Raw genomic sequence first — 57,396 nt, forward strand, 5'->3', positions numbered from 1 at the left:
GCGATCAAGGGTGTCTACCACCCGGCCGCGCTCGACGACCCGTTCATGGTGTCCTACCTGCGCGAGCTGGTCAGCCTCGGCGCCGAGGTGCGCGTCACCGATCAGCCGATGGACCGCATGCTCATCTACGACCGCAGCGCCGCCGTCGTGCCCATCGACCCCAAGGAGAGCGCGAAGGGCGCGTTGCTGGTCAGGGAGCCAGGGCTGGTCTCCCAGCTCGTCATCTACTTCGACGGGGTGTGGAAGTCCGCCACCGACTTCCGCGACATCATCGAGCCCACGACCGTGGAGCCCGCGCTGTCGGAGATGGAGCAGCGGGTGCTCGCGGTGATGGCCACGGCGGACAAGGACGAGATCGCGGCCAGGGAGCTGGACGTCTCGGTGCGGACCTACCGGCGCTATGTGGCCGATCTCATGGCCAGGCTCGGCGCCGTCAACCGGTTCCAGGCGGCCCTGCGGGCCAAGGAGGAGAACTGGATCTGAGCTCGGCGCGGCCCACGTGGGGGCGCGGCGCTCACCCCCACGTGTTGCCGTACTGCACCGGGCTGCCCCAGGTGTTCCCGTCGTTGTCGTCGGCGAGCACGGTGATCCGCGGCCGGTCGTCCGCGACGCCGGCGCCTCCCGTGCCCGCCATGCCGGCCACGCCCGCCGTGAGCCCGCACGCGAGGGCGCCGGACGCCAGGGCGATGGCCCACTTGAGGGTGCTCCACGAAGCGGTGGGGGAGGAGACCAGGGTCTTCATCTCAGTGCCTCTTTTCGCTGCCGGAGGGGTTGTTCTCGCACTACCCACTGTGCGTCGGCACAGGACCCGGAACCATGCGTACGGCGTGCAGCAAGCTGCACCGGCGTTACCGCTTCCTGCCATCCCGGCGTCGCATGGCAAATGAGGAGGTGACAGCGCGGGCCCGCGAGATTTTGACTGAGGCCACGTGACCCGGAACGCCGGCGCGCACACAACGCGCACCGCGGGGGAAGGAGCGCTATGAGCATCTCGGAACTCGACGTCGCACCGGCGGATCTGCCGCCGCGGACACCCCCGGAGCGGCCGGCCCGTTCGATGGGCGTGCTGCGCGAGGAACTGGCCCGGCTGCGCGCCCGGACCGTCGCCGGCCGTCCCGACGGCGTGGCCCGGCAGCACGCGCTCGGCAAGCGGACCGCCCGCGAGCGGCTGGACCTGCTGCTCGACGAGGGCTCGTTCGTGGAGATCGACATCTACCGGCGGCACCGGGCGCAGGGGCTGGGCATGGACGGGCGGCGCCCGCACACCGACGGCGTCGTCGCCGGCTCCGGCACCGTCCACGGCCGGCGGGTGTTCGTCTACGCCCAGGACTTCACGGTGTTCGGCGGCTCCCTGGGGGAGGCGCACGCCGAGAAGATCCACAAGGTGATGGACCTCGCCATGTCCACCGGCTCGCCGTTCATCGGCCTGAACGACAGCGGCGGCGCGCGGATCCAGGAGGGGGTGATGTCCCTCAACGGCTACGGCGGCATCTTCCGGCGCAACGTGCAGGCGTCCGGCGTGATCCCGCAGATCAGCGTCGTGCTCGGGCCCTGCGCCGGAGGCGCGGCCTACTCCGCCGCGCTGGCCGACTTCACCTTCATGGTGCAGGGCACCTCGCAGCTCTACCTGACCGGCCCGGACGTCGTCGAGGCGGTGACCGGCCAGCGGGTCACCCACGCCGAGCTGGGCGGCGCCCAGGTCCACGGGACCCGCTCGGGCGTGGCGGCGTTCGTGCACGACGACGAGGAGGCCTGCCTGGCGGAGGTGCGCTACCTCCTCTCGATGCTGCCGGGCAACAACCTCGAACCGCCGCCCGCGGCGCCGCCGTGCGGCGCGTCCGGCGACGTGCGCCCGCGCCTGGCGGAGATCGTCCCGGTCGAGCCCAGCAAGCCGTACGACATGCGCGAGGTGATCGCGGAGCTGGTCGACGACGGCGACTTCCTCGAACTGCACGAGGGCTGGGCGCGCAACGTGATCTGCGCGCTCGCCCGCGTCGACGGCGCGGTGGTCGGAGTGGTCGGCAACCAGCCGCTGGTGCTCGCCGGCGTGCTGGACGCCGACGCGGCGCAGAAGGCGGCCAGGTTCGTGCGGTTCTGCGACGCCTTCAACATCCCGCTGGTGACCCTCGTCGACGTGCCGGGCTTCCTGCCCGGCACCGACCAGGAGTACGCCGGCATCATCCGGCACGGCGCCAAGCTGCTCTACGCGTACTGCGAGGCGACCGTGCCCCGCATCCAGGTCATCCTCCGCAAGGCGTACGGCGGGGCCTACATCGTGATGGACTCCCGGTCGATCGGCGCGGACCTGTCGCTGGCGTGGCCGACCAACGAGATCGCGGTGATGGGCGCCGAGGGTGCGGTCAACGTCGTCTTCCGCCGTGAGCTCGCCGCCGCGGCCGACCCGGCGGGCCTGCGCGCCGAGCTGCTCGCCCGGTACGCCGGTGAGCTGGTCCACCCGCAGTACGCCGCCGAGCGCGGCCTGGTCGACGACGTGATCGACCCGGTGCAGACCCGCTCCGCGGTCGCCCGCGGCCTCGCCATGCTGCGCGACAAACGCAAGCCGGGGGCGCAGCGCAAGCACGGGAACGTGCCCCTGTAAGCGTCCGCGCCGACCCATCCCCCGCGCCCGCCCCAGCCGACCGCCCGCCCCCATCCCCGGCCGGCCCCATCCCCGAGACTGCCCCATCCCCGAGTCCGACTCACCCCCGCGCCCGCCTCAACCCACGCCCGCCCCTGTCCCGCGCCCGCCCCGCCCGTCCGGGCGGCGGCGGGCGTTCGCGTGCCCGGACGCATCCGCTGGCAGGATGCGGTAACCCCCCTGCAGCTTGCTGCCTGGGCAAGCCCTGGTTCCGCGCCCCCCACAGCCGCACATTGAAGGTGTGACGACAACAGGCAGCGGACGGAGGCGGCGCCCCGCGTGCGCCCGCCTCCCCGGAGGAGCCGCGGGCGGGGCCCGGCAGCCGCGGCGCGCGAGGCCGCCAGGCCGGCGGCCGGAGAGGGAGCCGAGGCCATGCTGGTTCAGCTGACGATGCGCCGGACGGACGGGCAGGCGGCGCCGGGCTCACCGGTGGACGGGATCCGGGTGCTGGCGCTTCTTCCCGGGAGCTGGCACAAGCACCTCGAACAGGTCGCCGGCGACATCGTCATCAGAATCCGCGCGGAGGGGACGACGGCGGGAGGAGTCCGCGCCGAGGTGGCGAGAATCCTCACCAGCCCCGAGGTCAGCCACCTCGAACTGGTCGCCTGCCGTCCCCTGGAGGGTCCCCGGCAGTAGGACGCTAACGAAGGAGACGAACCGATGATCGCCTCGGTTGTGGCGGCGGGTGAGTGCCATGTGTGGTGGGCGGACCCGCGGCTGGAGAGCATCGACACCTTGGTGCGGGATCTCAGCGCGAACGAGTTGCGCCGTGCGGCCCGCTTCCGCCGCGAGCCCGACCGCCGCCGCTTCCTGACCGGGGCGCACCTGCTGCGGGAGGCCGCGGCCGAGCGGCTGGGCGTCCGTCCGGCGGACGTGGTGGTGGACCGTTCGTGCCCCGACTGCGACAGGTACCACGGCAAGCCCCGCGTCCTGACGGAGGGGGAGACCCTGCACGTCTCCATCTCCCATTCGGGCGACCGGGTCGCGGTGGCGCTGACGGCCGTGGGGCCGCTGGGCGTCGACGTGGAGGCGGTGCCCGCGACGCCGGTGGACGACCTCGCGCGCTGCGCGCTGACCGAGACCGAGCGCCGGGCCCTCGTGGCGCTCCCCGAGCACGCGCGGTACGAAGGCTTCGCCCGGATCTGGGTGCGCAAGGAGGCCGCGCTCAAGGCCACCGGGCACGGACTGCGGATCTCCCCGGACCGGGTCGAGGTGACCGGCCCGGGGGAGAGCCCCGCGCTGCTGAGCTGGCCGCTGGACGTGCCGCCCGCCGCGGTGCGGATCCACCCGCTCGACCCCGGCCCCGGGTACGTCGCCGTCGTCGCGGTGCTCGGCGGCGACCACGGCATCACGGTCCGCGAGGCGGACGCCGCGCTCCTGCGCCGGGGCGACGGCTTCGCGACGGCACCCCAGGCCGCGTGAGCGGCGTTGACGACGCCCGGTGCGAGGCCGCTCAATGGCGGGTGAAGACGACCTCGCCGCGTGAATCCGCACCGGGCCGACCAGAAGAAGGCTGATTCTCGTGAACAAGGGCTTCATCTTGATCCCCGGCCCCTGGATGGGGGCCTGGGCATGGGGGCCGGTGGCACGGCGCCTGCGCGGCTACGGCCATGCCGCCCGTGCGATCACGCTCCCCGGCCTGGCCGACCCCGACGGGGACGTCGCGGGCGTCGGACTGGAGACGCACGTCGGCACCGTGCTGTCGCTGCTGGAGGAGGAGGACCTGCGCGACGTCGTCCTCGTGGCGCACAGCTACTCCGGCATCGTGGCCGGCCAGGTCGCCGACCGCGCGGCCGACCGGGTGGCGCACACCGTGTTCGTCGAGGCGTTCCTGCCGCACGACGGCAAGTCGATGCTGCACGCGTTCCCCGAGCGCCAGCACGCCGCGGAGCTGCGGCTCATCGAGGACAACGGCGGCCGCTGGCCCGCGCCCGACGCCGCCGTCGTCGGCGAGGGGCAGGGCCTGTCCCGCAGGCAGGCGCGGTGGCTGGCCGAGCGCCTCGTCGGCCATCCCGGCCGCACCATCGCGGAGCCCGCCGTCCTGACCCGCCCCCTGACGCAGCAGCGCGCCACGTACGTCGTCTGCTCGATGGAACACTTCGACGGCCGCGTCGCCGCCGACGTCGACGCCCTGCGCGCCGCCCCGAACTGGCGCTTCCACACGCTCCCGACCGGACACTGGCCGATGATCTCGGCGCCCGGGCGGCTCGCCCTGCTCCTGCACCGGATCGCCGGGCGCGCCGAGTAGGGGGCGGCCCGGCGCGCCGCCCCGGTAATCGCGCGCATCCGGGGTAACTTCGGCATCATGGCCACCCGTACGTCCGGACAGGGGTCCGGCAAGCGCCCCGCGTCGCGCTCCGGATCCCGTACGGCTTCCCCGAAGCGATCCCCGGCGGGTTCCCGAGGCAGGGCCGCGCCCCGGCCCGCGCCCAAGCGGCCGGTAGCCACCGGCCAGGACCCGGTCAGCTGGTTCTTCCTCGTCATCGGCAAGATCTTCATCAGCATGTGGATGCTGGTGGCGAACGGCGTGGGCAAGGCGGCGCGGGGGCTCGGTCAGGGCGCCCGCGACCTCGATCCCGTGCACCGCCGCGACGGGCAGGGCCTGTCGGTGCTCGCGGGCGCCATCGTGCTCGCCGCTCTGACCTGGCGGGACACCAAGACGGGTTTCGCCGCGTTCGTCGACGCCGTGGCGCGCGGGACGGTGGGGGCGCTCGCCTGGGGGGTGCCCGTGCTGCTCGCGCTGCTCGCCTGGCGGCTGCTGCGCCACCCCGACCAGAACGCCGAGACCGGCAGGATGGGCATCGGCTGGACCGCGCTGCTGGCCGGGATCCTCGGAATCGTGCACGTCGCCCACGGCACGCCGTACCCCTCGGGCGGGCCCGAGGACGGCATGGACAACGTGTCGGCGGCGGGCGGCATGATCGGTTTCATCGTGTCGGCTCCGCCGTCGAGCATCCTGCCGGCGTTCATCACGATCCCGCTGCTGCTGATGCTGTCCGGCTTCGGCCTGCTGGTGATCACCGCGACACCGGTCCACCGGATCCCCGAGCGCCTCGCCGAGATCCAGCACATGCTCTTCCAGCGGCCGGAGGAGACCGGGGAGCCCCGCAAGAGCCCGGCGCCGGCCAGGAAGCGCACGCGCAAGCAGCAGGGCGGCGGGCGCGACGCCGCCGAGGGCGGCGACGGCGTCAAGCCGTACGACACGCCCGTGCTGTCGGAGAAGGACCACGCGCCGGAGATCGTCCCGGGCCTGGTGGACGAGGTCACGGAGTCGGCCGAGCCGACCGAGCCGGAGCTGCGGCTCCCCAAGCCGGCGCCGCAGCCTCCGCTGCCGACGCCCGCGCCGCGCAAGGTGGAGCAGCTCGTCCTGTCCAGCCAGGAGGGGCCCTACACGCTGCCGGACCTCGCGATGCTGCGGCCGGGCAGCGCCCCCAAGCAGGAGACCAAGGCCAACCGGACGGTCGTGAACGCGCTGACCAGCGTGCTGGAGCAGTTCTCCATCGACGCGCAGGTCGTCGGTTTCACCCGGGGCCCGACGGTGACCCGGTACGAGATCGAGCTGGGCCCGGCCGTCAAGGTCGAGAAGGTCACCGCGCTCACCAAGAACATCGCCTACGCCGTCAAGTCCGCGGACGTGCGGATCCTGTCCCCGATTCCCGGCAAGTCGGCGATCGGCGTGGAGATCCCCAACGTCGACAAGGACCTCGTGTCGCTCGGCGACGTGCTGCGCTCGCAGGTGGCCCAGGCCGACCACCACCCGATGATCGTCGGGCTGGGCAAGGACGTCGAGGGCCGCACCATCGTGGCCAACCTGGCCAAGATGCCGCACATCCTCATCGCGGGCGCCACCGGCGCGGGCAAGTCGACGTGCATCAACGGGCTGATCTCCTCGATCCTGCTGCGGGCCACGCCCGACGAGGTCCGCATGGTGCTGGTCGACCCCAAGCGGGTGGAGCTCAGCGCGTACGAGGGCATCCCGCACCTCATCACGCCCATCATCACCAACCCGAAGAAGGCCGCCGAGGCCCTCGAATGGGTGGTGGGCGAGATGGACCGGCGGTACGACGACCTCGCGGCCAGCGGCTTCCGGCACGTCGACGACTTCAACAAGGCCGTGCGCGCGGGCAAGCTGGTGCCGCCGCCGGGCAGCGAGCGCGTCTACCAGCCGTACCCCTACCTGCTGGTGATCGTGGACGAGCTGGCCGACCTGATGATGGTCGCGCCGCGCGACGTGGAGGACTCGATCGTCCGCATCACCCAGCTCGCCCGGGCCGCCGGCATCCACCTGGTCATCGCCACCCAGCGGCCGTCCGTGGACGTCGTCACCGGCCTGATCAAGGCGAACGTGCCCTCGCGGCTGGCGTTCGCGACCTCCTCGCTCGCCGACTCGCGGGTCATCCTCGACCAGCCCGGAGCCGAGAAGCTCGTCGGGCAGGGCGACGCGCTGTTCCTGCCGATGGGCGCGAGCAAGCCGATGCGGCTGCAGAACGCCTTCATCTCCGAGAAGGAGATCGCGGAGGTCGTCACCCACTGCAAGGCCCAGATGCAGGCCGAGTACCGGGAGGACGTCGCCGCACCCGCCGCCGCGAAGCGGGAGATCGACGAGGAGATCGGCGACGACCTCGACCTGCTGGTCCAGGCGGCCGAGCTGATCGTGTCGACCCAGTTCGGCTCAACCTCCATGCTCCAGCGCAAGCTGAGGGTCGGCTTCGCCAAGGCCGGCCGCCTGATGGACCTGCTGGAGAGCCGCAACGTGGTCGGCCCGAGCGAGGGATCCAAGGCCAGGGAGGTGCTGGTCAAGCCCGACGAGCTGCCCGGCCTGCTCGCCGAGCTGCGCGGGGAGTCGTAAAGCCGCCGCCCGCCGTCAGGCCGATCCGCCCGCCGGCCGTACGGTCGTGATGTGCAGGCTCGAGGGCACGTTCCCGGGCAGTCCCGTGGACCTCGACTATCGCTTCGACCTCGACGCCGCGCGGCGGATCTCCCGGCTGGAGATCGTCGTGTCCCGTCCTGCCCCTGAAACCGCTATGGAGGTGACAGGGTAGTTGCTCGGAGTCCCCCCATGGGTACCCTCCGTAGTCAGTTACTGATTGAATGTGACTAACTACGCATCGTGGGGCGAGCTGGACGACGGTGCGCTTGGAGACAGGGGGGCGGAACGATGAGCGTAGGTGCTGTTTTGGCCGAAGCCCGTGAGCGCGCCGGGCTGACCGTGCGTCAGCTCGGCGAGCGCACGCGGATCCGCGAGACCGTCATCGAACGCTTCGAGCGGGACGACTTCTCGGTGGGTGACTTCTACGCGCGCGGGCACATCCGGACCATCGCCTCCGATCTCGGCCTGGACCCGGACGAGGTCCTGCGGCAGTACGAGCAGGAGAACGCCGACGGCGCGTCGCCGGTCAGGGCGTCGGCCGTGTTCCGGGGCGACGTGGGCGAGCGGGCCCGCAGGGCCCCCGGCTGGACGAAGGCCGCCGCGGTCGCCCTGGCCATCGTCGTGGTCGTCGTCGTCGCGCGGATGCTCGGAGGCTCCGGCGAGAAGGCGGGCCCGACGGCCGCCCAGCTTCCGGTGACCGCACCGCACGCGCACGAGCGGCAGGAGAAGGGCCACGGCAGGAAGACCCTCGAGGAGGCCTTCGGGCCCGGCCGCGTAGTCGTGAAGGTCACCGCGCGCAAGCCGGCCTACCTCGACGTGAAGGACGCCAAGGGCAAGGAGATCTTCCGGGGGACGCTGCCCGAGGGGAAGACCACGACCTACTCGGCCAAGGACAAGGTGCGGATGGTCATCGGCGACGCGGGGGCGGTACGTCTGGAGGTCGACGGAAGGGACCTGGGAACGCCGGGCAGGGACGGCCAGACGATCCGCCGCACCTTCGAGGCGGGCGGCCCGAGTCCCCGTTAATCGCCGACTGCCGATACCGTAGTTCGCATCATGTCTTCTCGCCGAACCGTATCGCTGATCACGCTGGGCTGCGCCCGCAACGAGGTCGACTCCGAGGAGCTGGCCGCGCGCCTGGAGGCCGCCGGCTGGCACACCGGCGACGACGATCCCGACGTCGTCGTCGTCAACACGTGCGGCTTCATCGATTCGGCGAAGAAGGACTCGATCGACACCCTGCTCGCCGCGGCCGACTCGGGCGCGAAGGTGGTGGCGGCGGGCTGCATGGCCGAGCGATACGGCGCGCAGCTCGCCGACGCCCTGCCCGAGGCGACCGTGATCTCCTTCGACGACTACGCGGAGATCGGGGAGCGTCTCGACGACGTGCTCGCGGGCAGGCCGCTGGTCCCGCACTCGCCCCGGGACCGCCGCACGCTCCTGCCGATCACGCCGGTGGAGCGCTCGGCCGCCCGGGCGCACATCCCCGGCCACGGCCAGGACGACGCGCTCCCCGCGGGCGTGGCCCCCGCCAGCGGCCCGCGCACGCTGCGCAAGCGGCTCACCGGCGGCCCGGTCGCCTCCCTCAAGCTCGCGTCGGGCTGCGACCGGCGCTGCACGTTCTGCGCGATCCCGGCCTTCCGCGGCTCGTACGTCTCCCGCAGACCGGAGGACCTGCTGGCCGAGGCCGCCTGGCTGGCCGGACAGGGCGTCAAGGAGCTCGTGCTGGTCAGCGAGAACTCCACGTCGTACGGCAAGGACCTGGGCGATCTGCGCGCCCTGGAGAAGCTGCTGCCCCCGCTGGCCGCGACCGAGGGCATCGAGCGGGTCCGCGTCAGCTACCTGCAGCCCGCCGAGCTGCGGCCCGGGCTGCTCGACGTGATCGCCTCCACCGAGGGGATCGCGCCCTACTTCGACCTGTCCTTCCAGCACGCGAGCGGCACCGTGCTGCGGCGGATGCGGCGCTTCGGCGACCCCAAGAGGTTCCTCGACCTGCTCGCGCAGATCCGCGACCGCGCGCCCGAGGCGGGCATCAGGTCCAACTTCATCGTGGGGTTCCCCGGCGAGACGCAGGAGGAGTTCGACGAGCTGGTGAGCTTCCTCGAGGAGGCCAGGCTGGACGTCATCGGCGTCTTCGGCTACTCCGACGAGGAGGGCACCGAGGCGTACGGCTTCGAGGGCAAGCTCGACCAGGACGTGGTCGACGAGCGGGTCGCGACGCTGACCGAGCTCGCAGAGGAGCTGACCGCCCAGAGGGCCGAGGAGCGCATCGGCACCGAGCTGCGGGTCCTGATCGAGGAGGACCTCGGCGACGGCGGCTACGAGGGCCGTGCGGCGCACCAGGGGCCCGAGGTGGACGGGGCGGTCACGGTCCAGGGCATCGGCCTGGTCCCCGGTCAGATCGTCCAGGCGGTCGCCGTCGACTCCGAGGGGGTCGACCTCATCGCCCGGATCAAGGCAGGCACATGACCGAGCGCGGTGAGCCGCCGGTGGACGTGGCGGGCCCGGGAGAGGTGACACCTGAGCCCGTGGCGCCGCCGGTCGCCGCCGTGCCCGCCGCCGCGCCGGTGGCGACCCCGGCGCCCGCTCCGCAGGCGGGGTCCGGCCTTCCGAAGGAGCCTGACGCCGGCTCCGCCGGCCGGTCGGCGGTCGCGGGGGAGCAGGCGGGCGGCACGGGGGCCGACGGCCGCACCGCGCCGGAGCCGCCGTCCGCGGGCGTCGCCGGAGAGGCCCCGGCGCGCCGCGTCAGCACCTGGAACATCGCGAACGCCCTGACCATCGCCCGGCTGGCGATCGTCCCCGTCTTCACCGTCTTCCTGTTCGTCGAGGGGGAGGCCTGGCGCCTGGCGGCCCTCGGCGTCTTCCTGCTCGCGTCGCTCACCGACCAGCTCGACGGCTGGCTCGCCAGGAAGTACGCGCTGATCACGGACTTCGGGAAGATCGCCGACCCGATCGCGGACAAGGCGCTCATCGGCGCCGCGCTGCTCAGCCTCTCGTACCTCGGCGAGATCCCGTGGTGGGTCACCCTGGTGATCATCGCCCGCGAGGCGGGGGTGACGCTGCTGCGCTTCCTCGTGATCAGGCACGGGGTTATCCCGGCCAGTTACGGGGGCAAGGTGAAGACCGTGTTGCAGATCGTGGCCATCGCCCTCTACATCGTGCCGGTCGTGCCCGACCTGGTCAGGTGGGCGGTGATGGGCCTCGCCCTGCTGGTCACGGTGGGGACCGGAGCCGACTACGTCGTGCGGGCGGTGCGGCTGCGGCAGGTGGCGAGGAGCGCGCGAACCTCATGATGGGCCTGGCGAGCGAAGTGCTGTCCCTGCTGGTCCGGCAGGGCGTGACCGCCGCCGTGGCCGAGTCGCTCACGGGCGGCCTGATCGGGGCCACGATGACCGGCCCGATGGGAGCCTCGGCCGCGTTCCGGGGCGGGGTGATCGCCTACGCCACGGAGTTGAAGGCGAGCCTTCTCGACGTCCCCTCCGACCTCCTCGGCAGGGAGGGGGCGGTGCATCCCGCCGTGGCCGCGGCCATGGCCGCCGGAGTGCGGAAACTCACAGACGCCGACTACGGCCTGGCGGTGACCGGGGTCGCGGGCCCCGACCCGCAGGACGGCAAACCGGTCGGCACGGTCCACATCGCGCTGTCGGGACCGGGCGAGCGCGTCTGGCACCGCGACCTGCGCCTGACCGGGGACAGGGAATCGATCAGAAACACCACGTGTCAGGAGGCGTTGAAGCTGCTGGAAGGTGTGCTGAAGGCAAATTCGGGGGAACATTCAGGGTGATTACCGCGTTACGTCCCCAGCGAACATGCTCGCCTCGGTCTGCCGCGGTGTCGCCCTCTACAGGTACGGTGGAGCTGTGAGTGAGGTCCGTGAGCCATCGGCGAGGAGCAAGACAGGCGCACGCCCGGCGAAGGGGCCGAGCGAACCGATGATGACGGCGAGGCGTATGTACGAAGGGCAGATGAAGAAGGGGCGGCATGAGCCCACCGCGCGAGGCGTCGTGAAGGCGCCCCCCCTGGGGAGGGAGCGACAGATGATCCTGCTGCGTCAGCTGCTCGGTGACGTGCTGCGGCGGCTGAGGGTGCGGCAGAATCGCACCCTTCGCGAGGTCTCCACGTTGGCGCGTGTCTCACTCGGCTATCTGTCCGAGGTCGAGCGCGGTCAGAAGGAGGCCTCCTCCGAGTTGCTCGCCTCGATCTGCGGCGCGCTCGGGGTCCCGCTGTCCCAGGTGTTGCGTGAGGTGTCCGACCAGTTCGCGCTGGCCGAACTGCAGGCCGCCCCCGTGCTTGCGGAAGTGCCCGAGCACGAGCGCCTGCCCATCCCCGAGACCGTGCCCGCGGGGCCGGAGTTCGAGGGCTTCCCCGAGGTCAAGGACATGGTCGCCGCCTAGGCGGCGTGTTACCGCCCCGCCGCCCGGCGAGGCGTCCCCGCGACTTCGCCTGGCCGATCCGCCCAGGTCGGCTGCTCGCCAGGCGTGGCCCGCGCTCGCAGTCCGGATCGTGCCGGACCCGGGTGCCTGTCCCGATCCCACGGGCGGGTGCCTGGCCCCCGCAGGCCCTTTTCCCGTTCTCCATCGCGGTGTTTCCACTGGCCGCGTCCGCCCGATCCGATGTCTCCCTGCTGGGGGTCCCGGCTCGCGGTTCATACGTTCGCGTTTCCCGGTGCTCACGGTCCCGATGTTCGCGTTTCCCGGTGTCCACGGTTCGCGGTGTTCAGGTTCGCGCCCGTGGGCCGGTCAGTCCCGCTGGCAGGCGGGGCACCAGTAGATCAGCCGCTCGGACGGCTGAGGTCCCATCTCCCCGCGGCCGATCGGTGCGCCGCAGCGGCGGCAGGGGCGGCGCGCCCTGCCGTACACGAGCAGCGACCGCCCCGGGCGCGGATCGCCCGTCGTGACCGGGAGCGGCGCGTCCTTGCTCGCGTCCATCAGCCGGTGGGCGATCGAGACCAGCGCCTCCAGTTCGTCCGGCGGGATCGACCCGACCGGACGCCACGGCGACACCCGCGCGGCGTACAGCGTCTCGGCCCGCCAGATCGTCCCGATGCCCGCCAGGTCGCGCTGGTCGAGCAGTGCCTCCCCGATCGTCCGCTCCGGGGCACGCAGCAGGTTCCGTACGGCCAGGGTCGCGTCCCAGTCCGGACCGAGCAGGTCCGGGCCGAGGTGCCCCACGACCCGCTCCTCGCGGTCGGTGGGCACGAGATCGACCATTCCCAGCCGCGTGCCGACCGCCTGCCACTCGGTGTTGGCGAGGATCAGCCGGACCACGTCGCCCCTGGGGGCCGGGCGGCCCGCCGGGCCCACCCGCCAGCTTCCCTCCATGCGCAGGTGGGTGTGGACGGTGAGCCCGCCTTCCACCCGGGTCAGGAGGTGCTTGCCGCGCGAGATCGTCGTCATCACGGTCCGGCCGCGCAGGTCGGCGGTGGCGTACCGGGGCACCCGGAAGTCGCTGCGGGTCAGCCTCCGGCCGTCGAGGGCCTGCCTGAGCCGCTTGGCGGTCCGGTAGACGGCGTCACCCTCCGGCACGGCTCTCCTCCCGTGAGGATCGGGGACGGGCGGCTCACACGGGCATGTGCGAGTCCCACGCCGCCGGGTCGGCGGCCAGTTCGGTCACCCGCGGCGGCAGCTCGCCCTTGGCGATCTGCTCCAGGGTGACCTCCTCGAGGATGGCCCGCTCGCTCGCGCGCAGCGCGATCCACACCTGCTGCAGCGCCTGCGCGGCGCCCTGGTAGCCGACGTGCTCGGGCCGCTCGCCCCGCACGTTGGCCAGTGGTCCGTCCACCGCGCGGATGACGTCGGCGAGCGAGATCTGACTGGCCGGCCGTGCCAGGACATAGCCCCCCTCTGGGCCCCGCTGACCGCGCACCAGCCCGGCGCGCCGCATCTGCAGCAGGATGTTCTCCAGGTATTTGGGGGGCATCTCCTGCTCCTTGGCCAGCTCGCCCACCGTGGTGGGTCCCTCACCCGCGGCGGCGAGTTCGGCGGCGGCGCGGAGGGCGTAGTCGACACGGGCAGAAAGTCGCATGTAGTCGATTATCCCGCCTGGTTGACCTCGGTAGGACGTCCGCCCTCCATCAGGGCCCCGGCCGGGCCCGATCCAGGCGTAGCCGTACGACGACGGGGAGGTGGTCGGAGAACGGCACGCGCGGCGCGTCCGCGGCCACCGCCGTGATCCCCGCGGAGATCAGGACGTGGTCGATGCGCCGCACGGGAGCCTCGGCGGGCGAGGTCGGCGGGTCGCCGAAGGCCCGCAGCGGGTCGGACAGGCCCGCCTCCTCCAGCACGCGCATCTGGGGGTCGGACGGCGTCGTGTTGAGGTCTCCCGCCACGATCACCGGCCGCGGAGGGGCCACACCGGTGCCGATCGCGATGATGCTCGCGGCGAGTTGCCTGGCGATCCCGGCCACCTCGGGCGCCTGCCCGCGCGGCTCCTGCAGGTGAGTGTTCACGATGCCCACCTCGTGGCCGCCGACCTTCAGCACGATCGACTGAGCCTGGGCGCCGGTCGGGTACCCGTGCCGGCCCAGCCGGGTCGAGCCGATCCAGGCGACCGGGAGGTTCGTGAGCAGCGCGTCGCCCCAGAGGCGGTCCGCGGCGGGGGCGAAGTAGTAGCGCATGCCGAGGCCGCGGGCGATCCGCGCCAGGTCGTCGTGCCCGCCGTTCAGCAGCCAGCCCCGGTCCACCTCGCTGAGCAGCACCACGTCGGGGTGCCGCGTCGCGGCCCAGGCGGCGATGTGGTCGAGGTCGAGCCGCCCGCTAAGCCCGAAGCCCATCCGGATGTTGTACGCCACGAGCGTGAACTCGTTCCCGCCGATCGGCCGTTCGGCGGGGAGCGGCTGCCAGGCGAGCAGGCCGGTGAGCAGGCTGGTCAGCAGGGCCGCGGACACGGCGACCCAGCGGCGCGGCGCCCGCCGTACGGGGACGGACCGGTGCCCCCGGCCGCCCCGGAAGGCGACGGCGGTGACGAGGACGGCCACCGTCACCGGGACCAGCGCGTTGGGGAACCCGAGATCGGTGTCGAAGGCCGCGTAGTAGAGGAACGCCGCGACCAGGAACACGAGCATCCCGCCCAGCACCGCGACACCCTCGCGTCCGCCCGCGCTCTCCGCGCCGGTGGCCGTGTGCCGCCCGGCGGCGCCGGCGCAGGTGCCCAGGGCGACCGCCACCACGAGGGCCGGAATGCTCTGCACGCCGATCTCCGCGGCCGCCACTCCGGACACCAGGAAGAGCCCCGCCGTCCAGTCCCACGCCGTCCAGCCCCACGGCGCCGTCCAGGCGTGCAGGACCGCCACGCACAGGGCCACCACCTGTAGGGCGACCGCCAGGGCGGCCAGGGGCGCGCTGTGCTGCGAGGGGTTCTGCGCCAGCATGGCCGGGCCGCCGCAGTACATGCCCGCGAGCAGGAGCATCGGGCCGAAGGCGAACCACACGGCCGCCGGTGCGGGGGTGGGCGATGTGGGCGAGAGCCGTACGGACCACAGGAAGGCGACGCAGAGCGCGGCGACGGCGAGCCAGGGCAGCGGCCCGTGCCGCCAGACGAGGTCCATCCGGTCGAGGGCCAGATGGACGATCGAGGCGCCGGCCAGGCCGCCGGTCAGGCCCGCGGGCACCCACGTGCCCGCCGTCGTCCGCGCGCAGCCGTAGAGGAAGATCAGGCCCGCCGTGACCCCGGCGGAGGCGAGCAGCAGCTGGGGCATCCCCCCGTCGGCGGCCTGCAGGCCGAGCCGGGCCGCGGCGAGCGCCACCGCGCCCGCCGTCCTGACCAGCCGGGGCGAGGCGAGCCGCGCCGCGGGGACGGCGGCGAACGGCAGGACGAACCACAGCGCGGCGTACGCCCCCATGCTCGCGGGGGCGGTCTCGCCCGCCCTGCCGTACAGGGTGATGAGGGACGGCAGGAACACCCGCACCACGTCGAACAGCAGCACGACGCCGGTCACGAGCATGACCGGCGCCCACCGGGGATCGGGCAGTCCGCGGCGCGGTGCGGCGTGTGTCTGCGGGGCCGTCTCGGTCATGGCGCTCCCTCCGAGCCTCATATGAGGCATCCTCATGAACAATGGGAGCGTTACCAATACGTTCGACCTGGGGCGTTCCCCGCGCTCTTCGGCTCGCTAAGCTTGCTGGAAACCTTGTTGTTCATTCACGGGCGCACATGGTCGAAGCGCCACCGGGGGCCGAGCGAACCGGCGGGGCGTGGGCAGGCGCACGACGGCGAGCCGGAGACTCAGACGATGGGAAGCAGGAGCATGGAGCGACGTCCTGGCGTGCCCCGGCTGCTCCGGGAGATCAACGACCGGGCCGCCCTCGAACTGCTGCTCGCCTCGGGTCCCCTGACGCGCGGCCAGATCGGCGAGCTCACCGGCCTGTCCAAGGTCACCGCGTCCCAGACGCTGGCGCGTCTGGAGGAGCGCGGCCTGGTGGAGGTCGTGGGGGAGCAGGCGGGCAACCGGGGTCCCAACGCCGCGTTGTACGGCGTGATCGCCTCCTGCGCGTACGTCGCCGGGCTCGACGTGGGCCCCGACCGGGTGTCGGCGGCGATCGCCGACATCCACGGCGACGTGGTGGCCGAGGTGACGGCCTCCCCCGAGGGGCAGGACGACCCGGTGTCGCTCGTGCACACGGCTGTGGTGAAAGCCTGCAGGAGCGCGAAGGTGGCGCTGTCGCGGCTGCGTGGCGTCGTGATCGGCACGCCCGGCGTCGTGGACCCCCGCACCGGGGACGTGCGGTTCTCCTTCGACCTGCCGCAGTGGCACGAGGGCATCCACGAGGCGCTCGCGCGCGACCTGCGCCGGGACGTCACGATCGAGAACGACGTCAACCTCGCCGCGATCGCCGAACGCGCGAAGGGCGCCGCCCGGGAGGCGGACGACTTCGTGCTCGTGTGGGTGGGCCGGGGCATCGGCCTCGCCGTCGTGCTGGGCGGGCGGCTGCACCGCGGCCGCTCGGGCAGCGCCGGGGAGATCGGCTACCTCCCGGTGCCCGGGGTGCCGCTCGCCGACGACGTCAGGGCGGTTCCCGGGCGCCTGCCGTCGCTCGGGGGCGGCCTGCAGTCGCTGGTCAGCTCCGAGGCCGTCACCGAGCTGGCCCGTCAGCACGGCTTCGCCGGGGACACCGCCGCCGACTGCGTGACCGCGGCCGTCGCGGCCGGGGCCCCGGGCGAGGCGCTGCTCGACGAGGTCGCCTCCAGGCTCGCCCTCGGCGTGGCGTCGGTGTGCGTGGTGCTCGACCCCGGCCTCGTGGTGCTCGCCGGGGAGGTCTGCCGGGCCGGCGGGGTGGCGCTGACCGCCCGGGTGGAGGACGCGGTCGCGCGCATCTGCCCCGTCCCGCCGCAGGTCGTCACGAGCGGGGTGGAGGGCAATCCGGTGCTGCGCGGCGCCGTGCTCGCCGCGCTCGACCAGGCCCGCGAGGAGATCTTCACGGCATAGGGAGTGTCCTCCCGTCGGAGCCTTGCGATCGCAAAGCTCGTGACCCGCGTGTCCCGTCGCCCGCGAAGGCGATGTCGATGACTCCGCCTACCGGCGGAGTCCCTCCGTGGCGGCGACCTGGTGCCCGACGGCTACCCGGTCGCCTCCGCCGCCCGGCTCACGGGCGGGAGGAGCGCGGTGACCAAGGCAGCCTCGGGCATCGCACCGGCCCAGGACCGGCGCGCAGCGCGGCGCTCGGACGTACGACGGCGTCGCCGTCACATGCCGTGCGTGGAGTGGCCCGGCATGTCGCCCGTGGAGTCGCCCGAGGTGCCGCTCGTCGAGTGGCCCGGCATGTCGTCCATGTGGTGGCCGGGCACGTTTCCGTCCGCGTCGGTCACGTAGAACATCCCGGCCATCCCCATGTCGGAGTGGCTCTGCACGTGGCAGTGGTACATCCACATGCCGGGGCCGACGCGCTCGCCGGCGATCACCTGGAAGCCGAACGACTCGGCGGGTCCGGTGGTCTTGGTGTCGATGATCCGGCTGTGGTCCTTCGGGCCCTGCAGCAGGCCGGTGCGGTTGTCGGCCCAGCGGTGTCCGTGGATGTGGAACGTGTGGAAGAAGTTCCCGTGGGTGATCACGACGAACTCCACGCGCTCGCCGAGCTTGGCGGTGAAGTCGGGCGCCTGCGTGAGGTTGTTGGTCTTCACGTCGTTGAAGACGACGGTGAAGGTCTTGTCGGGCAGCACGTCGCCCGTCCGGCGTACCACCAGCGGCCCGTAGAGTCCGCGCAGGATGCCGCCGGTGCCGTGGTCGGTGCCCACGACGTGGTCGTGGTAGTGCCAGTAGCCCGCGCTGCCGGGCTCGATCGTGCCGTCCGGGCGGTCGATCTGGGCATGGGTGCGCCAGACGTAGGTGCGCCGCCCTCCCGGCTGCACGACGCTGTCGTTCATCCGCGTGCCGTCGCTGCTCGTCTCGTAGTCGACGCCGTGCACGTGCAGGCTGGCGGTCACGTCCGTGTTGTTGACCAGCTCGATCTCGAGGGTCTCACCCTCGATCATCTCGATGAGCGGCCCGGGGATGGTCGCCTTCCCGGGCTCCAGGCCGTAAGCCAGCTGACCGTCCGGCAGCTTCTCGGCGTAGAGGGTGATGCGGCGGACGTCGCCCGGCTCGCCCGCCGTCTTGCCCGCGGTCTTGTCCGTGGTCTTGTCCGTGGTCTTGCCCGCCGACGCCGCGTCGACCTGAGTCGCCAAGACGAACGGCGCGATCGTGGCGGCGGCCGCCGCGGCGGTGGCGGTGGTGGTGAAGGCGCGCCGGGAGAACAGGCGTCGCGTCACGTCAGTGCTTTTCTCGGTCATGGTTCCCAATCGGTGACGGTGCTCGCCTGGGTGCGGCGAGCTGAGGGGGGTCCGTGATGCCGGCGGCGAATCGGCGGCACGGCGTGGTGTCGGGATCTCGAGACCGGCCTGCGAAGCTTCGGTATGCCGGTCCGGAGGAATTCGCTCAGGTGGAAGGGGACTGTCGAACGCCGGATCAGCTGCAGCTGATCGCGGTGTAGGCGGTCTCGTAGGTCGAGGTGACCTGCTTGCCGTCGATCGTGGCGGTCCCCTTCACGGTCACCGTGCCGGCGTCGATACGGCCGGTCCGGGTGTTGAAGGACTGGTAGGCCTGCTTGCCCGGGGCCACGTCGGCCACCGTCTTGGAACCGTACGGAGTGGTCAGCGTGATCGTGGCCGGCACGCCGGAGTCGTTGACCGCCGTCACCGCCACGTACGCCGACGTGCCCACGCAGCGGGACGAGGCGGTGACGGTCAACGGGACCTGCTTACGCGCGTCGGTCACCGTGAACACGCCGGACATCCCCATGTCGGAGTAGCTCTGCACGTGGCAGTGGTACATCCACTTCCCGGGGCCGACGCGCTCGCCGGCGATCACCTGGAAGCCGAACGACTCGGCGGGTCCGGTGGTCTTGGTGTCGATGATCCGGCTCTCGTCCTCCGGGTCCTCCAGGAATCCGGTGCGGTTGTCGGCCCAGCGGTGTCCGTGGATGTGGAACGTGTGGAAGAAGTTCCCGTGGGTGATCACGATGAACTCCACGCGCTCGCCGAGGTCGGCGGTGAAGTCGGGCGCCTGCGTGAGGTTGTTGGTCTTCATGTCGTTGAAGACGACGGTGAAGGTCTTGTCGGGCAGCACGTCGCCCGTCCGGCGTACCACCAGCGGCCCGTAGAGTCCGCGCAGGATGCCGCCGGTGCCGTGGTCGGTGCCCACGACGTGGTCGTGGTAGTGCCAGTAGCCCGCGCTGCCGGGCAGGAAGGTGCCGTCCGGGCGGTCGATCTGGGCATGGGTGCGCCAGACGTAGGTGCGCCGCCCTCCCGGCTCCACCACGCTGTCGTTCATCCGCGTGCCGTCGCTGCTCGTCTCGTAGTCGACGCCGTGCACGTGCAGGCTGGCGGTCACGTCCGTGTTGTTGACCAGCTCGATCTCGAGGGTCTCACCCTCGATCATCTCGATGAGCGGCCCGGGGATGGTCGCCTTCCCGGGCTCCAGGCCGTAGCCCAACTCGTTGCCCGGAAGCTTCTCCACATAAAGGGTCATGCGGCGGACGTCGCCTTTCTCAGGCTCGCCCGTGACCTTGTCGCCCAATGCCGCGTTGGCCTGGCTCGTCCCGACCAGCGGTGCGATCGCGACGGTCGTCGCGGCCGTGGTGAAGGCGCGCCGGGAGAACAGGCCTCGCGTCGTACCCCTACCTACCTCGGTCATGGTTCCCCAATCCGGTCGTGACGCCTCGCAGCCGTGAGGCGGTGAGTGCTCATGATCCAGGCCCTGGCGGGCCGGTCGCAACGGCGTTACGTCTCGATGCCGGCCCGCCTAGGGGGAGCGACCCGGCTGGGATCGACCGTTGGAGCCAGCCAGCGAAGGCTTTCGACGCCGAAGCCTAAAGCTTTTGATTGAAGTAGGCGATAGTTCTATCAAGAAGTCAAGAACTAACGTTGTTGACAAGAGAACTTTGCCACGGGACTGGAAGAAGTGCGGTGAGGCTGCTACGTTGAGCACAAACCACCAATTTGACGCAACCGAATCAGCGCATTCCACAGCGTCCTGAGCATCACCAGTCCCGCCCACGCAACCCCTCCGAGACTCTCCCGAAAGGCTCAGCGGTGCTTCGGCGACACCCCCCACGGCCGACATCCGCCCTGCACGGCTCGCCCCCATTCGCTCTGGCGGGCCTGCGGCTCACACATGCCGGAACACGCCCCGGCGGCACCGCCGCCGGGTGTCGTCGGCATGACGTCTCCCCACCCTGAACCCGGCAAGACGAACCCTCGTCTCGGTCGCCGTCCGACGGGGCGGCCGACGACCGCTGCGCGCGATCAGCCGGGCGTCCGCGACGGCTCCGCGGCGCTCACCCACAGGCAGCGTGACGACACCCGCGGTGACACCCGCGGCAGTGCGACGAACGGCGATGCCGCACGGCCTGCGGGCGTCGCGGTGATCGCGCGGCTTCCCCCGAACTCCCGGTCGGGGCCGATTGGCAAGCGAGAGGAGAAGGGGATCGGTGAAACCCCGTGACCTCCGGCATCCGCGTGCCCGGTCGCCGCCGCGGTCGACCGAGCGACCTCCGCAAGGTGCTGATCCAACCCCCCAACCCGAAGGAGCGAACGATGGGTCGCAGAGACCTGCTCGTACACCCTCGACCACCAGCCTGGCGCCGTGCACTGATCACGGCGTCCACCGCCGTCCTGACGCTGGGACTGGCGACGGTCCCCGCCGCGCAGGCGCAGACCGCATCCGCCCTGGCGTTCCCCGCCCTGCAGGCGCAGGCCGACCCCACCCCTTCTCAGCAGGACGCCGACAAGTCGGTCGCCGTTCTGGTGTTTCACGGTCCGGCCAAGCAACAGGACGATCCGGTCGACAAGGCCGCGGAGGCCGTCAAGGAGCTGGGCAAGGACAACGGCTTCTCCGTCGAGGTGTCCGAGGACCCGGCCGTCTTCACCTCCGGCAACCTCGCGCGTTACCGCGGCGTGGTGTTCCTGTCGGCCAAGGGTGTGACGCTGAACGCCGCGCAGGAGGCCGCGTTCCAGACCTTCATCAGGGACGGCGGCGGGTTCGTCGGCGTCCACGACGCCGTTCGCGCGCAGGCGGACTCGGCCTGGTTCACGGAGCTGGTCGGCAGCCGCCCCGCCGGCAGTCTGCCGCCCGCCGAGAAGGTCGTGGAGATCGCGGCGAACGGTGACAACCCGCCGAACGAGAGCAAAGAGAAGCTGTTCGACGGGAACAACAACAGCAAGTGGCTGACGTTCAACCCGACCGGCTGGGTATCGGCGAAGCTGGAGCAGCCGAAGGCGATCGCGCACTACGCGCTGACCTCGGCCAACGACTTCCCCGGCCGTGACCCGAAGGATTGGACCCTGCAGGGCTCCCAGGACGGGAAGAGCTGGACGGACCTGGACAAGCGGAGCGGTCAGACGTTCCCGCAGCGGTTCCAGACCAAGGAATACAAGTTCGAGAACACCACCGCGTACGCGTACTACCGCCTGAACGTCACCGCGAACAGCGGTGAGCCACTCGTCCAGCTGGCCGAGCTGCGGTTGTTCGGACCCGACGCCGGGCCCCCGCCGGACAGCCAGGTGCAGAAGGCCACGGTGGACTTCACCGACCGCCAGCACCCGGCGAACAAGGGCCTGCCGTTCAACGCGACGCGGTCCGACAGGTGGATGAACTGGAGCCCGAACCCGCTGGGCAAGGTCCACACGGTCGCGCAGGTCGAGGAGTGGACCTACAAGGCGGGCCTGAACGGCAACGGCGCGTTCCACCCGATCTCGTGGTGCCGCGACTACGACGGCGGCCGGTCGTTCTACACCGGCATGGGCGGCACCGAGGAGAGCTACACCGAGGACGAGCAGTTCCAGAGCCACCTCGGTGGCGCGATCAAGTGGGCGGCCGGTCTGGTCCGCGGCGACTGTCAGGCGACCATCGCGGCGAACTACAAGACCGAGCGGCTGACCGCGCAGAACCAGTCGGGCCAGCTCGACCAGATCGGCGAGCCGCACGGCCTCACCGTCGCCCCTGACGGCAAGGTCTTCTATGTCGGCAAGGCGGCCTGCCCCAGCGGCCCGATCGCCGACTGGAACAACCCGAAGGTCGGCCTCGGCTGTGGCACGATCCACCAGTGGGACCCCAAGACCAAGCAGGTCAAGCTCCTCACCACCCTCGACGTGATGGGCAACCGCGGCAGCGGCGACGAGCTGGTGAAGAACGAGGAGGGTCTCCTCGGCATCACGCCCGACCCCAAGTTCCAGGACAACGGCTGGCTGTACGTCTACTGGATGCCGCACGAGTCGATCGACAGGGACAAGCGGATCGGCAAGCGGACCATCTCCCGGTTCACCTACGACTTCGCCGCCCAGACGATCGACCAGAAGACCCGCAAGGACCTGCTGCAGTGGGACACGCAGATCCACAGCTGCTGTCACGCGGGCGGCGGCATGACCTTCGACGAGGACGGCAACCTGTACGTCGCCTCCGGTGACAGCAACTCCTCGGGTGGATCGAGCGGATACTCCGGGAACAACTGGACCCAGGACTACAAGGGCACCTCGTTCCAGGACGCCCGGCGCACCGCCGGCAACACCAACGACCTGAACGGCAAGATCATCCGTATCCACCCGGAGGCCGACGGGACGTACACCATCCCGGAGGGCAACCTGTTCACCGGGAAGGAAGAGGGCGGCGGCAAGGCCCGCCCGGAGATCTACGTGATGGGTGTCCGCAACGTCACGCGACTCGCCTGGGACAAGAAGAACGACTGGCTCACCACCGGCTGGGTCGGTCCGGACGCGGGCGCCCCGAGTGAGACCTGGGGCCCGGCGAAGTACGAGACCGCGACGATCATCACGTCCGCGGGCAACCAGGGCTGGCCGTACTGCATGGGCAACAAGCAGCCCTACCGCGACCGCAGCAACACCGATGCCAGCCAGCCGGCGGGCTGGTACGACTGCGACGGCCTGAAGAACACCTCGCCGCGCAACACCGGCCTGGTCGACATCCCGGCGGCGCGCGACAACATGATCTGGTACTCGCCGCAGGGCGGCGGCCCGGTCTACCCGAAGCGGACCGACGGCAGCGGCCTGCCTACCTACAAGCTGGGCGACGAGACCCTCACCCAGCCCTACCTCACCGGCGGCGGCCAGGCGGTCATGCCCGGCCCGACCTACCACCGCGACGAGGTCGACACCGACAGCGGTGTCGCGTGGCCGGCGTACTGGGACAACAAGTGGTTCATCGGTGACGAGTCCAACGGGAACAACCGGATCGCGGTCACCGTCGACCCGAAGGGCGTCAAGGACGCCAAGCCGCCGGTCTTCGCCGAGGACCTGCGCGCCATCATCCAGCCCGGCGGCGGCAACACGCAGCTCCAGTCGTGGATGGACGCCAAGTTCGGCCCGGACGGCGCGCTGTACATGCTGGACTACGCCGGTGGCTTCTTCAGCCTCGACCGGAACCAGAAGCTGATCCGCATCTCCTACCAGGGTGGTCCGGCGACGCCGAACCCGAGCCTGGCGACGGCGCGGCCGGAGCGGCAGAGCGCGCCGAAGACCGTGGTGTTCTCCAGCACCCGGGCCGGCGGCGTGAAGTGGGAGTGGGACTTCGGCGACGGCAGCGAGCCGTCGACCGAGGCCGACCCGACGCACACGTACGCGAACTTCGGCACCTACAAGGCCAAGCTGAAGGTCACCTACGCCAACGGCGAGGTGGCGACCGGCGAGGTCGCCGTCGACATCGCCTGCCCGGCGCCCGACGCCCGGCCGACGGTCCGGCTGCTGGACACCGACACCGGCGTGGCCAACCGCGTCGTCGACGGCGGCTGCACGATCAACGACCTGATCGACGACGAGCGCACGTGGCCGAACCACGCCGAGTTCGTCAGCCACCTCACCGACATGGTGAACGAGCTCAGCAAGGCCGGCGTCATCGACGGCAAGGAGGCCACCGCGCTCAGCGATGCGGGGGCGAAGTCCGACATCGGCAAGGTGAACGGCTACGAGACCATCTTCGACGGGACGCCCGCGTCCCTGCAGGGTTGGAGCCAGGCACCGACCGGCCGGTTCAACCTGCAGCCGGACGGCACCCTCCGCACCTCCGGGGGGATGGGCATGCTGTGGTACTCGAAGAAGGCGTACGCCGACTTCTCGGTGAGGCTCCAGTTCCGTGACGTCGCACCCGGCACGGCTCGGGCCAACACCGGCGTGTTCGTCCGGTTCCCCGACCTGCGGACCCCGCTTGACCGGCGTCCGACCGGGAGCTGCGGCACGGTCGGGTCGGCCCGCACGTCGGAGGCCTGGGTCGCGGTCTACTGCGGCCACGAGATCCAGATCTACGACGGCGAGGCGGGCGAGTCGCAGAAGACGGGCTCGATCTACAACTTCCAGTCGAACACCCTCGACAAGGCGGGGGCGACCCCGAAGGGCCAGTGGAACGACTACGAGGTCCGGGTGGTCGGGCAGCACTACACGATCATCCGCAACGGCGTCGTGATCAACGAGTTCGACAACACCCCGGGCAAGAAGTCGTCGCGCGCCGGCGACCCGGACACGAGCTTGCGCCAGTTCATCAGCGGGTTCATCGGGCTGCAGAACCACAGCGACACCGACCTCGCGGAGTTCCGCAACATCCGGGTGCGGGAGCTCTAGGGAGAGTCTGACACGATCTAGTCCGGTAACGCCGGAAGCCGGGCGGGGGACTCCTCCGCCCGGCACCCCGCCCCATCCCCTCAGGTGGACCGAAGCCTCTCGGCCGCCGACACACGTTTTGCGAGGTGCGACCTCAGATGCGGATTGCATCGTTACTGGTAGGAAAATCACGGAGGGCGCTGGGCGTCACCGTGGCACTGCTGCTGTTGTGCGTGGCGCTTCCGGCGCTGTGGCTGTCGCCGGCGAAGGCCGCCGCGCCGCAGCCCGACCCCGGGCCGCAGGTCAACCAGGCCGCGGCACAGGTGCTCACGTGGACCGCCGACAACAGCATGACGGCGTACAAGACCGCGCCGACCACGGCGGTCGCGGGACCCACGACGATCGTCTTCGAGAACAGCATGGCGACCGGCAGCACGTTCGGGATGACGCACACGCTGACCTTCGACTCGACGTCGCCCGAATACAACAACGACGTCAAAGTCAACATCATCGCCAGCCCGTTCGACGTGAACGGCGGCCGGCACGAGGTTCAGGTGAACCTCACCCCTGGCACGTACCGCTTCTTCTGCGCGATCCCCGGTCACTCGGCGATGGTGGGTGAGCTCGTGGTCACCCCCGGCGGCCCCACCGACACGACCGCACCGCAGGTGTCCGCCAACGTGTCGGGCGAGAAGGACGCCGACGGCAACTACGTCGGTTCCGCGACGGTCACGGTATCGGCGACCGACAGCGAGTCGGGTGTGGACAAGGTGGAGTACGCCCTGGACGGCGGGGCGTTCACGACGTACTCGGCTCCGGTGTCGGTGAACCAGGTGGGCTCCCACACGGTGCAGTACCGGGCGACCGACAAGGCGGGCAACGCCTCGGCCGTGGCGTCGGTGTCGTTCAAGGTGGTCGCGCCGCCGGCCAAGGACACGACCGCGCCGACGGTGTCGGCGCAGGTGACGGGTGACAAGGACGGCGACGGCAACTACGTCGGCTCCGCCACTGTCACGATCACGGCGACCGACGGCGAGTCCGGGGTGGACACGACCGAGTACTCGATCGACGGGCAGCCGTTCGCGCTGTACACCAAGGCGCTCGAGGTGAACCAGCCGGGCAAGCACACCGTGAGCTACCGGGCCACCGACAAGGCCGGCAACACCTCCAACGTCGAATCGGTGGCCTTCACGGTCGCGGACTCGGGGCCGAAGGACACCACCCCGCCGACAGTGTCGGCGTCGGTGTCGGGCACCAAGGACGCCGACGGCAACTACGTGAGCTCCGCCACGGTGACGATCACCGCGACCGACACCGAGTCCGGCGTGGACAAGGTGGAGTACTCGCTGGACGACGGGGCGTTCCAGGCCTACACGGCTCCGGTGTCGGTTAACCAGGTCGGCAAGCACACGGTGCGGTACCGGGCCGCCGACAAGGCCGGCAACGCCTCGGAGGCGGGGTCGGTGACCTTCACCGTGGCGGCGCCGAGGCAGGACGACACCACCCCGCCGACGGTGTCGGGGCAGCTCACCGGCACCATGGACTGGGCCTGGAACTACGTGGGCTCGGCCACGCTGACGATCACCGCGACCGACTCCGGCTCCGGCGTGGACACGATCGAATACTCGGCCGACGGGCAGCCGTTCGCGCTGTACACCAAGCCGCTCGTGATCGACCAGCCGGGAGAGCACACCGTCAGCTACCGGGCCACCGACAAGGCGGGCAACACCTCCGACGTCGCCACCGCCACGTTCACGGTCGTCGTGGCGCCGCCGACCGCCAAGACGCCGCTGACCGTCACCGCCGCGTCCCGCTGCGTGGGCACGTCGGCGTACGTCGCGGTCACGGCGGTCAACGACGGCGATGTGCCGGCGACGATCGAGCTGAACACCCCGTTCGGCAAGAAGACCGTGGCGGACGTGGCTCCGGGCAAGCAGGCCTACCAGTCCTTCAACACCCGGGCCAAGCAGATCGACGCGGGCAAGGTCACCGTCACGGGGACCTCGTTCATCGACGGCAAGAAGGTCACCTCGTCCTACGAGGCCGACTACACCGCGGTCAGCTGCGGCTGACCGCATCGGCGGTGACCACGGTGGACGCCACTGTGTACGACACGGTGTACACGACACGGTGTACGCGCTGGGCGCCGCCACAGGAACGCAGTGAACAGGGGCCGGCCGACCAGCCGGCCGGCCCCGCCCCCCATTCACGGAGCGATCACATGAGAATCACCAGGACCACGCAGGTGCTCGCCGCGTCGGTGCTCGGCGTCGCGCTCGCCGGTGCCGGTCTGGCCGGTCCCGCGCTGGCCGACGACGAGCCCGGCAGCGGCATCGATGTGTCGGTGAACATCCAGCCCACCACCACGCCGGGTCAGCTGTCGATGACCGTGGCCGACAACAACGGGGTGTCCCTGCAGGAGAACGGCTCCGACGCCGCCGCCCGTCAGTTCACCGGCACCCTGCCGACGGTCACGGTGACCGACACCCGCACCCCCGAGGAGATCCCCGACGGGGAGTACTGGGCGGTCGTGGGCCAGGCCAGCCAGTTCGTCGCGGCCGACGACCCGGCCAAGACCATCGGCCCGGAGTACCTGGGCTGGAAGCCGCGTCTGCTGAGCGACTCCTCCACCGGTGCGGTCTCGGCCGGTGAGCCGGTCTCCAGTGTCATCTCCGACGGCACCGGGGCTCCCGAGGTGGGTCTGGAGGGCCAGGAGCTGCTGGTCTCGACCGCCAACTCCGCCGACGAGATCGGCACCTCGAAGGTCAACGCCGACCTCGCCCTGCGCACCGCCGTCGACGTCGCCGCCGGCGAGTACCACTCCACCCTGACCCTTTCGCTGTTCAACCAGTCCTGAACCGAGGACGCCGTCGCCCGCTGTGGACGTCCGGGACGTGTGCGAGTCCGGCACACGACCCGGACAGCCACCCGCGATCGACGCCGACGACGGCTACCTGACCGCCAAGGGACCACCGCTCAGCAGTTCCACCGCGGCCTGCGTGTTGGCGCGGGCCGCGCCGTACGTCGCGATGTAGGCCCCGGCGCCGGGCCGCCAGATCGGCAGGCCCATCTCCATCACGACGGCGTCAGGGCGGGCGGCGAGCAGCGCGGAGACCAGATCCCGGCTGGCCGGGTGCCGGTGGGCGTCCTTGACGATCACGATCAGCGAGCGGTCCCGCGCCCGGCCGAGAAGCGCCGCGGCGTCGGCCTCCTCCGGCGTGACCCGGACGATCTCGGCCTGCGGCAGCCACGGCGCGACGCCCCAGGGCACCTCGCCCACCGCGATCGTCGGCGGCGTGTCGACCTCGACCACGAACGGGTCGACCAGCGGCCCCGCCGAGCCCGTCAGCGACACGGCGCGGCGGGCGGCGTCGAGACCGGCGACATCGTCCTCCGCCACCTGCGTCCGTGCGGTCTCGAACCAGTCGCGCAGCCGTTCCACCCGCGCCGCCGCCTCCTCCAGCCGCTCGGCCGCGAGCCTGCCCTCGGCGACGGCGTCCACGATGTGGGCCACCATGTGCCGCACGTCCTCGGGCGTGGGCAGCGGCCCGAGGCACAGCATGTCGGCGCCCGCGGCCAGGGCCAGCACCGCGCCCTCCGCGAGCCCCACGCTCCGGCTGATCGCGTGCATGTCGAGGGCGTCGGTCAGCACGACGCCGTCGTAGCCCAGCTCGCGGCGCAGCAGCCGGGTGAGCGCCTCCCCGCTCAGCGTGGCGGGCCGGTCTCCGGTCAGCGCGGGGACCGCCACGTGCGCCGTCATGATCGATTTCGTGCCGGCCTCGATCGCCGCGCGGAAGGGGACGAGCTCACGCTCCCTGAGCAGGTCGAGCGAGGCGTCCACGATCGGGATCTCCAGGTGGGAGTCCTGGTGGGTGGCGCCGTGGCCGGGGAAGTGCTTGACGCAGGCGGCGATCCCCGCCGACTGCAGGCCGCGTACGGCGGCGACCGTGTGCCGTGCCACGAGGCCGGGTGACGAGCCGAACGACCGGGTGCCGATGATCGGGTTGTCGTCGGCGGTGTTGACGTCGGCCACCGGGCCCATGTCGAGGTTCACCCCGCAGCGCACCAGGTCGGCGGCCATCGCGCGGTAGACCCGCTCGGTCAGGTGGACGTCGTCGACCGCGCCGAGCGCCGCGTTGCCCGGGTAGGCGCTCCCGGTGTGGTAGGCCAGCCGGGTGACGTCGCCGCCCTCCTCGTCCAGGGAGACGATCGGGCGTCCCGCCTGGTTCAGGCGGGCGACGAGCGCGGCGACCTGCTCGCCGCCGGCGACGTTGGATCCGAAGAGGCAGACGCCGCCCAGGCCGTCCTCCAGGCCGCGCATGACCCACTCCGGCGCGGTCGTGCCCCGGAACGAGATCAGCAGTGCGCCCGCCGCGAGCCGGTGCAGGCCCGGGTCGCCGGTACGCGTGGACAGGTCGGCGGCCCCCGCCAGGGGGTCGCGGGTGGCGGACATGGTGTCGCGGCTCCTTAGGTGACAGTGCGGGGGAGGGCGCGCGGGCACGGCCTGTACGGCCACCGTGCGCGGTGGTCGTACAGGCGGCCGTACGAGGGGGGATGCCGGTGGCGGCGGGGTTATCCCTTGACCGCGCCCGCGACGAGGCCGGAGACCATCCGTCGCTGGACCAGCAGGAAGAAGACGAGGACCGGGATGGTCATCAGGGTCGAGGCGGCCATGATGCCGCCCCAGTCGGTCGACCGCTGGCCGACGAAGAACTGCAGCGCGACCGGCATCGTGTACTTGCCCTGGTCGCTGATGAGGGTGAGGGCGTAGACGAACTCGTTCCAGGTGGTGATGAACGCGAAGATGCTGGTGGCGACGAGGCCGGGCGCGACCAGCGGGAACAGCACCCGCCAGAACGTGGTGAACCGGCCCGCGCCGTCGATCCAGGAGGCCTCCTCCAGCTCCTTGGGAACGGCCGCGACGAACGTGCGCAGCATCCAGACCGAGAACGGCAGCGTCAGGCCGACGTTGATGACGATCAGGCCGAGCATCTGGTCGTACAGACCGAGCCGCTTGACCATCGTGAACAGCGGGATCAGCAGCGCCTCGGCGGGCACCATCTGCACGATCAGCAGCAGGATCAGGAACGAGGTGCGGAACCGGAAGCGGAACCTGGCCACAGCGGTCGCCGCGAGCAGCGCGAAGACCGCGCCGAGCACGACGGCGCTGAGCGCCACGAGCGTGCTGTTGAGCAGGTACTGCCAGATGGAGTGGCCGGCGACGCCCTTGGTGAAGACCCGCGAGACGTGGTCCATCGAGGGCGGGCTGGGGAACGGGATGAAGCTCGTGGTGAAGATCTGGTCGTTCGGCTTGAAGGCCGTGGCGACCATCCAGTAGACGGGGAAGACCGCGAAGAGGAACACCGCGATCCCGGCCGTGTTCAGCGCGGCCTGTCCGAGCCTCCTGCGCGCGAGCGGGCTCATCGGATGTCGTCCTCCGTCTTCACGATCTGACGCACGTACACGAAGGTGATCAGCAGCAGGATCACGGTCAGCACGACCGCGATGGCGGCGCCCAGGCCCATCTTCGGCGGGCTGCTGAACGCCTCGGCGTAGCTCCACAGCGACAGGTTGAACGCGTCGCGGTTCACCGTGCCGCCGGCCAGCAGGTAGAGCTGGGTGAAGACCTTGAAGTCCCAGATGATCGACAGCACGACCAGCACCGAGAACACCGGCTTCAGCAGCGGGAAGGTGATCTTCCGGAACGTGGTGACCGCGCCCGAGCCGTCCATCTTCGCCGCCTCGTACAGCTCCGAGGGGATGCTCTTGAGCCCCGCGAGCACCGACACCGCGATGAACGGGAACGACGCCCAGAGCACGGTCACGATGAACACGAAGTAGAGCGTGAGCGTGTCGTTGAACCACGGGAACCCGCTCCAGTCGGCGCGGCCGAACAACAGGTTCGACAGCCAGTCGGGCAGGAGGTTCAGCGCCCAGTTGACGACGCCCGAGTCGGAGTCGAACAGCCACTTCCACACGATGGCCTGAGCGGTCGGCGGAGTGGCCCAGGCGGCCATGATGCCGACGACCACGAAGGTCGACATCTTCGGGCCGAGCTTGTTGAGCAGCATGCCGACGAGGGTCCCGAGGACGAGCGTCAGCGTGACGGTCACGACGGCGAAGACCACGGTGTTGCGCAGCGACGACCAGAACAGGTCCGAGCCGAAGATCTGCGAGTAGTTGTCCATGCCGACGAACTCGGCCGGCGCGGGGTTGACGGCCTTGATCTGCCTGAGCCCCACCTTGTGGAAGGACATCTCGACCATCTGGTACAGCGGGTAGAGCACCAGGGCCCCGATGACCAGGAGGCCGGGCAGGATCAGGACGTAGGGGACCGCCCCGGTGGGCAGTCCCGTCCTGCGCGCCCGCTTGCGACTGCGCCGCGGGGCGGAGGTGTCGGCTCCGCCCCGGGCGAGGGTTGGCGTCTGAGTCATGATCTACTGGTTGAGGATCGTCTCAAGCTCGGTGTTCGCGTCCGTGAGAGCCTGGTCGACGCTCTTCTTGCCCTCGATCACCTCACGCGCCGCGTTCTGCAGCACGGCCTTGGTGTCGTTGGCCTCCGCCCAGTTGGGGCTGGCCGGGAAGCCCTTGGCGACCTTGAAGGTGTCCGTGAACGGCTTCTGGGCGGGGTCGCTGCCCAGCTCCGCGAGCGCGTCGGGGTAGAGCGGGAGCAGGCCGCCCTCCTTGGCGTACCGGACGCCGAACTCCTTGCCCGCGGCGAGCTTGACGTACTCGAGGGCGAGCTCGGGGTTCTTGGCGTCCTTCCAGACGGCGATGTCGTTGCCGCCCTGGAAGGCCGGAGCCGGGCCGGAGCCGTCCTTGGCGGGCAGCGAGAAGAAGCCCATCTTCGACTCGTCGACCTTGCCCTTGCTCTGCTCCTTGATGGCGGCGATGTCCCACCCGCCGGTGACGTACATGCCGACCTTGCCGGCGGCGAAGCGCTGGGCGATGTCGACCGAGTTCTGGGTCAGGCGGCCCTTGCCGGACACGCCGTCCTTGGCGACCAGGTCCGTGTAGAACTGGAAGCCCTCCTTGAAGCCCGGCTGGGTGAGCTGGCCCACCCACTTGCCGCCCTCGAACTTGGCGAAGTCGCCACCGGCGGACCAGACGAACGGCGACAGGGACATGTTCGCGTCGGAGCCGCCGTTGAAGGCGAAGCCGTCCACGTCCTTGCCCTGCTCGTCCACGAGCTTCTTGGCCGCGGCCCGCAGGTCGTCCCAGGTCTTCGGGATCTCGATGCCGAGCTTGTCGAACCAGTCCTTGCGGTACAGCACCGCGCGGGTGCCGCCGCCCCACGGCACGGCGTAGACCTTGCCGTCGATCGTCTCGTAGCTCCACAGGTTCTGCGGGATCTGCTGGAGCTCGGTGTCGTTCTTGACGGCGTCGGTGATGTCGGCGAGCGCGTCCTGCGCCACCCACGCGGCGACCTGGTCGTTGCCGAACTCGGTGACGTCCGGGCCCTCGCCGCCGGCGAGCGCGGTGGTCCACTTCTTCTGGGCGTCGGGCCAGGGAATCCACTGGACCTTCGCCTCGGCGCCCGTCTTCTCCTTGAACTCGGCGTTCAGGTCGTCCATGTACTTGGTGAAGACGTCGGTGGGGGCACCGAGTCGCCACACGGTAAGAGTCTGGCCGGCGAACTTGGGACCGCTGGCGGCCGCGGAGGCCGCCGGAGCGGTCGTGCTTCCGGAGTCGTCGCTTCCGCAAGCGGCGAGTCCCAGGGCCAGGGCGGCGGTCGCGGTGGTCGCGGCCGCGATCTTAGCGATCTTCACGGTGGGTCTCTCCCTTCCCGGCTTCGCGTCGGGGGTGCGCCTCATGGGGGGTGTCGGCGGGCCGCTCACCTGCTGGAAGGCGCTCTCCTTTCGGTCGGCGCTCATGGCGTCCCGAGGCTGATCGGTTGCCTCCGGGCTGGCACGCGATAAACTAACAAGAAACTTTCTTATAAAAAAGACCGCGTTAGCGGATCGTGACGAGAGGGGAACCTGCCGGTGCCTCAACGACCGGGTACGCCTCGGCTGCTACGGCAGATCAACGACCGCGCGGCACTCGAACTCCTCATCTCCAGGGGCCCGCTCACCAGGGCCGAGTTGGGAGAGCTTACCGGGCTGTCCAAGGTCACATCCGGCCAGCTTCTGGCCCGGCTGGAGACGCGCGGGCTGGTCGCGGCCGCGGGGGAGCGCCCCGGCGGGCGCGGTCCCAACGCCGCGTTGTACGGGGTCAACCCCTCCAGCGCGTACGTCGCCGGCCTGGAGGTGCTGCCGGACAGCGTCACGGCCGCGGTCGCCGACATCACGGGCACGGTCGTCGCCCAGGTGACCGTGGACCCGACCGAGGCCCGTGACCCCGTGCGCATCGTCCACGAGGCCGTCCAGCGGGCCTGCGGGACCGCCGGGATAGAACTGGCCCGGCTGCGCTGCTTCGTCATCGGCACGCGCGGAGTGGTGGACCCGGTCACCGGCGACGTGCGGTACTCGGTCGACCTGCCGACCTGGCACGTCGGCATCCTGGCCGGGCTGCGCACCCTGCTCGGCGAGTGCGTGATCATCGAGAACGACGTCAACCTGGCGGCCCTCGCCGAGCAGACGTACGGCGCCGCGCGGGGCGCCGACGACTTCGTGATCCTGTGGACGGGCGTGGGCCAGGGCCTCGGCGTCATGCTCGGCAACCGGCTGCACCGCGGCATCACCGGCGGCGCGGGCGAGATCGGCTGGCTGCCCGTCCCCGGGGAGCCGCTGCCGAGCGAGGTCACCGCGCCGCAGACCGGTTCCTTCCAGCGCCTCGTCGGAGGAGAGGCGCTGCGGAACCTCGCCCGCACGCACGGCGTCGCCGGCGCCGATGTCCGGGACCCCGGGGTGGCCGGCCTGGTCCGCACGGCCATCGACGCCGGCAACGAGGCCTTCGTCGAGGACCTGGCCGGACGGCTCGCGGTCGGGGTGGCGGCGGTCGCCGTGGTCCTCGACCCGGGACTCGTCGTGCTCGGCGGTGACGTGGGCAGGGCCGGTGGGACCCACCTCGCGGAGCGCGTCGAGGAGGCGGTGGCCCGGGTGTGCCCGAGCCGCCCCACAGTGGTGGCGACCGGAGTGGAGGGCAATCCCGTTCTCATGGGTGCGATCGTCGCGGCACTCGACCGAGCGCGTGAAGAGGTCTTTTCGGACACGGTCTGACGGCCGGCCGAATCGTCATGCCCGGCCCTCCGCCGTGATCGCTCCGCCGCACCAGGCGGCCCCGTGCGCGGCGGCCCGCCACACCCCGCCGCACCCGCCGCCGTCCACGCCGCGTGAGCCGTGCCGGTTCACGCCTCCACCGGCGCGACCGCGTGGTGCGACGGGGCGAGCGTGCTCGTGGACACGCCGCGCCCGGGCCGGCTGTGGAACGTCCGGCGGTATTCCATCGGGGTCACGCCGACCGACCTGTTGAAATGGTGCCGTAGGTTTCCCGCCGTGCCCATGCCGCACAAGCGGCTGACGCGCTCTATCGGCAGGTCGGTCGTCTCCAGGAGGCGCCGGGCCCGCGCGAGGCGCTGGGCGTGCAGCCACCGCAGGGGCGTCGTGCCGGTGGCCGCGTGGAACCACCTGACCAGGGTGCGCGTGCTCACCGATGCCCACGCGGCCATCTGCGCGACGGTGAGCTGCTGGTGCAGGTGTTCGAGCGCCCACTGGAGGACGGGGGCCAGCCCGTCCTCGCCGGAAGGGGGAACCGGAGCCTCGACGTACTGCGCCTGCCCGCCGGGCCGATGAGCGGGCACGACCATGCGCCGGGCGACCTGATTGGCGATCTCGGCGCCGAGGTCGGTGCGGACGAGATGCAGGCACAGGTCGATTCCCGCGCTGCGTCCGGCGCTGGTGAGCACGTCGCCCTCGTCCACGTAGAGGACGGCGGGGTCGACCCGCACCTGGGGATGACGCGCGCTGAGGATGGCGGTGTACATCCAGTGAGTGGTGGCCCGCCGTCCGTCCAGCAGTCCCGCCGCGGCCAGGACGAAGGCGCCCGTGCACAGCGAGACGATCCGGGCGCCGTTCGCGTGCGCCGTCCGCAGTGCTTCCGGCAGCCCCGAGTCGTCCATGCGGGCCGTGTCGCCCGCGAGCACGTCGTCCGCCGGGATCGCCGGAACCACCACCGTGCCGGCGGTGCCGAGGGCGCGGAAATCGTAGGGCGTGTGCAGCGCGAACCCGTTCTGCATACGTGTCGTCCCGGGCCGGGCCGCGCACAGCCGCAACTCGTACCAGGGATCGGCGAGCTCGCGGCGCTCGGTTCCGAAGATCTCACAGGCGATGGACAGCTCGAATATCGGCATGCCCGCGGTGACGGCGAGGGCCACGATGCCGGGATCGGCGCTCATGCGCTCACCATAGCGGCAGGATTTTGACGGACAGCGGCAGTTCTGCCACTCGTTCGCGCGCTGCGCCCCGGTCACGCTGATGAGCGTGAACAACGCGACTTCCACTGCTCCGTCCACAAGACGGCCGGCGTTCGCCCTGACGGCGGGGGTCATCGGGCTCTGCCTCGCCGCGTCGGCCGTGCCGTCTCCGCTGTACAGGCTGTACGCGGCCCGATGGCACTTGCAGACCTCCACGGTGACCCTGATCTATGCGACGTACTGCCTCGGGGTGCTGGCCTCGCTGCTGGCCTTCGGCCGGGTCTCCGACACCTGGGGTCGCCGGCCGGTCATCGTGACCGGCCTGGCCGGCCTGCTCGCCTCGATGGGCCTGTTCGCGTACGCGTCCGGCGCGGCCTGGCTGTTCGCCGCCCGCGCTGTGCAGGGGCTGGCCACCGGCATCGCGATCAGCGCGTCCGGCGCGGCCCTGCTCGAGTTGCGCCAGGGTCGCGATCCGGGCGCGGCCAGTCTCTACAACGTCGTCGCCAGCGCCCTGGGCGTCGGGGCCGGCGGCCTGCTCGGCGCGGTGCTCCTGCAGTTCGCGCCGGGGCCGTTGGTCACTCCGTTCGTGGTGCTCGCCGCGCTGGTCATCGTTCTGCTCCTGGGCATGACGGCGGTCCCCGAGACCGTGGCACAGGAGTCGCGTTCCGGGTTCCGGATCGCGGCACCGGGTGTGCCACGGCAGATTCTCGCGCCGTTCGTCCTCGCGGGCCTCGCGATCATCTGCGCCTGGTCGATCATCGGCATCTACCTGGGGCTCGCCGGGACGCTGGCCCCCGCTCTCCTCCACACCACGAGCCCGCTCGCGGCCGGCCTGGCCATCCTGGCTCTGGGGGGCGCATCGGCGGTGCCGCCCCTGGTCGCGCGGGCGCTGCCCCCGGCCGTCCAGATCGTCTGGGGGACGCTCGCGCTCATCGGCGGCATCGCGTCGATGTCCTGGTCGTTGTCCGCCGACAGCGCTGTGTCGTTCGTCGCGGCCAGCGTGGTGATCGGTATCGGCGTCGGCTTCGCGATGTTCGGCGCACTGCGCACCGTCGGCGCTGCCGCGCCCCCAGGAGGCCGGGCTCAGGTCATGGCCGCCTTCTACGTCGTCGCCTACGCCGCGATCTCACTGCCCGCCGTCGCCGCGGGCTTCGTCGTGCACCGGCTGGGAGCGGCGGCGACGTTCCAGATCTTCGGCGCGGGCATCGTCGTCGTCTCCGCCGGCACCCTGCTGCCGGCCGTGGCGCGGCACCGTGCCCAGAAGCGGGCCGCGGGCGTCACCACGTCGGCCGGCTCCCGGTCAACCGCGGATACGCAGGCCACGGGGAGTGGGGTGGAATCCGGCGGCTTCCAGGGCCTCCGCCAGGGGTGAGTCGGTGATGGCGGTGCCGTCGGCCCGCTCCACCGTGAGCTTCCCCAGGGCTCCCCCCTTCACGGCGACGGCCAGGGCCTGCACGGCGGGCCGCAGGTCCTCCTCCGACCCGAACGAGAGCAGGGTCTTCCCGCCGCGCTCGACGTAGAGGATCAGCTCGCCCTCCACCAGCACCACCAGCGCGCCGGCCTTCCGGCCCGGCTTGTGGCTCACGTCGTCCGTACGGTCCGGCCAGGGCAGGGCCGCGCCGTACGGGTTGGCGGGGTCGGTCGCCGCGAGCACGACCGCATGGCGGGGCGGCGGCGGGGCGGGGGCCGACCACAGGTCCTCGGCCGGAGCGGGACGGGTGGACGACATGGCGCGCATGCGGTCGACCGCGCCCGGCAGGGCGAACTGGGCGGCGCCCAGACCCTCGACGAAGTAGCCCCGGCGGCACCGGCCGCTCTCCTCGAAGGCGCGCAGCACCTGGTAGACGGCGGAGAACCCGCCCGGCAGGCGCTCGGCCGTGACGCCGCCCCTGGTCAGCACGCCGTGCCGTTCCAGCAGGACCTCGGCCTGCGCGTGGGCCCGCTGGGTGGCGTCGGCCGAGGGCGCGGGCAGCAGCCACCATCGGCCGCTCACGGTCGGCGGGCCGCTTCTTGTCGGCAGCACCGCGCGGCGGCGCCGGGTCGCGGCCGGGCGATGTGCGGGCCGTCCGGTGCCCAGCGTCGCGCGCAGCGGGGCGAGCGTGTCGCCGGTGATCCGGCCCGACCAGACGAGGTCCCACAGCGCCGCCGCGAGCGTCATGTCGTCCGGCATCGCGACGGCGGCGCTCGCCGCCGTGCCGGCGGCGCCGGGCTGTCCGGAGGGCGTCCCCGCGGTGCCGGGTCGCGTCGTGGCGCCGGGCTGTGCTGCGGGGACCCCCGTGGCGCCGGGCTGTGCGGAGAGCGTTCCCGCCGTGCCGGTGGTGCGGCCGAGGATCCTTGCTCGGCGGGCCGAGGCGGCGTCCGGGCCCGGCGGCGCCGTGCCCTCGCCGAGCGCCGCCGCCGCGATGCGGCTGGACAGCTCACGGAAGAACAGCGCACCGCCTCCGCCGAGGATCTCCAGGATCTGCTCGTGCAGCGGAGTCATGGTGATCTCGGCTGGCGTGGGAAGCAGCAGGGGCGCGGTGTCGGCGAAGTAGAGGCCGACCCATCCGTCGCCGCCGGGCAGCGAGCCCTGGCCTACCCAGACGACCTCGCCGGACGAGGTCAGCTCGTCGAGCAGGGCGGGGCTGTATCCGGGCACCCGCGCAGGCAGCACCAGCGACTCCAGCGCGGAGGCGGGGACGGTCGCTCCCTGCAACCGTTCGATCGCCGTGATCAGAGCGTCCATGGCCCGCGCGGAGCCGTGGCCCGCCTGCCGCCCAGGACCCGCGTGCCCCCCCTCGGACCCCGCGAGCCCGGTCCTGCCGCCGTTCCCGCCGGGCCCGCCACCGGTCGGCGTGACGCTCTGCGAGGCGATGCCGTGCCACGCGGGCAGGAACGCCGCGAGCGTCTCCGGGGGGACCGGTTCGACCTCCTTGCGGAGCCGCGCCAGCGACCGGCGCCGCAGCAGCCGCAGCACTCCGGCGTCGCACCACTCCTCGCCCCGGCCTCCGGGGCGGAACTCGCCCGAGACCACCCTGCCCGCCGCCGCGAGGCGGCGCAGCGCGTCGTCCACCACCGCGACGCCCATCCCGAAGCGCGCGGCGGCCGTGCCGGAGGAGAACGGCCCACGGGTGCGCGCGTGCCGTGCGACCAGGTCGCCGAGCGGATCGGGGGCGGCGTGCGTGCCGCCCGGTCCGCCGGGCCCGCCTGCGAGCGGTGCTTCGAGGAACTCGTGTGGAACGCCCACCGGCAACGGCACTCCGAGCGCGTCACGCAGGCGCCAGGCGTCCTCGACGGCGGCCCATTGCTCCAGGCCCGCCACGCGCACCCGGATGGCCCGGCGTGCCCGCTCGAGGCCGGCGAGCCAGGAGGGGTCGCCCTCGCGGATCGAGACGTCCTGGGCGAGCAGCGGGCCGTGCGAGCGCAGCAGGTCGGCGAGGTCCTCGGCGTCACGCAGCGGCCTGTCCAGCCGTGCCAGCTCCCGCTCGGTCTCCGCCACGACATCCGGGTCGAGCAGCTCCCGCAGGTCGGCCTGTCCCATGAGCTCGGCGAGGAGCGCGGTGTCGAGGGCGAGCGCCTGCGCCCGCCGCTCGGCCAGCGGCGCGTCACCCTCGTACATGAACGCGCCGATGTAGTTGAACAGCAGCGACGCCGCGAACGGGGACGCCTGGGCGGTCTCCACCTCGACCACCCGCACCCGCCGGGCGGCCACGTCCCGCATGAGCTCCAGGAGGCCCGGCACGTCGAAGACGTCCTGCAGGCACTCGCGCATCGTCTCCAGCACCACCGGGAACCCGGCGTACTTGCTCGCGACGCCGAGCAGATGGGCCGCCCGCTGGCGCTGCTGCCACAGCGGGCTGCGCCTGCCGGGCGTACGGCGGGGGAGCAGCAGTGCCCGCCCGGCGCACTCACGGAACCGGGAGGCGAACAGGGCCGAGCCGCCCAGCTCCTCGACCACGACCTGCTCGATCTCCTCGGCGTCGAAGACCGCGACGTCGGTCGGCGCCTCCTCGAAGGTGTCGGGCACGCGCAGCACGATGCCGTCGTCGGAGTGGACGGCCTGGACGTCGACGCCGTACCGCTCGCGCAGCCGACGTCCGATGGCGAGCGCCCAAGGGGCGTGGACCCGCGCGCCGAAGGGGGAGTGGATCACCACGCGCCAGTCGCCCAGCTCGTCGCGGAACCGCTCGACCACGAGCGTGCGGTCGTCGGGCACATAGCCCGTCGCCTCCCGCTGCTCGGTCAGGTAGGCGAGCAGGTTGCCGGCGGCGTAGTCGTCGAGGCCCGCCGCGCGGATCCGCCCGAGCGCCTTCGCCGCGTCGCCCCGGCCACCCGCTCCGGCCGCCGACAGCTCGCGGAGGAACGCGCCGATCGCCCGGCCCAGCTCGGCGGGGCGGCCCGGCGCGTCGCCGTGCCAGAAGGGCAGCTTGCCCGGCTGCCCGGGCGCGGGGGAGACCAGGACCCGGTCGGCGGTGATGTCCTCGATGCGCCACGAGGTCGCGCCCAGCACGAACACGTCGCCGACGCGGGACTCGTAGACCATCTCCTCGTCCAGCTCGCCGACGCGCGACGCCTTGTCGCCCACCAGGAACACGCCGAACAACCCGCGGTCGGGGATGGTGCCCCCGTTCGTCACCGCCAGGCGCTGGGCCCCGGGGCGGCCCTGAAGGGTGCCGGTCACCCGGTCCCACACGATGCGCGGCCGCAGCTCGGCGAACTCCTCGCTCGGGTAGCGCCCGGCGAGCATGTCGAGCGTCGCCTCCAGCGCGCCGCGCGGCAGCGTGGCGTACGGCGCGGCCCGGCGCACCACCGCCTCCAGCGAGTCGACCGTCCACTCGTCGAGCGAGGTCATCGCGACGATCTGCTGGGCCAGCACGTCGAGGGGATTGCGCGGATAGCGGATCTCCTCGATCCGTCCCGTCCGCATGCGCTCGGCCACGACGGCCGTCTGCACCAGGTCTCCCCGGTACTTGGGGAAGATCACTCCTCGGGACACGGCCCCGACCTGATGCCCGGCGCGGCCGATGCGCTGCAGCCCGCTCGCCACGCTGGGCGGCGCCTCGACGCAGGCGACCAGATCGACCGAGCCCATGTCGATGCCGAGCTCCAGGCTGGATGTGGCGACCACCGCGGGCAGGCGGCCCGACTTCAGCGCCTCCTCGATCTGGGACCGCTCCTCCTTCGAGACGGAGCCGTGGTGCGCCCGCACCACCTCGGGCAGCGCGCCGCCCGAGACCCCCGCCTGGGCCATGTACTCCGACGGCATGACGGCCGGGCCGCCGTGCCGGGCGTCCACGCGTCCGTCCCCGCGCTCAACCTGCGGGAGCAGGGCATCCGGCTGTGGCCCGTCCGTCCGCCCGGCCTCGCCGTGCCCGGTGGCCACGCGTCCGTCGTCCGGCGGTGCGGCGATCACGTGCTGGGTGTCCGTGAGCCGCGGATCCGGTGGCGAGGCGTCGGTCTGCCCGGTGTCCGTGCGCGGGGGGCCGGGCAGGTCGCGCCGGTCCGACCACTGCGCGTGCAACTCCTCGAAGGCCTCCGACCAGTGGGCCGGACCCCCCGCGCCCGGATCCTCGCTCCGCGCGGGTGCGGCCCGCCGTTCCCAGGCGAGCTCGTTGAGCCGGGTGCACAGGCGCTCCGACAGCCGCCGCGAGTTGGCGAAGACGATCGTGGACCGATGAGCCTCGATCAGGTCGAGAAGGTGCTCCTCGACATGCGGCCAGATGCTCCTGCGGTGCTCCGGCGACTCGCCGTCCGCGCCCGGCGGCGGCGGCGCGAGCTCGGTCATGTCCTCGACCGGGACCACGACGTCGACCTCGATGACCTTCTCGGAGGGCGGCTGCACGACCGTGGCCGGGCGGGTCCCGCCGAGGAACGTCGCCACCTCCTCCACCGGCCGTACGGTCGCCGACAGCCCGATGCGCTGGGCCGGAGCGGGCAGCAGGGCGTCGAGCCGCTCGAGCGTCAGGGCGAGGTGCGCCCCGCGCTTGGTCCCCGCGACGGCGTGGACCTCGTCCACGATCACGGTCTGCACGCCGCGCAGCGCCTCGCGCGCCTGCGAGGTGAGGATCAGGAACAGGGACTCGGGAGTGGTGATCAGGATGTCGGAGGGACGCGCGGCGAACCGGCGCCGGTCCTCTGCCGCGGTGTCCCCGGAGCGGATGGCCACCGAGATGTCGGGGGCGGGCAGGCCCATCCGCAGCGCCGTCTGCCGGATGCCGGTGAGCGGGGCCCGCAGGTTGCGCTCGACGTCGACCGCGAGCGCCTTCAACGGCGAGACGTACACGACCCGGCACGGCCGGGGCGGCTCCCCGTCGGCCTTACGGCCGCGTCGCGCGCCACGTCGGCCACCGGGCCGCTCGCCGTGCCGCCCGGCCTCGGACCCGCCGTGGCGCTCCTGCCGCGCCGCCATGCCCGCCGCGGCGTCCGCCGCCATGCCCGCCGGCGCGGAAGGGCCGGCCGTGTGCTCGACGGCGAGGCGGTCGATGGCCCACAGAAAGGCCGCGAGCGTCTTTCCCGACCCGGTGGGTGCGACCACGAGCGTGTTCTCGCCCCGCGCGATCGACGACCAGGCGCCCTCCTGAGCGGCGGTCGGCGTCGCGAAGGCGCCGGCGAACCACTCCCTGGTCACCGGGCTGAAGCCGTCGAGCGAACCCACCTGCCCATCATGCATCCCGCCACCGACAGAAAACGCCGCGAGCCATCCCGCCGCCAGGTGAGAGGCAAGTGCGGGGCAAGCCGGCCCCGGCAGGCTGATCTCCGTACGACACGACTCCACCTACGACGGAGGGAACACGACATGTTCGGCAGGAGAATCCGCACCGACCGGCAGGACCTCGCCCACCAGGCCCGCCAGGCCCACCAGGTCCGGTACGAGGCGATGCGAGCGGAACGCGCGGAGTGGATCGGATGGCGAAAATGGCTGCTTCCCTGACCCGGAACTGGCATGACATGCCACGCTCAGGACAATCTTCCTGAGTATGGAAATCGACTACGCGGCCATAGAGGCGGAGCGCTCGCGGATCCGCGAGCGCTACCTGAGCGAGCGCCGTGCCGCCAGCAGCGCGAGGGGCCTGCACCACTTCGCACTGATCTCGTCAGACGTCGAGCGGACGATCCGCTTCTACCACGAGCTCCTCGAGTTCCCGCTCACCGAGATCTTCGAGAACCGCGACTACCGCGGCTCCAACCACTTCTTCTTCGACATCGGCAACGGCAACCTGCTGGCGTTCTTCGACCTCCCAGGCCTCGATCTGGAGCCGTACAAGGAGGTCCTCGGAGGGCTCCACCACATCGCGATATCGGTGGAGCGGGAGGCGTGGGAGCGCCTGCGCGGCAAGCTCGACGCAGCCGGTGTGCCGTACCAGGTGGAGAGCGGCAGCTCGATCTACTTCCGGGACCCGGACGGCGCCCGGCTGGAGCTGCTCGCCGACCCGCTCGGCGAGATGTACGGCAGCCGCGTGATGTAGCCGTCTCCCCGCCGAGGAGGCCGCCGCGGCCGGGACGGCTCATCTCGGCCGCGGCGTCATACTGAACGCATGCGTCTCACGGACTTCTGGAACAGGATGCGCCGCCACTTCGGCGAGGCGTACGCGGAGTCGTGGGCGAAGGACTATGTGATCGCCGGGCTCGGCGGGCGCACGGTCGAGCAGGCCCTCGCGGAGGGCGTGGGGGCCAAGCAGGTCTGGCAGGCCGTCTGCCAGGAGGTCGACGTGGACCCCAGACTGCGCTGATCCCCTCTTACGCGCCCTCCCCCCCTCTCGCGCCCACCGCCGTGCCGCCCGGCGGGCGTCGCTCTCCGGCCTCTCCGCCGGCCCCTCGGTGACCGGGGCGGCCTTCTTTCCGCGTGCGCGCCCATCCACCGCTCGCCATCTCTCGTCGTCGACGGCATCTACTTGAACGACGGTTGAGTGGTTGCTACCGTGTTGAACGGATGAACACGGAGGAAGCACATGAGCGGAGACCATCTCACCCCGGATGAGGCACTCCGGGAGATCGGACGCGTGGACCGGCGGGTGCGCTATTCCTCGCGCGGGCCCGGACGGGCATACCTGCTGGTGGGCCTGGCCACGATGGTCTACTGGCCGGCGATGTTCCTCGGCTTCCACCCGCTGCCGTTGATCGCCGGAATCGGATGGATCGTCCTGACGGTCGCCCTCTGCGTGTACATGGCCCGGCTGCGGGTCCACGACCGGCTGATGAAGCGGATCAACGGGCCGGTCTCGGCGGCGTACGTGCTGACGATGATGCTGCCGTTCGTCGTCGGAGTCTGGATGCTGCCCGACAGGCCCACGGCGGGCTGGACGGCGGCGCTCGTCGCTCTGTCGGTGCTCGCCGGGCTGCCCCTGGTGTACGGCGGGCTCCTCCTGATGAGGAACCGATGACCACCCACCCGCGCCACGAGCTCGACGAGATCATCCACGCGCCGGTACGGCTGTCCATCATGGCCGCCCTGGCCGCGGCGGAGAAGGCCGACTTCCGCTTCCTCCGCGACACCATCGAGGTCAGCGACTCGCTGCTCAGCAAGCACATCCTCACGCTCGAAGAGGCCGGCTACGTCCGCGTGGAGAAGACCTTCGTCGGCAAGCGGGCGCGCACGTGGCTCTCGCTGACCGACAAGGGGCGTACGGCCTTCGAGACCTACATGAATGTCCTGCGACGAATTGTGGAGGCGACCCCCCGTGCTTGAACTCGACGGCCTGCGCAAACGCTACGGAGACAAGACCGCTCTCGACGGGGTGGGCTTCACCGTGCGGCCCGGCGAGATGTTCGGATTCGTCGGCGCCAACGGCGCCGGCAAGACGACGACGATGCGGATCGTCATGGGCGTGCTCGAGGCCGACTCCGGAGAGGTGCGCCTCGACGGCAACCCGGTGACGTACGACGACCGCCGCGCCTTCGGCTACATGCCGGAGGAGCGTGGCCTCTACCAGAAGATGAAGGTCGCCGAGCAGGTCGAATACTTCGGCAGGTTGCACGGGCTCGCCCCGTCGGCCGCGCGCGCGGCCACGGCCGCCCTGATCGAGCGGCTCGGCCTGGTGGAGCGGCGCGACGACGCCGTCGAGGCGCTGTCGCTCGGCAACCAGCAGCGGGTGCAGCTCGCGGTCGCGCTCGTCCACGAGCCGGCGGTCCTGATCCTCGACGAGCCGTTCTCGGGCCTCGACCCGCTGGCGGTCGACGCGCTCGCGGAGGTGCTGAAGGACCGCGCCGCCGCGGGCGTGCCGGTGATCTTCTCCAGTCACCAGCTCGACGTGGTCGAACGGCTCTGCGACTCGGTCGGCATCATCTCCGCGGGCCGCATGGTGGCGCACGGCCCGGTGGACGAGCTGCGGGAGCGGGAGGGCCGCGGGGTGCTGCGTGTCGTGGTCAGGGACGCCGCGCCCGGCTGGGCCCACGGCCTGCCCGGCGAGCTGACCCGGGAGGGCGACCGCGACGTCCTGCTGTGCGAGGAGGGCGACGACCAGGCCATCCTCCGTACGGCGATGGGCGCGGGCAAGGTGGAGCACTTCGGCCGCAGGCAGCCCACGCTGGCCGAGATCTTCAGGGAGGCGGTGGCATGAACGGGCTGATGCTGGTGGCCCAGCGGGAGATCCGCACGCGCGTCAGGACGAAGTCGTTCCTGATCAGCCTGGCGGTCAGTGCCGTCCTGGTGGCCGCGCTCGCGTTCCTGCCGAAGGTCCTGGGCGGTGGCGACACCTACGACGTGGGCGTCGTGGGGAACGCGCCCGCGCCCGTGGCCCAGCTGGCGTACTCCCGGTTGCCGGACGAGGCGGCGGCGCGGAAGGCCGTGATCGACGGTGACGTGGACGCGGCCCTGATCGACGGCGGCAAGGTCCTCGCGAACGGCGAACTCGACCAGCGGCTCGGCCTGATCCTCGAAGCCGCGCACCGGGACGCCCAGATCAAGGCGGCCGGCGTCACGATCACGCCGCTGCGGGTGGAGTCGGTCGGCGCCGACGCCCAATACCAGAGCGTGCGCACCGGGCTCGCCACACTTCTCGTGATGGTTCTGTTCTTCCTGCTCATCTACAGCGCGATGTACGTCGCCATGGGCGTGGTGGAGGAGAAGGGCAGCCGCATCGTCGAGATCCTGCTCACCTCGGTGCGCCCCTGGCAGCTCCTCGGCGGCAAGATCGTCGGGCTTGGCGCGCTGGGACTGATCAACCTCGCCGTGATCATCGTCGTCGGCCTCGCGGTGTCCTTCGCGACCGGCTTCACGGCCGACCTGCCGCCCGGAATGGCGGGAATCGTGGTCAGCGCGATCGTCTGGTTCGTGCTCGGCTACGCCTTCTTTTCGGCGCTCGCGGCGGCCTTCGGCTCGCTGGTCTCGCGGCAGGAGGAGCTCAACAGCGTCCTGACGCCGATGACCACGCTGATGATGCTCACCTACGTGACGGCCTACTTCGCCGCCGTCGAGCCCACCGGCACGCTCGCGCGCGTCCTGTCGCTCGTGCCGCCGTTCTCCTCGATGGTCATGCCGGTGCGTACGGCGGCCGCGGACGTGCCGCTGGGGGAGATCCTCATCGCCGGAGTGCTCATGGTCGTGGCCGTGGCCGCCGTCCTGCTGGGCGCGGCTCGCGTCTACCGGCGGGCGGTGCTCCGCACCGGAGCCCGGGTCAAGTTGGGCGAAGTCGTCCGCTGACGGGCCGGGCCCGGGAGGGGGTCAGGGGCGCCTGGAGAGCGTCCGGCTGATCATCTCGGCCGCACGGCCGGGGTCGTCGGCGCTCTCCTGGCCGCCCGGGGCCCACAGGAACATCCAGCCTTCCCTGGCGGGGGTCGCGAAGACGATCGTCTGCCTGCCGGTTCCCGGGTGCCGGACGGACAGGACCGGGTCGTCCGTGCCGAGCAGGCGCGCGACGAGACCGTGTTCGGGGAGTCGCGCCGCGAGCGCCGCAAGGTGGGTCAGACGCTGTCCGCTGTAGTCGCCGGTGCCCGTCACGTGGCCCCTCCAGCGGGAGATCCAGCTTTGGCTACAAGGATCGTCCCAGGTCAGCGCGCTGGCAACCATGCGGAGGTAACGCCCGGGAATGTAACGGCGCGGATGGGACGCCGTTCGTCTCCCGCATGCGGCGGTTCGGGCATGTGATCGAACAATCGTTCGGCTATATTGGACTGGTCGCCTCCGGGGTGCGCGCCGTCAGGTCGCCGGGGCGCGGCAGGTTCCCGGCCCGCCTCCCGGGTGGTGTGCGGGAAGCTCCGGAAAATGTCGGTGGCACCCCGTAGCTTTTCGGTGACCGAGCAGACGACCACCTTCCAGGGGGCACCCAATGGCAATCAACGACCGCGAGAAGGCCCTTGAGACCGCCCTCGCGCAAATCGAGCGGCAGTTCGGCAAGGGCACCGTCATGCGCCTCGGAGACGACGCGCGTGCCCCGATCGAGGTCATCCCCACCGGTGCGATCGCCCTCGACGTCGCCCTCGGCATCGGCGGCTTCCCCCGCGGCCGGATCGTCGAGGTGTACGGTCCCGAGTCCTCCGGTAAGACGACCGTCGCCCTGCACGCCGTGGCCAACGCGCAGAAGGGCGGCGGCATCGCCGCCTTCATCGACGCCGAGCACGCTCTCGACCCCGAGTACGCGAAGAAGCTGGGGGTCGACGTCGACGCGTTGCTCGTGTCCCAGCCGGACACCGGTGAGCAGGCGCTCGAGATCGCGGACATGCTGATCCGTTCCGGCGCCGTCGACATCATCGTGATCGACTCGGTGGCGGCCCTCGTGCCCAAGGCCGAGATCGAGGGCGAGATGGGCGACAGCCACGTCGGCCTCCAGGCCCGGCTCATGTCGCAGGCCCTGCGCAAGGTCGCCGGCGCCCTGAACCAGACCCGCACGACCGCCATCTTCATCAACCAGCTTCGCGAGAAGATCGGCGTCATGTTCGGAAGCCCCGAGACCACCACGGGTGGCAAGGCGCTGAAGTTCTACGCGTCGGTGCGGCTCGACGTGCGCAGGATCGAGACGCTCAAGGACGGCACCGAGCCGGTCGGCAACCGGACCCGGGTGAAGGTCGTCAAGAACAAGATGGCCCCGCCCTTCCGCCAGGCCGACTTCGACATCCTCTACGGCATCGGCATCTCCCGCGAGGGCGGCCTGATCGACATGGGCGTGGAGCACGGGTTCGTGCGCAAGGCCGGCGCCTGGTACACGTACGAGGGCGACCAGCTCGGGCAGGGCAAGGAGAACGCCCGCAACTTCCTGAAGAACAACCCCGACATCGCCAACGAGATCGAGAAGAAGATCAAGGAGAAGCTCGGCGTCGGCCCGCGGCTCGACACGCCGGGCGAGCCCGCCGCCGCTCCGGCGGCGCCGCCCGCTCCCGCGTCCGGCCGGGCGCCCGCGGCTGCCTCCGGCCGGGGCAAGGCGGCCGCCGCGCCCAAGCCGGGTGACGTCTGAGCGCAGGCATGGGGCGTGAGGAGTTCCCCGGCCCGGACGGCGAGATCGGGCCGGGGGACTGGAACTCCGGACCTTGGGGACCGGCCGAAGAGCCGCCCGGATCCGCCGAGGACGCGTCCGCGACGATCGCCGCCCTGCGGGCGGAGATGCGCAGGCGCTCCGGTGGCACTTCCGGCCGGCGCGGTGGTGACGGCCCCCGGAACTTCGGCGACGCCGGCGGGTTCGGCGGCGCCGGGGGCATCGGCGACGCCGGGGACGAGACCGTGGGCTCCGGCGGGGGCGGCCTCTGGGAGCGTGACGCGTCGGGCCGGGAGGATCCCGGGCCCGGACGCCGGCGCCAGGGACGCGGCAGGCGGCGCCGGGGAGACCGGGGCGAGCCGCGTGGGCGGTCCGGCGGATGGCTGCCCGACGGGCCGCAGGAGGGCACCGCGGCGAGCGAGGGGCCGCCGGCCGACCCGGAGGCGGTGGCCAGGGCCATCTGCCTGCGGCTGCTGACGATGGCGCCCAAGACCCGGGCCCAGCTCGCGGAGGCGCTGCGCAAGCGGGACGTGCCCGAGGCGGCGGCCGACGCCGTGCTGGAGCGGTTCTCCGAGGTCGGGCTCATCGACGACGAGGCGTTCGCCGCCGCGTGGGTGAGCTCCCGGCACGCCGGTCGCGGGCTCGCCCGCCGCGCGCTCGCCCAGGAACTGCGGCAGCGCGGAGTCGCGGAGGAGACGGTCAAGGACGCCGTCGGGCGGCTCGATCCCGACGAGGAGACCGAGACCGCGCGCAGGCTGGTGGAGCGGAAACTGGCGGCCACCCGAGGCGTGGAGCCGCAGGCGCGCATGCGACGATTGGTCGGCATGCTGGCCCGCAAGGGCTACTCGCCGGGCCTGGCCTTCCGTGTGGTCCGAGAGGCGATCGAGGCCGAAGGCAGCCCGTCAGATGGGCTTCCGGATACCTTCGAGTGAGCCATAGCACCATGCAAAAGTCACTTGACAGGGCATCTTTGCTTGCTCGTTACCTCTCTGACGCTTAATCTCGACCGCAGTGAGGAGTTACTCCGCGCAGCGCGGATTGCCATAACGGTGTACACGACGGACGAGAGACTTTGACCGGCCTTCGGGCCATATCGGCCGCCCCTCGGGGCGTCCGGGCATTGCGACCATATTTGTCCTGGTGACGCCACCGGGCTCTGCCATGCTGCGTGTGTGACCCCTGCCAAGAGTTGTCGTGAGGGGTGAGCGCATGGACACGATCGTGATCGTTCTTGCGGTTGCGGTGGTGCTGCTGGCTCTCGTGATGATCGCCGCCCTTGTCATAGTCATGCGCCGCACCGGCGGCGTCGTCGCACCGTCCGGTCCCTCACCCGAGCAGCTCGCCGAGGTGAAGGCCGAGGTCAACGAGGAACTCGAACGCGCCAGGCGCGAGGCCGAGGAGATCCGTACGAAGGCGGAGCGTGACGCGGGGGAGATTCTCAAGAAGTCGGAGACACTGGCCGAGAGCGCCGCGCTGACGCGTAAGGAGGTCGAGGAGGAGGCGCGCATCCTCAAGACCGAGCTCAAAGAGCTGCGCTCCGACCTCGAACGCCGCGAGAACCGGCTGGCCGAGCGTGAGCAGCGGCTCGACGAGGAGGCGCGCAGGCAGGCCGAGCGGGCCCGCAAGCTGGCCGAGACGGAGACCGAGCTGGCCGACCGCCGCGAGGAGCTGGACCGGGTGGCCGAGCGGCGGCAGGAGATCCTTGAGCGGGTCGCCGGCCTGACGGCCGAGCAGGCCAAGGGGGAGCTGGTCAAGGAGATCGAGAACCAGGCGAAGCGCGAGGCCGCGCTGATCGTCCGGGAGATCGAGAGCGAGGCCCGGCGTGAGGGGGAGAAGCGCGCCTGCAAGATCGTGACGCTGGCCGTCCAGCGGGTCGCCACCGAGCAGACGGCCGAGTCGGTGGTGAGCGTCCTCCACCTGCCCGGCGACGAGATGAAGGGCCGCATCATCGGCCGCGAGGGCCGCAACATCCGGGCCTTCGAGTCCACCACCGGCGTCAACCTGATCATCGATGACACGCCCGAGGCGGTGCTGCTGTCGTGCTTCGACCCGGTCCGCCGGGAGACGGCCCGGCTGACGCTGGAGAAGCTCGTGCTCGACGGCCGGATCCACCCCCAGCGCATCGAGGAGGCGTACGAGCGCAGCAAGGCCGAGGTGCGGGACCTGTGCGTGCGGGCCGGAGAGGACGCGCTGGTCGAGCTGGGCATCACCGAGATGCACCCCGAGCTGGTCACCCTGCTGGGTCAGCTCCGCTACCGCACCTCCTACGGCCAGAACGTGCTCAAGCACCTCATCGAGTCGGCGCACATCGCCGGCATCATGGCCTCCGAGCTGCGGCTCGACCGTGACCTCGTCAAGCGCTGCGCGCTTCTGCACGACATCGGCAAGGCGCTCACCCACGAGGTCGAGGGCAGCCACGCGATGATCGGCGCGGAGATCGCCCGGCGGTACGGCGAGCACGAGGACGTCGTCCACGCCATCGAGGCGCACCACAACGAGGTGGAGGTCAGGACCGTCGAGGCGGTCCTCACCCAGGCCGCGGACGCGATCAGCGGCAGCCGCCCCGGCGCCCGCCGCGAGTCCCTGGAGGCGTACGTCAAGCGGCTGGAGCGCCTGGAGGAGATCGCCCAGTCCTACGAGGGCGTGGACAAGGTCTTCGCCATGCAGGCGGGCAGGGAGATCCGGGTCATGGTCCGGCCCGACAACGTCGACGACATCCAGGCCCAGGTCATCGCCAGGGACGTCGCCAAGCAGGTCGAGGAGGAGCTGACCTACCCCGGTCAGATCCGGATCACCGTGGTCCGCGAGTCCCGCGCCACCGAGTTCGCCCGGTAGAGCCCTCCGACCCGGGCCAGGCCGACACCCCCGCGGCCCAAAGCCGAGGGTCCCCGTCCAGAGTGCTGGGCGGGGACCCGGGGTCGCGGGGGACGTCCCGGTGGGACGCCCCCTGGCCGGTTAGGGAGTGTCGGACACGACTAGGCCTTGCGGCTGAGCGCGTCGGCGAGGTCGTTCAGCGCCTTCGACAGCGACGCCTGTGCCTCGACGGAGGTGTCGAGCTGGTGGGAGACGGCCCGAAGCTGCGCCACGGCGGCGTTCTTCTGCGGCCCGTCCGTGAACCGCTCGGCCCGGTCGACGAACTTCTGCACGTTGTCGGCGGTGTTCTTCTGCAGGGTGCCGGTGCGCAGCGCCTGCGCGTAGTAGGCACGCACCAGCGGGAAGCTGGCCGGCCACGTCACGCGAGGCTGGTGCTGGCTGTTGAACCGGTCGTAGGTGACCGTGGCCGCCGCGTCGATCTCGGCCTGGTCCAGGTCCTCGCTCGGCAGCAGCTTGAACGCGTCGAACCCGCGCGCGATCTCGCTGCCGAAGACATGGCCGTTGTAGTAGTACGCCGACCAGAAGCCACCGAGCAGCAGAGAAGTCGTGCTGATCGGACCGCGGTCGAAGTACGCGATCTCACGCGGGTTGGCCGAGTCGGTGAAGTCGAACATCGAGACGCCGCCCTGGTACCAGGCCTGGACCATGATGTCCCGGCCGGGCACGGGGACGAGCGACCCGTTGTGCGCGACGCAGTTCTCCTGGTTCGTCTGCGCCACGGGCAGCTTGTAGTAGCTGCGGAACTGCAGCTTGCCGTCGACGATGTCGAAGATGGCGTTGGCGCCCCACGACGGTTCGTCGGTCACGCGGCACCGTGCCCCGCTGCCGCCGCCCCACTCGTCCGTGAAGATGACCTTGGTCCCGTCGTTGTTGAACGTGGCGGAGTGCCAGTACGCGAAGTTCGGGTCCGTCACGGCGTCAAGCCGCTTCGGGTCGGCCGGGTCGGAGATGTCGATCAGGATGCCGTTGCCCGCGCACGCCCCGGCCGCCAGGCCGATCTCGGGGTAGGCCGTGATGTCGTGGCAGTGGGTGGTGACGGGCGACGGCGACCAGGCCGAGCCGGACGGGTGCCGCGGGGTCTGCGGCGTGTTCTGCAGGCCGTTGATCGCGCCGGTCGCCGGGTCGGTGAACAGCCGAGGCGTGGAGACGATCGCCGCGCTCTGCGGCGCGGCCACCGGCACCTTGATGACCTCGATCCGCCACTGGGCGGTGTTCGGGTCGGTCGCCGCGGTGTTGGCGCAGCCCGCGAGCTCGGCGCCCGAACGGATGCTCGACGTGCCCTGCACGTAGACGTACACGTTGGCCGGGTCGTTCTTGCTCGTGACCAGGGTGTGCGTGTGCGAGCCGCGGCAGGTCTGCACGGCAGCCACCTGGACCGGCTTGCTGATGTCGCTCACGTCGAAGACCCGGACACCGCGGAAGCGGTCCGGGTTCACCGTGCCGCTCGCGCCCTGCGTGCCGCAGTCGGTCCTGCCCCGGGTCTCCTCCACCGACATGAACAGCAGGTTGCCGTACACCGACAGGTCGCCCTGGCCGCCGGGGCAGACCACGGAGGTGGTCAGGACCGGGTTCGAGGGGGTGGAGACGTCGTAGATGTTGAATCCGGTGAAGTTGCCGACGAACGCGTACTTGCCGCTGAACGCCAAGTCCGAGTTCGCGAACGACGAGTTGCCCGGGCTCGAGGCCTGGTAGAAGCCCTCCGGCTTGTCCCGGTGGGCCAGCAGCTCAAGCCCCTGGCTCGCCTGCTGGGCATCCAGCCAACCGGCTCCGAGGCCGGCTCGGGGATCGGCGTCGTCGGCCATGGCCGTGGCGGGCATGAGGCCCACCAGGGCCACCCCTGCGGCGACGACTCCGATCTTCCTTAATCCAGCACGCCCCCAACGTGCTGCCGCACGGCTGATTCTCAAGGGTCGCACCCCTCCTTTTCCGCTCTTTCCGGAGTGACCCAATTGCGCGTGCGACAGATCCCCGGGCCCGGCCCGACCCAAAAGATCTACGCGGCGTTTGGGGGACACTAACTGAATCTGGGGTGAATGTGCTATACCCCTACACATCCTCCGGTTTGGCCGGTATCCCCCACCGCCGATGAAGCGAGCCCAGGCCATGATCTCCTCCACCTCGTTTCGGCAGCTTCTCGCGCTCGTGCTCGCCGCTGCCGCGATCAGCGCCTGTACGGCCGAGACCGCCGAACGGGCCAAGGTGAACGTCGTCCAGCCGGGTGCGCCGGGACAGGGCAGCAAGGTGGTGCCGGCCGACGAGGTGCCGCGCCCGGACGACCGGGAGTACACCGACGCCGACGTGCGGTTCATGCAGGGGATGATCCGGCATCATTCCCAGGCCCTGCGCATGACCGCGCTCGTTTCCGGCCGCAGCGAGAGCAAGGACCTGCCGCGCTTCGCCAAACGGATCGAGATCTCCCAGCAGGACGAGATCGACCAGATGGTGCGCTGGCTCAGGGCGAGGCTCCAGCAGGTGCCGAGCGTGGGCTCCGGCGCCGGGCACGACCACGGCGGCGGGGCGCTCATGCCCGGCATGCTCACCGAGGAGCAGTTCGCCGAGATGGAGCAGGCCAAGGGGGCGCGGTTCGACCGGCTCTTCTACGAGAACATGATCCAGCACCACATGGGCGCACTGACGATGGTGGAGGGGCTCTTCGGCGACGGGGGAGGCGAGGAGGCGGAGATCAACCAGTTCGTCACCCATGTCGACGCGGACCAGCGGATAGAGATCGACCGCATGCGCGGCCTCCTCGCCCAGATGGACGGGTGACCGCCTCCGCTCAGCCGAAGATCTGCAGGTAGAACGACAGCTCGGCGGCGAGGGCCGCGGCCCGGGTCTCCAGCCGCCGGAACCCGTGCGCCTCGCCCTCGAACGTCAGATAGGTGCAGGGCACCCCGCGTGCCGTCAGGCGGTCGGCGAACGCCTGGGACTGGGCCGGCGGCACGACGGGGTCGGCGAGCCCCTGCATCAGCAGCATGGGGCAGGTCACCCGGTCGGCCAGGGCGAGCGGCTCACGCTCGGCGTAGCGGTCCTCGGGACCGACCAGCCACTCCACGTACCGCGACTCGAAGTCGTGGGTGGCGGCGACCAGGGGCGCGAGCGCGCTGACGCCCGCCACCGAGACGCCGCCGGCGAAGACGTCCGACGCGCCGCAGGCGGCCATGACCGTCCACCCGCCCGCGCTCGCCCCGCGTACGGCGATCCGGGCGGGGTCGGCGAGGCCCTCGGCGACCAGCCACTTGGCCGCGGCGACCACGTCCTCCACGTCGGTCACGCCCCACCGGCCGCGCAGGCGTTCCCGGTAGGCCCGGCCGTATCCGCTGGACCCTCCGTAGTTGACGTCGATCACGCCGATGCCGCGGCTGGTGAGGAACGCCTTGTCCAGGGCGAGTTCGCTCGTCGCGTGCCCGGTGGGCCCGCCGTGCACGAAGACGACGTACGGCGCGCCGCCGTCGTCCGCCCCCTCCGGCGGATACAGGTACGCGTGGACGCGCATGCCGGGCCCCGCCTCGAACTCCACGGCCCGGGGCACGGGAAGGACGCCGGCGGGAACGTCGTCGATCTCCCGTCGCAGTTCCTCGGCGCGACCGGCGTCACCGGTGGGGTCGATCCGGACGACCGAGCGCGGCACGTCCGGCCCGTAGCCGATGCCGACGAGCACGTCGCCGTCCGTGTCCAGCACGGGCGACCAGCCCCGGTAGGGGACGTCGAGGTCGCTCAGCCTGCCCGTCTCCGGGTCGAGCACGCCCAGGCGCAGGTCGCCGCGCCCGTGCGGCACGGCGATCCGCCCGTCGCCCAGCACGGCGTACGGCAGGCCGCCGAGCTGCCACGGCGGCCCGGCGAACTCCTCGTCGAGGGGGCAGAGCGCCTCGCACGACGACCCGGACACGTCGGCTCGGTAGAGGTTCCACCAGCCGGACCGGTCGGAGACGGCGTACAGGTGCCGCTCGCCGCACCACAGCGGCGCGAGGACCGACTCGTCGGGCCCGCCCATCACCGTCCACGTGACGCCGTCGGACAGCCGCGTGACCCGCAGCTCGGTGCCGGTCCAGGGCATGTGGGGGTGGTTCCAGCAGATGTAGGCGAGGTGCCGGCCGTCGGGGGACGGCGTGGGCGAGGCGTAGAAGTCGCTCCCGGCGGCCCACTCGGTGACGTCGCCGGCCCCGGAAAGCGCCACCGACACGATCGAACGGGTGACCTCCGCGTCCTGGCGATGGCGTTCCCGGACGCACCACACCCGGGGCCCGCCCGGGCCGTCCTGGACCCGCAGGTCGGCGTAGCGCAGCGCGCCCGGGGCGTCGGGCGCCGGCGTGACCGGCACGGGCCGCTCCGCGGCCGGGTCCGGCCCGTCGCCCGGCCGGGACGGGGCGAGATAGAGCCGCTGGTCGGGATGGTGCGCGAAGACGAGGCCGTGTCCGGGGACGACGACATAGGACCGCCCCCCGTACTCGTGCACCCGCGTACGGGCGTCCCAGGGCGCGGGAAGCAGGTCGGTGAGGGTGCCGTCGGCGGCCCGATGGACGACGGTGCGGCGGCCGCCCTCGGCGGGGCGGTCCTCCTCCCACCACGTCTCCCGGCCCAGCACGCTCGGGAAGCCGAGCCGCAGACCGGCGCGGGCCACGTCGGTGGTGGAGATGGGCGAGGGGCGCGGCGAGAACGGCCTCGTACCGGGCGTGGGGGGCATGACCGCATCCTGCCGGACGAGCCCGCCCCCGGGGGTGGGAATGCGGCAAGGCGTCAGTCCAGAGACGGGGGAGCGGTGTAGCGGGTGGCGAGCGGGCCGAGCTGGTCGATGACCGTCCGTTTCCAGGTGCCGTCCTCGAACATCCGGCGCAGCGCCTCCTCGACCTGGTCGCGCAGCGCGGGCGTCCCGGCGGCGATGCCGTACTCCTCGGTCGCCAGGGGCCTGCCGCTGAAGCGGAACCTGCCGGGATACTGCGCCGACAGCCCGGCGAGCACGGGGGCGTCGGCCACGATCGCGTCCGTCCGGCCGGAGGCCAGCAGCGGCGCGCAGGCCGCGGGCAGGTTCGCCTCGGCGAGGAAGAACTGCCGCCACCGGGTGCCGAACCTCTTCACGAGAGGCTCGGCCGACTCACGGGTGGCGCAGACGCGCTTGCGGGCGAGGTCGCGCGGGCGGCGGACGGACAGGTCGCCGGCCCGGACCAGGATGTCGGTGCTGGTCACCAGGTAGGGCCCGGCGACGTACCGGGAGCCCGCCGGGCCGGTGGCGCCGACGACGAGATCGGCCCGCGACGGGTCGAGCGTGTAGACGACCTGGTCGTCCCGGTAGCCGAGCGCCCGCGCCACGTACTGCGCCACCTCGACGTCGAAGCCGCTGTAACGGCCGTCGGGGAGCCGGGTGACCAGGCCGGGCTGCCCCGGACGCACGCCGACCACCAGCGTGCCGTCGTTCCCGCATCCGCCGGCGAGGAACGCGGCAGCCAGGACGCCGACCACGGCACCGCCACGCCACACGCGCTCAATATCGAGGCCGGGCGCCTCCCGGTGCCAGCAGCGACACGGCAAACATCTCTTTACCCGCGCGGGCCGTACGGCATCAGCGCACGAGCGGGACCTCGCCGGCGGCCATCTCCGCGGCGGCCGGGTCGGCCGAGACCTTGCGGCTGCGCCTGCTGCGCCGTTCCAGCCAGGTGGCGAGGTAGCCCAGCGCCAGGTTGATCGCGATGTAGACCGCCGCGATCACGATGACCGAGGGAATCAGGTTGGCGTAGTTGGCCGGCACCACGCGGGCGCCCGCGTTCAGCAGGTCGGCGTAGGCCACGACGAACCCGAGCGCGGTGTCCTTGAGCAGCACCACGAGCTGGCTGACGATCGCCGGCATCATCGCGGTGACCGCCTGCGGCAGCAGGATCAGCCGCATCACCTGGTTCTTGCGCAGGCCGATGGCCGATCCCGCCTCGGCCTGGCCGCGCGGCACGGCGAGGATGCCCGCGCGCACGATCTCGGCCAGAACCGACCCGTTGTAGACCGTCAGACCGAAGACCACGGCCGCGAACTCGGTCACGACCAGCCCGGCCAGGCTCCCGCCGTACTGCGCGAAGAAGATGAGCATCAGCACCGGGACCGCGCGGAAGGCCTCGACGACCACCGCGGCCGGGATCCGCACCCAGCGGTGGTCCGAAAGGCGTGCGATGCCGAACACGGCCCCGAACAGCAGCGCGAACACCGCGGCGAGCGCGGCGGCGGTCAGCGTGTTGAGGAGGCCGGGCAGGATCAGCTCGGTCCAGGTGTCGGCCCGCAGGAACGGCTGCCACAGCTCGCCCTTCCACTGGCCCTTCTCGTCGAACTTCGTCCATACGAAGTACGCGACCAGCAGCAGGACGACGCCGAACGCGAGCGTCAGCGCGTTGTTGCGCAGCCGGGTCCGCGGGCCCGGGACGTCGTAGAGGACGGTGGCGCCGCGCTCCGTCATCGGACCACCGCCAGGCGCCGGGCCAGCCGGCCGGACAGCAGGTTCATGGGAAGGGTCAGCACGACGAACCCGGCCGCGAAGCCGAGGAAGATGGGAATGATCGCGTCTCCGTGGGCGTCGAACAGGTTCTTCATCCGCAGCGCCGCCTCCATGACGCCGATCGCGGCCGCGACCGTCGTGTTCTTGACCAGCGCGTTCAGCAGGGTCCCGAGCGGCGCGATGACCGTGCGCACCGCCTGGGGGAGGATCACCAGGCGGAGCGTCTGCAGGAACGTCAGGCCGATCGCCCGCGCCGCCTCCGCCTGCCCGAGCGGCACGGTGTTGATCCCGGACCGCACCACCTCGCAGACGAACGCGGCGGTGTAGGCGGACAACCCGATGATCGACAACCAGAAGCTGTTGAGCGACAGGTCGTCCCGGGAGAACTGGACGTTCATCACCGTGCCCAGGCCGAGGCCGCAGAACACGATGATCAACGTGAGGGGCGTGTTGCGCAGCACGTTGACGTACAGCGTGCCCGCCCCTCGCAGCACCGGCAGCGGACTGACGCGCATGGCCGCCAGCACGATCCCCCAGACCAGCGAGATGACCCCGCTGACCACCGTGAGCTTCACCGTCAGCCAGAACGCGCCGAGGATGACGGGAAGCTCGTCGACGACGGCCTCCACCGCCGGCCTCCTCTCAGTGCCGCTTCCGCGCCGTCCTAGTACCGCTCGACGGACGGCGGCGTCGTGAAGTACTTGCCGAACTCGCCGAGGTTGGCGTCGA

Annotated in this window: 48 protein-coding genes (2 of these 48 only partly in view); 29 read left to right on the forward strand and 19 right to left on the reverse strand. The window is 71.6% G+C overall.

From position 1 onward, the window contains the following. Positions 1 to 483 carry the end of a hypothetical protein gene (locus ACWEQG_RS00985; protein WP_452280604.1) on the forward strand. 504 nt of this gene lie to the left of the window's left edge, so 483 of the gene's 987 nt are visible here — the last part of the coding sequence; its start codon lies beyond the left edge, outside the window; it ends in the stop codon at positions 481 to 483. Positions 484 to 514: 31 nt separating this feature from the next. Here ACWEQG_RS00985 and ACWEQG_RS00990 read toward each other — a convergent pair whose 3' ends face one another. Continuing rightward, entirely contained in the window at positions 515 to 742 is a 228-nt protein-coding gene (locus tag ACWEQG_RS00990; RefSeq protein WP_452280605.1) for a hypothetical protein, read from the reverse strand. 240 nt (positions 743 to 982) lie between these two features. Between ACWEQG_RS00990 and ACWEQG_RS00995 the strand changes: the two genes are divergently transcribed. The 11 genes from ACWEQG_RS00995 to ACWEQG_RS01045 all read left to right on the forward strand — a co-directional run bounded on the left by ACWEQG_RS00995 (position 983) and on the right by ACWEQG_RS01045 (position 11,902). After that, complete coding sequence (locus tag ACWEQG_RS00995; protein WP_363467089.1) at positions 983 to 2,599, forward strand: acyl-CoA carboxylase subunit beta; 1,617 nt, start codon at positions 983 to 985, stop codon at positions 2,597 to 2,599. Between the two features lie 411 nt (positions 2,600 to 3,010). Continuing rightward, on the forward strand, positions 3,011 to 3,274 hold the full coding sequence (locus ACWEQG_RS01000) for a hypothetical protein (RefSeq protein ID WP_169979814.1): 264 nt from the start codon (positions 3,011 to 3,013) through the stop codon (positions 3,272 to 3,274). Positions 3,275 to 3,298: 24 nt separating this feature from the next. Continuing rightward, a complete protein-coding gene (locus ACWEQG_RS01005; protein WP_452280606.1) occupies positions 3,299 to 4,060 on the forward strand; it encodes a 4'-phosphopantetheinyl transferase family protein in 762 nt (253 codons plus the stop codon). Positions 4,061 to 4,160: 100 nt separating this feature from the next. Beyond that, entirely contained in the window at positions 4,161 to 4,886 is a 726-nt protein-coding gene (locus ACWEQG_RS01010) for an alpha/beta fold hydrolase (protein ID WP_452280607.1), read from the forward strand. 57 nt (positions 4,887 to 4,943) lie between these two features. Then, positions 4,944 to 7,487, forward strand: a complete 2,544-nt coding sequence (locus ACWEQG_RS01015) for a DNA translocase FtsK (RefSeq protein ID WP_452280608.1) — start codon at positions 4,944 to 4,946, stop codon at positions 7,485 to 7,487. 49 nt (positions 7,488 to 7,536) lie between these two features. Further along, positions 7,537 to 7,680, forward strand: coding sequence for a hypothetical protein (locus tag ACWEQG_RS01020; RefSeq protein ID WP_452280609.1), 144 nt, complete (start codon positions 7,537 to 7,539; stop codon positions 7,678 to 7,680). Positions 7,681 to 7,814: 134 nt separating this feature from the next. Further along, positions 7,815 to 8,534: a helix-turn-helix domain-containing protein gene (locus ACWEQG_RS01025; protein ID WP_452280610.1), complete on the forward strand. Its 720-nt coding sequence runs from the start codon at positions 7,815 to 7,817 to the stop codon at positions 8,532 to 8,534. Between the two features lie 30 nt (positions 8,535 to 8,564). Then, on the forward strand, positions 8,565 to 9,977 hold the full coding sequence (gene rimO, locus ACWEQG_RS01030) for a 30S ribosomal protein S12 methylthiotransferase RimO (protein WP_363467103.1): 1,413 nt from the start codon (positions 8,565 to 8,567) through the stop codon (positions 9,975 to 9,977). Continuing rightward, positions 9,974 to 10,801: a CDP-diacylglycerol--glycerol-3-phosphate 3-phosphatidyltransferase gene (gene pgsA / locus ACWEQG_RS01035; protein ID WP_452280611.1), complete on the forward strand. Its 828-nt coding sequence runs from the start codon at positions 9,974 to 9,976 to the stop codon at positions 10,799 to 10,801. Before rimO ends, pgsA begins: the two co-directional genes overlap by 4 nt. Then, entirely contained in the window at positions 10,798 to 11,292 is a 495-nt protein-coding gene (locus ACWEQG_RS01040) for a CinA family protein (RefSeq protein ID WP_452280612.1), read from the forward strand. The genes pgsA and ACWEQG_RS01040 overlap by 4 nt, the downstream gene beginning before the upstream one ends. 253 nt (positions 11,293 to 11,545) lie before the next feature. Further along, positions 11,546 to 11,902 (forward strand): helix-turn-helix domain-containing protein, encoded by a 357-nt coding sequence (locus ACWEQG_RS01045; RefSeq protein WP_139576123.1) that lies wholly within the window; start codon positions 11,546 to 11,548, stop codon positions 11,900 to 11,902. A 345-nt stretch (positions 11,903 to 12,247) separates the two neighbouring features. Here ACWEQG_RS01045 and ACWEQG_RS01050 read toward each other — a convergent pair whose 3' ends face one another. Genes ACWEQG_RS01050 through ACWEQG_RS01060 form a run of 3 tightly spaced genes read right to left on the reverse strand, consistent with a single transcriptional unit; the run spans position 12,248 to position 15,522 of the window. Next, complete coding sequence (locus tag ACWEQG_RS01050; RefSeq protein ID WP_452280613.1) at positions 12,248 to 13,033, reverse strand: DNA-formamidopyrimidine glycosylase family protein; 786 nt, start codon at positions 13,031 to 13,033, stop codon at positions 12,248 to 12,250. A 34-nt stretch (positions 13,034 to 13,067) separates the two neighbouring features. Beyond that, positions 13,068 to 13,532, reverse strand: coding sequence for an RrF2 family transcriptional regulator (locus ACWEQG_RS01055; RefSeq protein ID WP_079311982.1), 465 nt, complete (start codon positions 13,530 to 13,532; stop codon positions 13,068 to 13,070). Positions 13,533 to 13,581: 49 nt separating this feature from the next. Beyond that, on the reverse strand, positions 13,582 to 15,522 hold the full coding sequence (locus ACWEQG_RS01060; RefSeq protein WP_452280614.1) for an endonuclease/exonuclease/phosphatase family protein: 1,941 nt from the start codon (positions 15,520 to 15,522) through the stop codon (positions 13,582 to 13,584). 231 nt (positions 15,523 to 15,753) lie between these two features. On the opposite strand from ACWEQG_RS01060, the gene ACWEQG_RS01065 reads away from it, so the two are divergent. Further along, complete coding sequence (locus ACWEQG_RS01065; RefSeq protein ID WP_452280615.1) at positions 15,754 to 16,932, forward strand: ROK family transcriptional regulator; 1,179 nt, start codon at positions 15,754 to 15,756, stop codon at positions 16,930 to 16,932. A gap of 257 nt (positions 16,933 to 17,189) precedes the next feature. On the opposite strand, the gene ACWEQG_RS01070 is transcribed toward ACWEQG_RS01065, so the two are convergent. Next, entirely contained in the window at positions 17,190 to 18,251 is a 1,062-nt protein-coding gene (locus ACWEQG_RS01070; RefSeq protein WP_452280616.1) for a multicopper oxidase domain-containing protein, read from the reverse strand. A 196-nt stretch (positions 18,252 to 18,447) separates the two neighbouring features. Continuing rightward, a complete protein-coding gene (locus ACWEQG_RS01075) occupies positions 18,448 to 19,674 on the reverse strand; it encodes a multicopper oxidase domain-containing protein (RefSeq protein ID WP_452280617.1) in 1,227 nt (408 codons plus the stop codon). Positions 19,675 to 20,576: 902 nt separating this feature from the next. Between ACWEQG_RS01075 and ACWEQG_RS01080 the strand changes: the two genes are divergently transcribed. The 3 genes from ACWEQG_RS01080 (at position 20,577) to ACWEQG_RS01090 (ending at position 27,441) form a co-directional block, all read left to right on the forward strand. Beyond that, positions 20,577 to 24,605, forward strand: a complete 4,029-nt coding sequence (locus tag ACWEQG_RS01080; RefSeq protein WP_452280618.1) for a ThuA domain-containing protein — start codon at positions 20,577 to 20,579, stop codon at positions 24,603 to 24,605. A 191-nt stretch (positions 24,606 to 24,796) separates the two neighbouring features. After that, positions 24,797 to 26,656 carry an OmpL47-type beta-barrel domain-containing protein gene (locus ACWEQG_RS01085; RefSeq protein ID WP_452280619.1) on the forward strand — a complete coding sequence of 620 codons (1,860 nt, stop codon included), beginning with the start codon at positions 24,797 to 24,799 and terminating at the stop codon, positions 26,654 to 26,656. 149 nt (positions 26,657 to 26,805) lie between these two features. Continuing rightward, positions 26,806 to 27,441, forward strand: a complete 636-nt coding sequence (locus ACWEQG_RS01090; RefSeq protein WP_452280620.1) for a hypothetical protein — start codon at positions 26,806 to 26,808, stop codon at positions 27,439 to 27,441. A 93-nt stretch (positions 27,442 to 27,534) separates the two neighbouring features. On the opposite strand, the gene ACWEQG_RS01095 is transcribed toward ACWEQG_RS01090, so the two are convergent. The 4 genes from ACWEQG_RS01095 to ACWEQG_RS01110 all read right to left on the reverse strand — a co-directional run bounded on the left by ACWEQG_RS01095 (position 27,535) and on the right by ACWEQG_RS01110 (position 32,353). Beyond that, positions 27,535 to 29,037, reverse strand: coding sequence for a glycoside hydrolase family 3 protein (locus ACWEQG_RS01095; RefSeq protein ID WP_452280621.1), 1,503 nt, complete (start codon positions 29,035 to 29,037; stop codon positions 27,535 to 27,537). Between the two features lie 119 nt (positions 29,038 to 29,156). Next, complete coding sequence (locus ACWEQG_RS01100) at positions 29,157 to 30,008, reverse strand: carbohydrate ABC transporter permease (RefSeq protein ID WP_363471702.1); 852 nt, start codon at positions 30,006 to 30,008, stop codon at positions 29,157 to 29,159. After that, the gene (locus ACWEQG_RS01105; protein WP_452280622.1) at positions 30,005 to 31,018 is read right to left on the reverse strand and encodes a carbohydrate ABC transporter permease; all 1,014 of its coding nucleotides are present in this window, start codon (positions 31,016 to 31,018) and stop codon (positions 30,005 to 30,007) included. Before ACWEQG_RS01105 ends, ACWEQG_RS01100 begins: the two co-directional genes overlap by 4 nt. Before the next feature lie 3 nt (positions 31,019 to 31,021). Further along, positions 31,022 to 32,353: a sugar ABC transporter substrate-binding protein gene (locus ACWEQG_RS01110; RefSeq protein WP_452280623.1), complete on the reverse strand. Its 1,332-nt coding sequence runs from the start codon at positions 32,351 to 32,353 to the stop codon at positions 31,022 to 31,024. A gap of 216 nt (positions 32,354 to 32,569) precedes the next feature. Here ACWEQG_RS01110 and ACWEQG_RS01115 point away from each other — a divergent pair, with 216 nt between their 5' ends. Then, positions 32,570 to 33,745 carry an ROK family transcriptional regulator gene (locus ACWEQG_RS01115; RefSeq protein ID WP_452280624.1) on the forward strand — a complete coding sequence of 392 codons (1,176 nt, stop codon included), beginning with the start codon at positions 32,570 to 32,572 and terminating at the stop codon, positions 33,743 to 33,745. 128 nt (positions 33,746 to 33,873) lie between these two features. Here ACWEQG_RS01115 and ACWEQG_RS01120 read toward each other — a convergent pair whose 3' ends face one another. Then, positions 33,874 to 34,920 (reverse strand): helix-turn-helix domain-containing protein, encoded by a 1,047-nt coding sequence (locus ACWEQG_RS01120; protein WP_452280625.1) that lies wholly within the window; start codon positions 34,918 to 34,920, stop codon positions 33,874 to 33,876. Positions 34,921 to 35,005: 85 nt separating this feature from the next. On the opposite strand from ACWEQG_RS01120, the gene ACWEQG_RS01125 reads away from it, so the two are divergent. Then, positions 35,006 to 36,310: an MFS transporter gene (locus ACWEQG_RS01125; protein WP_452280626.1), complete on the forward strand. Its 1,305-nt coding sequence runs from the start codon at positions 35,006 to 35,008 to the stop codon at positions 36,308 to 36,310. Here ACWEQG_RS01125 and ACWEQG_RS01130 read toward each other — a convergent pair. After that, positions 36,239 to 41,587, reverse strand: a complete 5,349-nt coding sequence (locus ACWEQG_RS01130) for an Lhr family helicase (RefSeq protein WP_452280627.1) — start codon at positions 41,585 to 41,587, stop codon at positions 36,239 to 36,241. The two genes, ACWEQG_RS01125 and ACWEQG_RS01130, sit on opposite strands and share 72 nt — an antisense overlap. Before the next feature lie 126 nt (positions 41,588 to 41,713). Between ACWEQG_RS01130 and ACWEQG_RS01135 the strand changes: the two genes are divergently transcribed. The 7 genes from ACWEQG_RS01135 to ACWEQG_RS01165 all read left to right on the forward strand — a co-directional run bounded on the left by ACWEQG_RS01135 (position 41,714) and on the right by ACWEQG_RS01165 (position 45,556). Further along, positions 41,714 to 41,848: a hypothetical protein gene (locus ACWEQG_RS01135; protein WP_452280628.1), complete on the forward strand. Its 135-nt coding sequence runs from the start codon at positions 41,714 to 41,716 to the stop codon at positions 41,846 to 41,848. A 46-nt stretch (positions 41,849 to 41,894) separates the two neighbouring features. After that, positions 41,895 to 42,383 (forward strand): VOC family protein, encoded by a 489-nt coding sequence (locus tag ACWEQG_RS01140; RefSeq protein WP_452280629.1) that lies wholly within the window; start codon positions 41,895 to 41,897, stop codon positions 42,381 to 42,383. Between the two features lie 69 nt (positions 42,384 to 42,452). Continuing rightward, positions 42,453 to 42,647, forward strand: coding sequence for a DUF3046 domain-containing protein (locus tag ACWEQG_RS01145; protein ID WP_169979312.1), 195 nt, complete (start codon positions 42,453 to 42,455; stop codon positions 42,645 to 42,647). A 219-nt stretch (positions 42,648 to 42,866) separates the two neighbouring features. Further along, on the forward strand, positions 42,867 to 43,298 hold the full coding sequence (locus tag ACWEQG_RS01150; RefSeq protein ID WP_452280630.1) for a hypothetical protein: 432 nt from the start codon (positions 42,867 to 42,869) through the stop codon (positions 43,296 to 43,298). Then, positions 43,295 to 43,603, forward strand: a complete 309-nt coding sequence (locus ACWEQG_RS01155; RefSeq protein ID WP_363468804.1) for a winged helix-turn-helix domain-containing protein — start codon at positions 43,295 to 43,297, stop codon at positions 43,601 to 43,603. The genes ACWEQG_RS01150 and ACWEQG_RS01155 overlap by 4 nt, the downstream gene beginning before the upstream one ends. Continuing rightward, positions 43,596 to 44,474 (forward strand): ABC transporter ATP-binding protein, encoded by an 879-nt coding sequence (locus ACWEQG_RS01160; protein WP_452280631.1) that lies wholly within the window; start codon positions 43,596 to 43,598, stop codon positions 44,472 to 44,474. Before ACWEQG_RS01155 ends, ACWEQG_RS01160 begins: the two co-directional genes overlap by 8 nt. Continuing rightward, entirely contained in the window at positions 44,471 to 45,556 is a 1,086-nt protein-coding gene (locus ACWEQG_RS01165; RefSeq protein ID WP_452280632.1) for an ABC transporter permease, read from the forward strand. Before ACWEQG_RS01160 ends, ACWEQG_RS01165 begins: the two co-directional genes overlap by 4 nt. 21 nt (positions 45,557 to 45,577) lie before the next feature. Here ACWEQG_RS01165 and ACWEQG_RS01170 read toward each other — a convergent pair whose 3' ends face one another. Next, complete coding sequence (locus ACWEQG_RS01170) at positions 45,578 to 45,853, reverse strand: hypothetical protein (RefSeq protein ID WP_452280633.1); 276 nt, start codon at positions 45,851 to 45,853, stop codon at positions 45,578 to 45,580. Positions 45,854 to 46,181: 328 nt separating this feature from the next. On the opposite strand from ACWEQG_RS01170, the gene recA reads away from it, so the two are divergent. From recA to rny, 3 genes are all read left to right on the forward strand, one after another. Further along, entirely contained in the window at positions 46,182 to 47,303 is a 1,122-nt protein-coding gene (gene recA / locus ACWEQG_RS01175; protein ID WP_452280634.1) for a recombinase RecA, read from the forward strand. 401 nt (positions 47,304 to 47,704) lie between these two features. Beyond that, positions 47,705 to 48,253, forward strand: coding sequence for a recombination regulator RecX (recX, locus tag ACWEQG_RS01180; protein WP_452281643.1), 549 nt, complete (start codon positions 47,705 to 47,707; stop codon positions 48,251 to 48,253). Positions 48,254 to 48,530: 277 nt separating this feature from the next. After that, positions 48,531 to 50,156: a ribonuclease Y gene (rny, locus tag ACWEQG_RS01185; RefSeq protein WP_452280635.1), complete on the forward strand. Its 1,626-nt coding sequence runs from the start codon at positions 48,531 to 48,533 to the stop codon at positions 50,154 to 50,156. Between the two features lie 140 nt (positions 50,157 to 50,296). On the opposite strand, the gene ACWEQG_RS01190 is transcribed toward rny, so the two are convergent. Continuing rightward, positions 50,297 to 52,012, reverse strand: a complete 1,716-nt coding sequence (locus ACWEQG_RS01190) for an LVIVD repeat-containing protein (RefSeq protein ID WP_452281645.1) — start codon at positions 52,010 to 52,012, stop codon at positions 50,297 to 50,299. A gap of 268 nt (positions 52,013 to 52,280) precedes the next feature. Here ACWEQG_RS01190 and ACWEQG_RS01195 point away from each other — a divergent pair, with 268 nt between their 5' ends. Next, a complete protein-coding gene (locus ACWEQG_RS01195) occupies positions 52,281 to 52,964 on the forward strand; it encodes a DUF305 domain-containing protein (RefSeq protein WP_452280636.1) in 684 nt (227 codons plus the stop codon). A 10-nt stretch (positions 52,965 to 52,974) separates the two neighbouring features. Here the strand turns inward: ACWEQG_RS01195 and ACWEQG_RS01200 are convergent, their stop codons facing one another. The 5 genes from ACWEQG_RS01200 to ACWEQG_RS01220 all read right to left on the reverse strand — a co-directional run. Next, the gene (locus tag ACWEQG_RS01200) at positions 52,975 to 54,879 is read right to left on the reverse strand and encodes a prolyl oligopeptidase family serine peptidase (protein WP_452280637.1); all 1,905 of its coding nucleotides are present in this window, start codon (positions 54,877 to 54,879) and stop codon (positions 52,975 to 52,977) included. A 53-nt stretch (positions 54,880 to 54,932) separates the two neighbouring features. Continuing rightward, positions 54,933 to 55,670 (reverse strand): transporter substrate-binding domain-containing protein, encoded by a 738-nt coding sequence (locus tag ACWEQG_RS01205; RefSeq protein WP_452280638.1) that lies wholly within the window; start codon positions 55,668 to 55,670, stop codon positions 54,933 to 54,935. Positions 55,671 to 55,752: 82 nt separating this feature from the next. Further along, positions 55,753 to 56,628, reverse strand: a complete 876-nt coding sequence (locus ACWEQG_RS01210; protein WP_452280639.1) for an amino acid ABC transporter permease — start codon at positions 56,626 to 56,628, stop codon at positions 55,753 to 55,755. Then, entirely contained in the window at positions 56,625 to 57,296 is a 672-nt protein-coding gene (locus ACWEQG_RS01215) for an amino acid ABC transporter permease (protein ID WP_363468784.1), read from the reverse strand. The genes ACWEQG_RS01210 and ACWEQG_RS01215 overlap by 4 nt, the downstream gene beginning before the upstream one ends. Before the next feature lie 35 nt (positions 57,297 to 57,331). Continuing rightward, positions 57,332 to 57,396: the 3' end of a glutamate ABC transporter substrate-binding protein gene (locus ACWEQG_RS01220; RefSeq protein WP_452280640.1), read on the reverse strand. It continues 769 nt past the right edge of the window; 65 of the gene's 834 nt are visible here — the last part of the coding sequence; its start codon lies off the right edge, out of view; its stop codon occupies positions 57,332 to 57,334.

The sequence above is a fragment of the Microbispora sp. NPDC004025 genome (assembly GCF_053604425.1).

Excerpts from the sequence above, each read along its gene's own strand:
- ACWEQG_RS00990 (WP_452280605.1), bottom strand. The coding sequence starts at position 742 with ATGAAGACCCTGGTCTCCTCCCCCACCGCTTCGTGGAGCACCCTCAAG.
- ACWEQG_RS00995 (WP_363467089.1), top strand. The coding sequence starts at position 983 with ATGAGCATCTCGGAACTCGACGTCGCACCGGCGGATCTGCCGCCGCGG.
- ACWEQG_RS01000 (WP_169979814.1), top strand. The coding sequence starts at position 3,011 with ATGCTGGTTCAGCTGACGATGCGCCGGACGGACGGGCAGGCGGCGCCG.
- ACWEQG_RS01005 (WP_452280606.1), top strand. The coding sequence starts at position 3,299 with ATGATCGCCTCGGTTGTGGCGGCGGGTGAGTGCCATGTGTGGTGGGCG.
- ACWEQG_RS01015 (WP_452280608.1), top strand. The coding sequence starts at position 4,944 with ATGGCCACCCGTACGTCCGGACAGGGGTCCGGCAAGCGCCCCGCGTCG.
- ACWEQG_RS01020 (WP_452280609.1), top strand. The coding sequence starts at position 7,537 with ATGTGCAGGCTCGAGGGCACGTTCCCGGGCAGTCCCGTGGACCTCGAC.
- rimO (WP_363467103.1), top strand. The coding sequence starts at position 8,565 with ATGTCTTCTCGCCGAACCGTATCGCTGATCACGCTGGGCTGCGCCCGC.
- pgsA (WP_452280611.1), top strand. The coding sequence starts at position 9,974 with ATGACCGAGCGCGGTGAGCCGCCGGTGGACGTGGCGGGCCCGGGAGAG.
- ACWEQG_RS01040 (WP_452280612.1), top strand. The coding sequence starts at position 10,798 with ATGATGGGCCTGGCGAGCGAAGTGCTGTCCCTGCTGGTCCGGCAGGGC.
- ACWEQG_RS01045 (WP_139576123.1), top strand. The coding sequence starts at position 11,546 with ATGATCCTGCTGCGTCAGCTGCTCGGTGACGTGCTGCGGCGGCTGAGG.
- ACWEQG_RS01055 (WP_079311982.1), bottom strand. The coding sequence starts at position 13,532 with ATGCGACTTTCTGCCCGTGTCGACTACGCCCTCCGCGCCGCCGCCGAA.
- ACWEQG_RS01060 (WP_452280614.1), bottom strand. The coding sequence starts at position 15,522 with ATGACCGAGACGGCCCCGCAGACACACGCCGCACCGCGCCGCGGACTG.
- ACWEQG_RS01065 (WP_452280615.1), top strand. The coding sequence starts at position 15,754 with ATGGAGCGACGTCCTGGCGTGCCCCGGCTGCTCCGGGAGATCAACGAC.
- ACWEQG_RS01075 (WP_452280617.1), bottom strand. The coding sequence starts at position 19,674 with ATGACCGAGGTAGGTAGGGGTACGACGCGAGGCCTGTTCTCCCGGCGC.
- ACWEQG_RS01080 (WP_452280618.1), top strand. The coding sequence starts at position 20,577 with ATGGGTCGCAGAGACCTGCTCGTACACCCTCGACCACCAGCCTGGCGC.
- ACWEQG_RS01090 (WP_452280620.1), top strand. The coding sequence starts at position 26,806 with ATGAGAATCACCAGGACCACGCAGGTGCTCGCCGCGTCGGTGCTCGGC.
- ACWEQG_RS01095 (WP_452280621.1), bottom strand. The coding sequence starts at position 29,037 with ATGTCCGCCACCCGCGACCCCCTGGCGGGGGCCGCCGACCTGTCCACG.
- ACWEQG_RS01100 (WP_363471702.1), bottom strand. The coding sequence starts at position 30,008 with ATGAGCCCGCTCGCGCGCAGGAGGCTCGGACAGGCCGCGCTGAACACG.
- ACWEQG_RS01105 (WP_452280622.1), bottom strand. The coding sequence starts at position 31,018 with ATGACTCAGACGCCAACCCTCGCCCGGGGCGGAGCCGACACCTCCGCC.
- ACWEQG_RS01120 (WP_452280625.1), bottom strand. The coding sequence starts at position 34,920 with ATGAGCGCCGATCCCGGCATCGTGGCCCTCGCCGTCACCGCGGGCATG.
- ACWEQG_RS01130 (WP_452280627.1), bottom strand. The coding sequence starts at position 41,587 with ATGCATGATGGGCAGGTGGGTTCGCTCGACGGCTTCAGCCCGGTGACC.
- ACWEQG_RS01135 (WP_452280628.1), top strand. The coding sequence starts at position 41,714 with ATGTTCGGCAGGAGAATCCGCACCGACCGGCAGGACCTCGCCCACCAG.
- ACWEQG_RS01140 (WP_452280629.1), top strand. The coding sequence starts at position 41,895 with ATGGAAATCGACTACGCGGCCATAGAGGCGGAGCGCTCGCGGATCCGC.
- ACWEQG_RS01145 (WP_169979312.1), top strand. The coding sequence starts at position 42,453 with ATGCGTCTCACGGACTTCTGGAACAGGATGCGCCGCCACTTCGGCGAG.
- ACWEQG_RS01150 (WP_452280630.1), top strand. The coding sequence starts at position 42,867 with ATGAGCGGAGACCATCTCACCCCGGATGAGGCACTCCGGGAGATCGGA.
- ACWEQG_RS01155 (WP_363468804.1), top strand. The coding sequence starts at position 43,295 with ATGACCACCCACCCGCGCCACGAGCTCGACGAGATCATCCACGCGCCG.
- ACWEQG_RS01165 (WP_452280632.1), top strand. The coding sequence starts at position 44,471 with ATGAACGGGCTGATGCTGGTGGCCCAGCGGGAGATCCGCACGCGCGTC.
- recA (WP_452280634.1), top strand. The coding sequence starts at position 46,182 with ATGGCAATCAACGACCGCGAGAAGGCCCTTGAGACCGCCCTCGCGCAA.
- rny (WP_452280635.1), top strand. The coding sequence starts at position 48,531 with ATGGACACGATCGTGATCGTTCTTGCGGTTGCGGTGGTGCTGCTGGCT.
- ACWEQG_RS01190 (WP_452281645.1), bottom strand. The coding sequence starts at position 52,012 with ATGCCCGCCACGGCCATGGCCGACGACGCCGATCCCCGAGCCGGCCTC.
- ACWEQG_RS01195 (WP_452280636.1), top strand. The coding sequence starts at position 52,281 with ATGAAGCGAGCCCAGGCCATGATCTCCTCCACCTCGTTTCGGCAGCTT.
- ACWEQG_RS01200 (WP_452280637.1), bottom strand. The coding sequence starts at position 54,879 with ATGCCCCCCACGCCCGGTACGAGGCCGTTCTCGCCGCGCCCCTCGCCC.
- ACWEQG_RS01210 (WP_452280639.1), bottom strand. The coding sequence starts at position 56,628 with ATGACGGAGCGCGGCGCCACCGTCCTCTACGACGTCCCGGGCCCGCGG.